We start from the raw sequence: 57,671 nt of genomic DNA, 5'->3' as shown, positions 1-57,671 counted from the left end.
TTCGTTATGATTTATTATATTTGGTCTTACTTGTGATTTTACTTATTATGCTGAACGATGTGCTTATATTCAAGAAGATAAAGAATGGTGATATAGAAACCTTCGAACAGGTTTTTCGCCAGTACTATCTGCCTTTATACATGTACTCGTTTGGCATAATTGGTCGTAAAGATGCAGCCGAAGAGATTGTTCAGGAATTATTTTATGTGTTGTGGCGCGACCGAGAGGCATTGAATATTGTCCGTTCGATGAAGAGCTATTTGTATGGAGCGGTACGTAACCAGTCGCTTCAATATTTCGAACATCAGTATGTAAAAGAACGTCACAGAGAAAATGTATTAAGCAGGAAGCTTGAAGCATCGGAAACGACTGCGCAAGAACAGATTGAATATAAAGAGTTGCAGAATATTATAAATCGTACGCTGGAACAGTTACCGGAACGACGACTTCGCATTTTCAGAATGCATCGGATGGAAGGTCGTAAATATAAAGAAATTGCACAATTGCTTTCTGTGTCAATAAAAACGGTAGAGGCAGAAATGACAAAAGCATATCAGATATTAAGACAGGAAATAGAAAAATATACACACGCATCATGAATTTGAAAGAAACAAATAATAAGATTACAGATCAGGCTTGGGATCGTCTTTATATGCGGCTCGATCGGGACGGATTGCTGCCGGAGAATAAAGTAGCGAAAAAGGCAAGCATACGTACATCTTTGGTAAGATGGGGGGCTGTGGCTGCAATTTTATGTATTTGTGCCATTTCAGTATTCGTTATATGGGGACAAAAGACCAGCCATAAGGAAATGTTGACAATCAATAACGAAAAGGATGCTCCAACTCTGATCTCTACTTTAGAAGATGGATCGGTAGTATATCTCTCAGATCAAGCATCTTTGCAGTATCCGAATCGTTTTTCGGATGATAAACGAGAGGTCGTTTTGGAGGGAAATGCATTTTTTGATATCAGCCGAAATCCAAGTAAGCCATTTGTCATTGAAACTCAGCAAACGATTATTGAGGTATTGGGCACTTCATTTAATGTGAAGAGTGAAAATAAAAATTCATTTTCTTTATCAGTACGGCGTGGAGAAGTAAGAGTCACTTCAAAATTGAACGGGCAGACAGTAAATGTAAGGGCCGGCGAAACAGCTCTTTTGGAATCTGATAATCTACATAAGGTTAAAACCACAGATGTTTCACAGTTTGAATCGTACCTCAAAAGGGTTCATTTTAAAGATCAGCGATTGTCGGATATTGTGAGAGTTATAAATATGAACTCCGATGCAGAGCAGCTAACAGTGTCACCCGAACTGCAAGATCGCCTACTGACAGTTACCTTTTCGGGGGATACTCCATACACAATGGCTCAACTGATTTGTCTAGCTCTTAATTTGCAATTTAAACAGCAAGATAATGTGATATCTATATCACAGAAATAATATATAACCGCCATGAAATATACGGCTGAAAATACCTTTCATCGTATTCTTGTATCGTTATTGCTAATGATGGTAGCAGTGATCTTACAGGCAGATGATGGCGCAGTACTAAATCGGAAGATACAATTACCAAAAAGTAAAGAGAGTGTATATAAGCTGCTGAGGCAAGTATCCGACAAGTCGGGTTATTTATTTATCTATGATAGCCAGATTATAAACAATGATAAGAAGGTTAAGATTGCAAAAGGCGAATATACATTGCGGGAAGCCATATATGCAATCACCGGGAATAATCAACTAAAGATTTCCGTTGTTGGAAATCATATCTTGTTACAAGTTACAGATCGGACAAAAGCACATACTGTAATTTCAATAGAAAAGGTAGATAGTGTAGAAAAAAAGTTCTTTACTTTTAGTGGTGCAATATACGACCAGATAACGGATGAGCCTTTAGCTTATAGCGCAGTAGGAATCAGCAACTCAACAATAGGAACGATTTCTAATCAGGATGGAGAATTCAAATTGATATTGCCTGATTCTCTTCATCACTCCAAGGTAAAGTTTACTCATGTAGGTTACGAAAGTCAGGAAGTAGAAGTCGGACTATTGGCCGGACAGCATATTCGTTTTGCCCTCGAGCCCAGAATAATACCATTGCAAGAGGTTGTAATTAGAGTAGTTGAGCCTCAAGAAGAGATCAACCGTATGCTGGAGAATCGTAAGAATAACTACTCAACCTCGCCTGTTTATCTTACAACCTTCTACAGAGAGGGTATAGACCATAAAAAAAATAATATAGATGTAACTGAGGCGGTGCTTAAAATGTATAAGACCGGCTATGATGTAAATGTAAATCTTGATCAGGTAAAACTTATAAAGATGCGTCGTATTAAGAGCATTCAGGAAAGTGATACAATCTTTACAAAAATGAAATCCGGTATTAATTCTTGTCTGATATTGGATTTGGTGAAGAACTTACCTGATTTTTTGAAGCCTGAAGAACAAAATAAATATGAGTATGGGCATACAGATATTACAGTTGTAGATGGCAGAAGGGTGAATATTATTTCATTCTGTCAGAAAGAATATATCGATGAACCTTTGTTTAAAGGGCAATTGTTTATTGACGCAGAGAATTATGCATTGATAGAAGCTCATTTCGAGATCAATCCCAAGTTTGTGCAACAGGCTACAGATCTTTATGTTCGAAAAAAAAATAAGGATATTCGGCTAACATTACAACAGGCTCGGTACAATGTCTCGTATAAATTATCCAATGATGGTATTTATTATGTGAACCATATTCGTGGAGACCTGGAATTTAAGATGAAAAGGACGCGAAAGCTTTTTAGCACTCCATTATATCTGTGGTTCGAAATGGTAAACTGTATGGTAGATACAACAGATGTAAATGCATTTGCCCGAAAGGAAAGAATACCTACTCAAAACATATTCTCAGATACTAAGTATCAATATGACAGAAATTTTTGGGGTAACTTTAATGTAATATTGCCGGAAGAAAAGCTAAAAGAATTAATAATAAATAATTTAAGCGAGGTTTCCGAAGATCTGATTATAAAATAAGCCGATATAATTATCGGCTTACTTTCTATATTTGAGATTTATTTTCTTAAAGTCAAAATGTCTTTGATTACATCAGCAGTAATGTTATGACACTCACCGAGTTTCCATCCACGGTTTCCTAATCGCTCAGCTACTTTATTTATAGCCTCGTCGCCCAATCCGTAGTCAGACAGATGAGTTTTTACACCCATCGATTCGAAGAAGTCTTCCACTGCTTTAATTGTTCTATCTATTGCATCGCTTCCTTGGATGCCAAACACCTCTTTTCCAAGACGAGTGATCTTTCTTCCTTTCTGATCTTTTAGTACTGTCATTACTCCCGGTAATACAATAGCAAGAGTTTGGGCATGATCAAGGCCATAGAAAGCTGTAAGTTCATGTCCGATCATGTGAGTAGCCCAGTCTTCGGGTACACCGCAGGCAATCCAGCCATTCAGTGCCCACGTTGAAGCCCACATCAGATTGGCACGAACGTCATAGTTGTTAGGTTCTTCCAGTGCCTTAGGTCCTTCTTCTACCAATGTTTTTACAATAGCTTCAGCCATATTATCTTGCAGCAAAGAATCTCCTTCGTTATACGTCAGGTATTGCTCCATTACATGCACAAAAGCATCTACAACTCCATTCCCTGTCTGGCGGGGAGGTAATGAATATGTTACAGTCGGATCAAGTACAGAAAACTTAGGGTAGGTGAGGGGTGAACCAAATGCAAGTTTTTCTTGAGTTTCGGCACGGGTTATTACAGCTCCGCTATTCATTTCTGATCCTGTAGCAGGCAATGTAATAATGTCACCAAAAGGCATAGCTTTCTTTACTTTGCTGCCTTTAGACAGTATCTGCCATGGATCACCCTCTTCGAAATAGACTGCGGCAGAAATAAACTTTGTAGCGTCAAGAACCGATCCGCCACCTACGGATAATATAAAATCGATACCCTTTTCTTTGATTACAGCGACAGCCTTCATGCAGGTTTCATAGTGTGGATTTGGTTCTATTCCTCCAAATTCATGCCATTCGTAACCGCTTAGAGCTTTTACAGCCTGATCGTACACTCCATTTTTCTTTATACTGCCTCCTCCGTAAGTCATCAACACTTTACTGCCTTGAGGTATTTCGTTTGTAATCTCTTTGATCATTCCTTCCCCGAATATAATCTTTACGGGATTTGCTAATGAAAAATTTTCCATAATCTCTTCGTTTTTGATTGATAGTAAAGTTATATTATTTAACCTTATATGATTGAATTCAATTTATTAAATAAGCTAAAATTCGATTAATAGTTTTGCGTTTATTTGGCGTCCAGTCAGATAATTTGGTACGGCATATTGGTGGTTGTAGATATCTGTAATCCAATAATACGTATTTGTATTTTGCATGTCGAATATATTAAAGATATCTATTCCTAGCCAGATGTTTTTTAGTGCTTTACATAACGAATTTGTATTTCGTATAGCGAATTTTTCGCCTAGTATTTGCCACGAAAAACCGATATCTACACGCTTATATGCAGTTGTGCGGAAATATCCGTTTTCATACCCTTTGTATGGCGCAGAAACGGGTAAGCCTTGAGACCACAGTCCCCTAAGGCTCATTTTTAGGCGTTCATATCCCGGCATATAATCTTGATAAAATAAGGCAAAGTTGAAACGTTGATCCGTGGGTAGAGGAACTTTTTGTCCATCTATTTCCTGTTGCGTTTTCATTATTCCCAGACTAATCCAGCTATCTACACCCGGAATAAATTCTCCGTACAGCTTCATGTCCATCCCTAGAGCAAAGCCTTTGGAAATATTTTCTCCTGAATAACGTATTTTTACATTGTTTACTGTATATGGAATCAGATCAGATAATTTCTTATAGTATATTTCTCCTGATAACTTCAGTGGTGGAGAGTTGTGTTCGCCTCCTCCTCCAAAATAATAATCACTTCCTAGTACGACATGAATCGATTTTTGTGATTTAATATCTTTATTCAGCTCAATAACATTGTTCCCATCTACATTTACTACTTTTTGGAATTCTTTGTAAAAAGGAGCCTGATAATAAATGCCTCCCGCTAATCGTATCGAGAAGTTTTCGATTCCGCTTGGTACAAAAGCTATAGCTCCACGTGGGCTTACTATCAGTTCTTCATTGAAAGTCCAATAGCTCGCTCTCAATCCGGCATTCATGATAAATAAGCCATTGTCTGTATTAAGTTTATAAGTGTCTTGTATATATCCGGAAAAACGAGAAGGCTTGATTTTGTTATCTGCTTTCAGGTTCGAATACAGATTGACATCTATTCCTGTATTTGGTAGAGAGTAACCCGCAGAATCTCTCATTTCCCACTCTTTAATCTTATCTCTTACATTTTCTTGTTGATAAGTGAGCCCCCATTTTAAGAGGTTACTTCCTATTTTTAAATCTCCGAAATGACTGATTGTATATACTTCCGATTTTACCTGATTGCGTGCATGTTCAATATATCGTCCTATCCCCAACAGAGAGGACTCGTCAAAGGCTTCATTCCCTTCTACAATGTTCTGTTCTTTCAATATATAGTTGCCTTCTATATCATAACGCTCTCTCTCGTCAGAAGAGAATGTAGAGCCGGTAATACCTATATTTAGATTTTCATTTATTCTACCTTTCATTGTAAATGCTGCTTGGTAAGTAATAAACCGATCCCTTTCCCATCCATCAAAATATACCGTAAAGTTGCGAGGTGTCGTAAGCGTACCAAAACTAGTACTGCGAGTTTTGGGCGTATATTCATAAGTATTGTGCGCATAGTTTCCGAGCATACTAACTTCCCATTTGGGCGACAATTCGTACGTTATATATGTTTGAGCATCCATAAATGACGGGTCGTATTCGGCTTTAGTATCGGTAGAGCTCAGTAGGGAGTGAGTCGTTTTATAACGAACTCCCGTAATCTGCGAGAATTTTCCTGTCGAATTACCGATATGAACACTTCCTCCTAGAAGTCCGGCCGAGGCAGACGCTTCAAACTCTTTAGGTTTTTTATATGTAATATCAAGCACTGATGACATCTTATCTCCATACTCTGCACTATATCCACCTGCAGAAAAACCGACGGTTTGCACCATGTCAGGATTTATAAAACTTAACCCTTCCTGCTGAGCTGAACGCACTAAGAGAGGGCGATAAATCTCATTCCCATTAACGTATACGATATTTTCATCAAAGTTCCCTCCGCGTACCGAGTATTGTGAACTCAGTTCGTTTGTGGAGCTTACTCCCCCCATCGTTGCGAGGAGAGATTCTATACTTCCCCAAGGATTTGAAGCACGTCTGGTTGCTAAGTAGTCGATTCGTTCAATAACTGTGGTAACGGTTTGTTGCCCTTCTATAGTAATGGCTTCTAATGTATTATTATCTTCTTTTAATGTGATATTTAGTATCAGGTCACTTTTCGGTTTAGGGATTATATATTGGTGACGTTGATAGCCTATCAGAGAGAATATGATCTTAATCGAATCTTTAGGTTGTATAGATAATGCATACTCGCCTCTCTCATTTGTTATTACTCCATTGCGGCTATTCATCTCCGAAACAGAAACGTGCTCCAAAGATTTTCCTTGTTGGTTGGTAACTTTTCCTGTGATTTTTATTTGCTGTGAATAAGCAAGAGATGTAATAAATATGAGAAGTAATAATATGTTTTTCTTGATCATACGGCCAGTTTTGTGCACACAAATTTAGGTATATATTTTCTGTGTACCAATATATTGTTAATTATAAAATTATATTCGTATAAATATGATTTTCTGGTTTATCAGAAATCAAACACAGAGTATTTGGATAATGTAAGATGTAGAAAATGGTAAAATCCGGAGGATCTTACCATTTTCAAGTTTTGTAAAGTTTGTTAATTCAATGAGAATGTTCTCAGTTAAAGCTAGGAAGCTGTTTAGTCTGATTTAGCATCTGCTACAAAAATATATGAATAGATTTAATAAACTGTCAGTATTTATAATTTCTGACCACATGTTTTATAAATCCTATTTCTAATAGTCATATTGTATATGTTAAGATGTTTGTTTATAGGTGTTTGAAGGTGTGTCGAGAATGTTGCGGGTTTATAATTAACGGCTTGTATGTTCTTATCTTGGTGACTATAAGGGTATAAAACCTAACGTATATTATTTGTTGAAAACTGATACGTATTTTTGTGGTAAAGGCAGGCTATTTATAGTAACTTTACAAATTGTGAAAAAGCAAAGATTGAGATATGAATAATTTTGTACACTTACATGTTCACTCCCAATATTCACTGCTTGATGGTCAGGCTAGTATTCAAAAGCTAGTAGATAAGGCGGTTGGTGATGGAATGAAAGCCATTGCATTGACCGATCATGGCGCAATGTTTGGGATAAAAGAGTTTTTCAATTACGTAAAAAAGAAAAATTCGAAAAATGATGCTGCTATTAAGGAATTAAAAACTGAGATAAAGAAATTAGAGGCAGATAAAGAATCAGACAACTCGATTCAGATAGGAGATTTAAAAACCAAAATAAAGGAAGAAGAGGCTAAAAAGTTTAAACCCATTATAGGTTGCGAATGTTATGTTGCACGTCGGAGCAGACATCTGAAGGAAGGCAAGCCGGATATGAGTGGTTGGCACTTGGTGGTTTTGGCCAAAAATCTTACCGGGTATAAAAACCTTATCAAAATGATTTCGTACGGATGGACAGAAGGTTATTATATGCGTCCTCGTATCGACAAAGAATTGCTCGAAAAATATCATGAAGGACTTATTATCTCTACAGCATGTCTTGGGGGTGAAGTCTCTAAAAAGATTATGTCCGATGATATAGAAGAGGCCGAAAAAACTGTTCAATGGTTTAAAAATCTCTTTGGTGAAGATTATTATCTCGAGTTGCAGAGACATAAGACAAACCGTCCCGACGCAAATGCTGAAGCATATCCTTTGCAAGAAAAGGTAAATAAAGAACTGCTTCGTATTGGCGAAAAGTACGGAGTTAAGGTAATCGCAACAAATGACGTTCACTTTGTAGATGAGGAGGATGCCGATGCACACGACCGACTGATCTGCTTGAGTACGGGGAAAGATTTTGACGATCCTAAACGGATGAGATATACAAAACAGGAATGGTTGAAAACAACAGCAGAAATGAATCAAATCTTTGCAGATCATCCTGAAGTATTGACCAATACGCTTGAGATAGCAAATAAAGTAGAATTTTATTCTATAGATTCGGATGCATTGATGCCTTTCTTTACGATCGATGCCTCATTTGGAACCGAAGAAGGGTATAAAATTATGTACTCCGAAGAAGACCTTATTCTCGAATTCGGAGAAAAAGCATATCACCGTTTGGGTGGGTATGATAAGGTTATTCGTATAAAGCTGGAATCAGACTATCTGCGACACCTTACAGTCATAGGAGCAGATAAACGATATGGAAAAGACCGAAGTCCGGAGATCGTAGAGCGGCTCGATTTTGAGTTGAATACAATGAAAACCATGGGGTTTCCGGGATACTTCCTAATTGTCCAAGACTTTATTGCTGCCGCACGTAGTATGGGGGTTGCTGTAGGCCCGGGACGTGGTTCGGCTGCGGGTTCGGCAGTAGCTTATTGTTTGGGTATAACAGATATAGACCCAATTAAATATGACCTCCTGTTTGAGCGTTTCTTGAATCCCGACCGTATATCAATGCCGGATATAGATATCGACTTTGATGATGATGGGCGAGGCAAAGTATTGAAATGGGTAACAGATAAATATGGTCAAGAACGTGTGGCACATATTATCACATATGGAACTATGGCGACAAAGTCGGCTATAAAAGACGTTGCTCGAGTACAAAAACTGCCTTTGTCTGAATCTAATCGTCTTGCAAAGTTTGTACCCGATCGTATTCCTGATAAGAAAAAAGTCACACTACGAGATGCGATAGAATATGTTCCCGAGCTGAAAGAAGCAGCAAACAGCTACGATCCGATAATGCGCGATACAATAAAATATGCGCAGATGCTAGAGGGTAATGTCCGCAATACAGGTGTACATGCATGTGGTATCATTATCGGGCAGCAGGATATTTCAGATATTGTACCCGTTAGTACGGCGGAAGATAAGGAGACCGGAGAAAATATTTTGGTTACTCAGTATGAAGGTACTGTTATTGAAGAAACCGGACTTATCAAAATGGACTTCTTGGGGTTAAAAACCCTTTCGATCATAAAAGAGGCAATTGAAAATATCAAACATACAACAGGTAAAGATATCGATATAGACAGTATATCTTTGGAAGATCCTGTAACATATGAACTATACAGTCAGGGAAAAACGACAGGTACATTCCAGTTTGAGTCTGCCGGTATGCAGAAATACCTGAAAGAGTTGCAGCCTTCCAAGTTTGAAGACCTGATTGCGATGAATGCTCTTTATCGCCCGGGACCGATGGATTACATTCCATCATTTATTGCCCGAAAGCATGGAAAGGAAGAGATCAGTTATGATATTCCGATAATGGAGCGCTACCTGAATGATACGTATGGTATTACCGTATATCAGGAACAGGTCATGTTACTTTCTCGTCTATTGGCTGATTTTACACGTGGACAATCCGATGAACTACGTAAGGCCATGGGTAAAAAGCTTATAGATAAGATGAATGCCCTAAAGGAGAAATTCATTGCGGGAGGAACAAAGAACGGACATCAAAAGAAGACACTGGATAAGATATGGGCCGACTGGGAGAAATTTGCTTCGTATGCATTTAATAAGTCTCATGCGACATGTTATTCTTGGGTTGCATATCAAACAGCCTGGTTGAAAGCAAACTATCCATCCGAATATATGGCTGCGGTTCTATCTCGGAACTTATCAAATATTACGGAAATAACTAAGTTTATGGATGAGTGTAAAGCCATGAATTTGAATGTTTTTGGACCTGATGTGAATGAATCATACCTTAAGTTTTCGGTAAACAAAGAAGGAGATATTCGCTTTGGTCTAGCAGCCGTGAAAGGTGTAGGAGAGGGGGCTGTAATGAATATCATAGAAGAAAGGAGAAATAATGGCCCTTTTAAAGATATCTTTGATTTCGTAGAGCGTATCAATCTTAGTGCATGTAATAAGAAGAACATAGAATCTTTAGCCTTGGCCGGAGCATTCGACAACTTTCCGGGAATGACGCGGGAGCAATTCTTTGGAATGAATGGTAAAGGTGAAACATTTATTGATATGCTTATTCGTTATGGAAATAAATTTCAGATAGATAAAAATCAAGCAGCAAACTCCCTGTTTGGAGACGATGCTTCGTTTGATATTGCTCGTCCCGAAATTCCAAAAGTAGAGAAATGGTCAGACCTGGAACGTTTGAATAAAGAGCGGGAGCTGATCGGTATCTATTTATCAGCCCATCCACTTGATGAATACAAGATCATCCTAAATTATGTATGTAATGTAGGTATGTCTGAAATAGAAGATAAGGATGCGTTGAAAAATAAAGAAGTTACTTTTGGGGGGATGGTGAGTGGAATGCGTGAGGGCATCACCAAAAATGGGAAGCCATATATGATATTGCGTATAGAGGATTTTACAGGTAGTGGAGAGATACCTCTTTTTGGCGATGATTATATCAATTTTAATAAATATGGTCGTCCGGGTTTATATGTATTTGTAAGGGGGCGTGTGCAAGGGCGTAAGTACGATGCAAATCAGATGGAGCTTAAGATTAATTCAATTCATTTGTTGCCGGACATAAAAGATACCTTGGTGGAGAAGATAACTATTACATTGCCTCTGCATGACATGAATACTCAGATGGTAGAAGAATTATCAACTTTAACTAAAAACAATCCGGGTAATTCATTGTTATATTTTGAAGTAGTAGACGGAGAGCGAAATATGAAAGTAGACTTGTTCTCACGAAGCTATAAAATAAATGTAAAACAGGAACTTATTGATTATCTGGTAGAAAACGAAAGTTTTGTCTTTAAGGTAAATTGAAATTTTTATATCTAAAATAGATTATTTACCTTTGCAGAGGAAAAAACAAAATAGACTTAATATATAAAATATATAAACAAATAGACAAAAGTTATGGCTTTAGAAATTACAGATGCAAGTTTTGAGGATGTTCTAAAATCGGACAAGCCTGTCGTTATTGATTTTTGGGCAGAATGGTGTGGCCCATGTCGTATGGTCGGTCCAATTGTTGAAGAATTGGCCGGTGAATATGCCGATAAAGTAACCATTGGTAAAGTAGATGTGGATAACAATGACGAGATTACCTCTAAATATGGTATTCGTAATATCCCTACTATACTTTTTATTAAAAATGGTGAAGTGGTTGATAAACAAGTTGGTGCAGCACAGAAATCTGTTTTAGTAGACAAAATTGAAAATCTATTGAAATAAATTCTGATTTTCATAGAGTGCAATAATGAATTACAGATATTGACAGTAATTTAGATATTGAAGATATAAATAACAAAGCCGTCTGATATTTTCAGACGGCTTTCTTTATTTTGAAGTGAATTCTAAAAGTCAGCTTTTATTTTTTCGGGTTCATAATTACTTCTATATGATTTCCTTGAGATACCAATTGTTTAGTTAAAGCTTTGATATCATCTTTGGATAGGGAGTTCACAAGTGCTAGATAACTTGAATGGTTATCTTCTCCATAGAAATATTTAGAACCTAATATGCCCACCCAATAGCCGTTTTGTTTTTCATCCTCTTGGAATTTCTTTACCATATATTCTTTTACTTTCAGGAAGTCTGTATCTTCAGGGCCGTTCTCAGCTATCTTATTTATTTCGCAGCTGATAATAGGAGTTATTGAGGCAACTCTTTCAGGATCAGTATCAAAAGACATTTGCAATACACTCTGACCTGCCGGAATTCGAGAGATCCAAGAGCGTACCCCAACGCCATACGTACCGCCGGCTTCTTCTCTTACTGTACGCACATATACAATATCCAATATTTGCTTAAGTGCAGATAATGCAATTTGATTTTTTTGCTCATACTTCAGAGTTCCGCTATACATTTCGAATGCAGATGTTTTTGGTGTTTTCATCTCTTGTTCAAAGACATTTTCAACGTGTCCTTTACGTATATTCGAATCTACATTTTTATATTTGGCATCTTTGTTTCCTGATGGTAGCGAAGCAAGATATTGCTCTACTAATGGTTTCAGAATAGCTTCGTCTACTGTACCCACAAAGTTGAAAACAAATGAACCTGGATTTGCATATATTTCTTTGTATATTTCAATAATACGATCGTAGTTCAATTTTTCTGCATCTTCTAACAACATAACTTGCATGCGCGGGTTGTCTCCATACATGGCTTTAGTCTTGTTGATATTCAAGATGAAGGAAGGTTCGGATGTCAGGTTCTTCAGCTGATTTTTGATCAAATCCATAATGTTGGAGTATGCGCCTTTATCTTTACGTGGAGCTGTAAAATATAGATAAGTCAACTGAAGCATTGTTTCCAAATCCTTCATGTTTGAAGATCCATTGAACCCTTGTGTATAAGCAGATATATTGTTGTTTACATTCGCAGACTTGCCTGCCAATACTTTCTTGAGATCTGTAGAGCTGAAATTGCCAATACCGCCTACTGATGGAACCATTGAAGCCATATTTGCATTATAGATATCAGCGTCAGGAACGATAGAAGTTCCTCCATAAGCATGAGCAGACATTAGTATCTCGTCATCTTTAAAGTCTGTTTTCTTAATAACTACTTTCATGCCGTTCGATAGTGTCCATATCGTAGTCCCTAGGGTGTTGTCAGCTTCGGTCTTTACGATAGATCCCGGTTTTGGTAATTGGCTTACAAGAGGTTCGTTAGATACGGCTTCTTGGTATGCTGTAATATTTTCGGCTTCTACTTTCTTAAATACATTCAATAACTCATCTGTTGTAGGATATACCAGTCCTTCTTTCTCTGGGCCTGTTACGGTAATGATAATGTTCTTATCCGCAATCAGTTGTTTTACAACAGCGTTAATTGCTTGAGCATTAATAAACGGAGCAAACTTCTTGACGAAATCATATTCGTATTCGATGCCCGGTATGCCTTCATCGCCGGTAAAGCTTCTTACATATTCTTGAACGTATCTGTTGTTAAGCTCTTTATTTCTGTTGTTATACATATTTTCATATTGTTCCAATAAAGTAGCTTTCGCTCTTTCTACTTCAGCATCAGTATATCCGAATCTTTTGATGCGTTCATTTTCTCTTATCAGGCTCGCTAAAGTCTCATCAACCTTTCCTTCCTTACTTAGAGCAATAGTGGTCCATGCATCTTTTGTTTTCGATACGAAGAACTCTCCATCGTATGCATAGGACGCAGCAAAGGGAGCATCTCCTTTTTGAGATATTTCCTCTAAGCGATCTGATAGCATATTCGAAGCAAGGCTTTTTATGAAGCTAATAATTAGACCTTCCTGAGTTTGTTTTGTCTCAGCCGGTATTACATCGTGCTTAATATACAGAGTAACTTGAGTTCTTACAGCCTCGGGGTCGGTAATAACAGATACAATTGGTTTATCATTATCCGGAACAGGGAAGTAAACTCTTTCTACCGGATTAATCGGTTTGGGGATATCAGACCACATGGCTTTTATCTTAGCCTCTACCTCATCTACATTAATGTCTCCAACAATAACGATTCCTTGCAAATCGGGACGATACCATGTATGATAATAATCACGTAATGTCTGATAAGGGAAATTTTCTACAATTTCCATTTTGCCAATCGGCATGCGGTCGGCGTATTTACTTCCTTCGAAGATAACAGGTAGCTGCTTATCCCATATACGGTATTGAGCACCGCTACGGGTACGCCATTCTTCCTTGATTACAAGTCTTTCTTCATCAATTTGCTCATCTTTCAGAGCGATAAATCCAGACCAGTCGTGCAATACCATCAAGCATGAGTCAATGATCGCATCACGTACTACGGGGACGTCATCCAGATTGTATACAGTTTCGTCAAACGAAGTGTATGCATTTACATTTGCACCAAATTTAACTCCGATTGACTCCAGGTAGTTTAGCATAGTCTTTTTACCCGGAAAGTTTTTTGACCCGTTGAAAGCCATGTGTTCAAGAAAGTGAGCTAATCCTGCCTGATTGTCTTCTTCCTGAATAGAACCTACCTTCTGAGCGATATAAAAGTTAGCTCGTTTCTCAGGGTAGGCGTTATGACGGATATAGTATGTAAGTCCGTTTTCTAACTTCCCATATCTAACCTGCGGATCGATAGGTAGTTTTTCCATTGTTTGTGCTTTGACAAGTCCGGCTATGGCTAGTAAAGCGATAAAAATAAAAGACTTCCTCATATTATTAATGTTTAAAGTGTTATTCTATAGTTATTTTAGAAAGTACCGGCTTATGATCGGAAACGAAAGTTCCGTTTAAAGTGTCGGGCAAGACTACATAATCTTGTACCTTTATTTGTTTACTCACAAATATATAATCAATTAGAGGACGTTCGCTTTCAGCTAGTCTGCCAAAGTTGTGGAATGTCCAGTCTGTACCTGATGCTTTTAGGGTAATCGTTTTACTGTCTAACAAGTGATTGGTCTTTGATGCATCTGTAATATTCTTAATCGCTTCCGATTGCGGAGTATCATTAAAGTCTCCTGTAAGTACTATCGGCAGACCTTTTCCCAACTCTTCAGCTTTCTTTAATAGTAAGTTTCCGCCTTCTTTTCGGGCAATCAATCCATCGTTATCAAGATGTGTATTAATAGCAAATATTTCTTTACCCGTAGCTTTTTCTTTTAGTATAGCCCATGTTGCCACACGTATATATGATGCATCCCAGCCTTTAGAACCTGCTACTTCGGGCGTTTCGCTTACCCAGAATGTGCCAGACTCTATAGCCGAGAATCTATCTTTTTTATAGAAAATGGGGCTGAATTCTCCTTTGTCTGCACCATCTTCACGTCCTACGCCTATTGCTGTGTATTGGGGTAGGCGTTCTTTCAGGTCATTCATCTGGTTCAACAAAACTTCTTGCATGCCGAGTATATCCACATCATTCATCCGAACCATTTCAGCGGCATTGTCTTTTCTGTATTGCCAGCTGTTAAGACTGTCGCTGGGAACATCCAAACGAATATTGAATGTCATAACGTTCAGCTCTAAAGGTTTTGTTTTACAGGATGATATGAAAAGTAGAGAGGGTAGTAATAAGTAAATTAATTTTTTCATTTTAAGAACGTTAATTGAATGAAACTATTTATTGGTATTTGAAATTTATGTAAATAAATTATACAATTTGGGTAAGAAAATAATAGCTCCGCAGATGACAGATATTACAGACGATACAAAAACTGCAGCTGCGGCAAGGTCTTTTACTTTTTTTATAACTTCGTTCCACTGAGGTGATATATAATCACATATATTCTCGATGGCAGAATTTATTATCTCTAGGCTAAAAACTAACGCTATCAGAATACATATAACAAGCCATTCTGTATTTGATATTTTCAAAAGAAATCCCCCCGTAACTACAACTATTACAATAGCTATATGTATACGGGAATTATGCTCTTCCAAAAATAATACTCTCAAACCGTTTAGTGCATATAAAGCCGATTTAGAACGCTTTTTTAGCGAAAATTTCTCCGAACCTTTTTTGCTCATTTCAGGCAACCCTTAAATTGGAATACATTTGAATCGCTAATTTAGTAACAAAAAAATGATAAAAAGACAGTTCCTGCTTCTTTTTGGCAAATAACTTTTGCTTTTTATTTGTTTCTGATATTCGGTTTCTGTAATTTTGAATAACAAAATCTGAAAAATATGAAAAAGTACATATTCTTTTTATTATTCTCTATCGGATTGACTTCTTGTAATTTGAGTTATCAAAACAATCTGGAGAAAATGGGTGATGCTGTAAGGCAGCACATGAGGTACAGGGATGCAGATAATGGGACTATAACCAAAGTGGAATACTTTAAGCCAATATCGTACGAAAAAATAGCCAAAGAAAAACGTCAGAAACCTGATGAGGCTTATTTATTGCGGGTATACATTCAGGGTACATGGTCTTATGAGAACAGTTATAGGATATATAATATCAATGACACTGTCAATTGTTATCTGAACGAAGACAAAAAGGTGTTGAGGATGGATGAGAATAAAGAAAACTAAGAAAACTATCTTCAATATATAGAAAATAAGAGGGCATTTCTTCTTTCATTTTAGAAAGGGAAATTGCCCTCTTTTAATATATCTGCTCGATTATTGAATTATTTCATGTAAATTTGTATTATTATCATATTTAAGATTATCGATGAATACTTTTGGAAATATATTCAGACTTACTTCTTATGGAGAGTCTCATGGTGCTGGTATCGGAGGAGTTATTGATGGTTGCCCTGCAGGGATAACCGTAGATATGGAGTTTATACAAAACGAACTAAACCGCCGTCGTCCGGGACAATCTAAGATAACTACCCCTCGCAAAGAAGCAGATGAAGTAGAGTTCTTATCGGGAATATATGATGGTAAAACTACCGGAGTACCGATAGGATTTCTTATTCGAAACAATAATCAGCATTCGTCAGATTACGATAACCTGAAAGATATTTATCGTCCCTCTCATGCAGACTATACATATTCTCAGAAGTATGGTATACGTGATCACCGTGGAGGAGGCAGGTCGTCGGCCCGTGAAACTATTGCTCGCTGTGTAGGCGGGGCATTAGCTAAGCTTGCGTTGAAGCAGTTAGGAGTAGAAATATTGGCTTATACTTCGCACGTGGGACATATAAAGCTGGAAAAACTATACAAGGATTATGATCTGTCACTTATAGAATCTACACCTGTACGTTGTCCCGATCCGGAGAAAGCGCAGTTGATGATAAAACTTATCGAAGAGGTTAAGTCGAAAGGGGATACTATTGGCGGCGTTATTTCGTGCGTTATAAAGGGGGCTCCTGTAGGATTAGGTGAGCCTGTATTTAATAAGTTACATGCAGCTTTAGGAAATGCTATGCTTGGTATAAATGCGGTGAAAGGGTTTGAATACGGCGATGGATTCGATGTAAATCACAGAGGATCGGAGGTCAATGATGTATTCTATAACGATAATGGTAAGATAGGAACCAAAACAAACCATTCGGGCGGTATACAAGGTGGAATATCAAACGGACAAGATATCTATTTTCGTGTAGCTTTCAAACCTGTGGCAACAATTTTGATGCATCAGGAGACTGTAAATAAAGATGGAGATAGTGCAGACCTTAAGGCTCGTGGACGTCACGACGCTTGTGTACTACCTCGTGCAGTGCCAATTGTTGAAGCTATGGCGGCGATGACTATTTTAGATTATTATCTTTTGAGCTGTACGAATCGTGTTTTCTTGGATAAGCTTTCTTAGGAGATCTCAGCCCTTTGATCAAGTGCTTAGTTGCTAAAATGGGATTGTGAAGTAGCATTCGTGGACCGGAGTACTTCATGATTTCTTTTATTCTTTCTCTCATTTCCGAACTATAGCAATGAACTTTACAGTTTTGGCATGTGGGTTTATCCTCACCAAATATGCATTTCGTTAACTTTCTTTGTGCGTAATTGTTCAATTCAGCGCAAGACGAGCATAAAGCATGGCTTGTACCATGTTTATCTTTACAGTACAAGTGAATCATCTTTGCGATGGTCTTTTTTTCTGTAGTATTCATTTACAAAGAATCTCCTATATAGAAGATAGGTATAGTGATTATGATCAAAAATGATCGCTCTATTATTCAAAGTTAAACACAAGTGATATCATTCGTGTTTTTCCCGATGAAATCGCTTGAGTATATTTAATTAAATCTTTATCTGATAGATCTGATCTGTCTTTATTTACAACATCCGCTAGTCCGAATGAAAATTTTAATTCAGGACACAGTTTGAATAACGGTAAATACAAATTACACCCAACGCCAAATTCCAAACCATAGTCCATCGACTTGAAGCGGAGTATATCATTCTTTTTTTGTCCAATATTTAAAGCAGCATATGCCCCTGCAAGCAGGTAGGGTCTGAAATTTCCTGTACGGTCTGCACTAAACTTGAGATAAAGAGGTAGTGTTAAATAATTACTCCTCAAGGCTGATTCGTATTCTTTGCCTGATGTTTGCTCTTTAAAAACAAAACGCCTTTCTCCAAAATGTAAAGAAGGTGTGGTCCGAAGATTGAAGTATTGGTTTAAATATCTGTCGGCTATCATACCTACACTAAACCCTACCGAATAGGACGGTATTTCTGTAAACCAAGCTTCACCGTTATCTCCCACATAGCCCGAATGTGATATAATAAGGTCTTGCGCTTGGAATCCAACCATAAAGCCTAAATGATACATCTTTTGATCTGCAAAAGGTAGGTTTTGCGGTTTACGAGTCTGTGCCTGCATATTAATACCGAACAGGACAATAAAAGATAGGTATAATAGTATTAATTTCTGCTGTTTCAAAATTCAGTATTTATTTCTAATAACGTAATTTGCTGTTAGTTATTGCAAAGTACTTATTTTAATCTAGAAAGCGTAAAAATAGTAATTTCTTCATCTTATTGATGTAAAACAAAAACTATTCATAATGAGTTTATTGTCAGGTAAATAATGTTGAGCGAGCCTTTCGTAAATAGATATAAACAATATAAATATTAATAATATCTAATCCTATCTATTTTAGATACAGAAAAAACTCATTATATTTGCCAAATCAAAGTTAGTAATAATATTAAAAAACAAAAATCATGGCTTACGTTATTAATGAAGATTGTATTGCTTGCGGTACTTGCATCGATGAATGTCCTGTAAATGCAATATCAGAAGGAGACATCTACAAAATTGATCCAGATGCATGTACTGACTGTGGTACTTGTGCTGATGCTTGTCCAACTGAAGCAATTCATCCTGCTTAATTAGAATTATCAGGATAACAAAATATAAAGGAAGCTAAAAAGCTTCCTTTTTTGTTTTTATAGTAGTTGTCAAGAAAAGTCTTAGTCCTTTCTGTTCCTTATTGAATGCTTTATTAGACTATAAAAGTGATTTGCTTGGGAATTGAGGGTGATTGTTATGGAATTATTCCAGATTGAGACTCCATATGATATAAATAATATGATATGAGAACTGTATTGCTGCCATCTATCTTTATGCTTATTTTTATACTAATATCTTGTAAAAAAAATCAAGATCAATCAATGATAGGGAATAGAGAAAAAAAATCTATATGTTGGAAAACTCTTAGAATTGAATCTCAAAATCAGGTAATAGTTATTGATAAATATGAGAATTATGGAGTTCGAGATACATGCGACCTTAAAGAGGTAAGAATCAATGAATCTGTCATCGAATATAAGCCTATAGATAGAGGACAAGAATATTTTGACATAACAGAACAAGAGAAAGATTCAGTGTTTTATTATATCTACGATATTGTAACAAATCCTGTTTATAGAGAACAATTCGCAACCTGCTATGTAGGTAATATTTCTATTGGATTTAGTACAGGGAATGCAACTCAAGTATGTAAATATAATTCCGTTGGCAATTGGACTACAATATCACTTTCAACAGAGAAGTTGTATAATTTATTGAGAAGAAAAACAAAAATTTCAGAGTATTAGATTTCTGTCGAATGATAGAATGATTTTCTTGCATTCTTCAATGCTTGGTTTCACTGATCATACATTTGCAAGTATTGTAAAATATTCCAAAATCAATATATATAACAGAAAAGCAATCTCATTTGAGATTGCTTTTTTGTTAGTTGCGGAGACCGGATTCGAACCGATGACCTCCAGGTTATGAGCCTGGCGAGCTACCACTGCTCCACCCCGCGATCTTGTGAGTGCAAAAGTATAGAAATAATCATAACATTCCAAATAAAAACGGGTAAATAAATAAATTATTTCTATACTTGAGAGTTACTTATTGATTACAAGGATGTTAAAAAAGGAAATATTTTACCATGTATAAGTAAGTCCAAAACCTACCATCTCATTATATTGAAAATATCCCCAATCTCCTTTTTTAGTCGGAGGTACACCATCGTCATAGCGCAAGTAGAAATAAATAGACGTTGATAAAAATCTATTTAGGTTCATTGTGTATTTATTTTCACATTCAAATAGTATTTTCTCATAGTTTGTAAAATACATAATTCGACTTGTGAATTTGTTATATCGGTTAAATGAGTATGATATATCTGCCTTAACAGTAGACCCTAAATCCAGTTTACTTTTCTTCCCTTTATCCACTCCATATCTGGTTTCATCCACCATCGTATCAGATACTAAAGTGTAGTTTATAGAGGCAGGAGATAGCTCTAATGACAAGTTTAATCGCTTGTATTTATCTTTAGGTGATATGTTTTCTGTAGTGTATCGCATACCAATACCCGAATTGACAACCAAAGGAGAAAATAACGATCTTACTCTTGATTCACTGTTTACAGGATAACCTCTGAATATCGGTGTTTCTATCTTTAAGTTGACATTGTACGACCATTTTTTAAATGCAGTTATTCCAAAAAGGCTACTGTTTCTTACATAATCTTCAATGATACTAATTTTATGAAATTCGTCGGCAGGTGTTCTCTGAACATTTAAACGCCATTCGAAAGTGTTTTCAAAACTGGTTTTGTTTTTCTTATACTTTACATTCAGCTTGTGATAATTTATTATGCTAAAGTTACTATTTCCTCCATTGTACCAGTTGTCTGAAAGCTCATTCTGATTTATTTGCAATGAATGTTCTCCTGTTTTGATCCAATAAACCGGTTTTATTCGTATTTTCTCTACTTCCGGTTTATTGATGCCTATCGGATCATCAGTTGTAAGTAAATCTTGGAATATACTCTTTTTCTCGACTATAGTCTCCTTTAAGAGAGGAATGTTTTTAAAATGAAACGCATTCAATTTAATCCTTTGAGGATTATTCATGTAGTATTGTCTTCTTTCAGCCTCTATCTCCTTAATCCGTGCAAGTTTAGGGGCAAATGTACTATCCGGAGATATCAAATGAAACTCGCTTGTAGTATCATTTTCTGATTTTTTTGATAAGAAGTCCATATCTGATGGTAATATCTTTCCATCAAAAACAACAGGTAAGAATACCGGATCAAAAATCACCGTATCTCTAAATGATACATGATCATCAAATGGCATCCAATCATTTTTTAGAATAAGCAGTCCTTTTTCATCTCTTAAAGGTTGCAGATTACTCGCATTTAATCCTTTTGCATAAGCAGAGTCGATTCTTAACGGAGCCGAAAATCCTTTGGTTGTATCTCGTGTTGAAATCTTCTTGAGTTGCCTGTCTATATTTGTTATATCTTTCAAAATACTATCTTTTTGTTGCCTTACAAGGCCTGTATTCTGTGCATTTACAGATGTAGAAAATATAAACAAACATATAATAAAACAGAGGTAGACTTTATTTACTCTCATTTTACTTATCTTTTTCAGAGAAAGTTATCCTTAATAATTTTCATTTTATAAGATGCAAATTTAGTAATTAAATCCTATATTTAATGCTTTAAGTAATCTAAAACGTTTATTGTCGTATGTCGTCCAGGCTGAAAGATGTATTACAAAAAGCTGATGAAAAGAGGTGGATATTATCTTAAGTATGACACACAGTTTTTTTATTGGTATATTATCATTAGCTTTGAGTAAAGTTTATTAAATAAATATTGTAGATATATCTTTTAGAATTTCACAGCATTTACAAAACACTCTACTAGATTCTTCAATTTTAAATTGCAAAAGATTAATATACATTATATTAATTTAATGTTAAACCGAAATATTACAAACTTAAAAACTCATTATCATGAAAAAAATATTTTTATTCTTATTGTGTGCTTTTTTTTTATTTTCCTGTAGTCAAGAAAATATAGATCAGCTATCAGAATCAGAAAATTATAATGCTCGAAAAAGTGAAAATATTTATGTTTGTACCGCCGATTTTTATGAAGGTAATGATTTTCCTTCAAATCAAAAAGCAGCGATTCTGAAAACGAAGAAATGGGAAGATGAAAGTATTATTACTATAAAGTTTTTAAATGGTAGTCCTTCTCTTGAAGATAAGGTTATGAAATATGTATTAGAATGGGGGAAACTTATTAATCTTGAATTTAGGAAGAATCCTAGAGGAAATGCTGATATCAAAGTGGCTTTTAAATGGAATGGAGATAAGACATCATGGTCTTATCATGGGATTGACAGCAAAACAATACTTCAAGATCAACCGAGTATGAACTTTGGATGGCTTGATGAAAGTACTTCTGAAGAAGAGTTTAGACGTGTAGTTCTTCATGAATTTGGTCATGCATTAGGTTTAGTTCATGAACATTTACATCCAATAAATAATATTCAATGGAATAAAGACGTTGTATATGCATATTATGCACAGCAAGGATGGAATAAAGCTACTGTTGACCGCAACATTTTTAATAAATTTACGACTACGCAGACAAATTATAGTACATATGATAAATATTCAATTATGCACTATGATATACCTTCAAGTCATACTTTAAATAATTACTCTGTTGGCATAAATAATGTACTATCCCAAAAAGATATTGAGTTCATATCCCAGCAATATCCCATAAAGACGGCAAAAAATGCACTATTCTATGGGAAAGATCATATAAAAGTAGGTGAATCTAGAACATCTGAGAATGGAGTATATTCCCTGACCCTTGAAAATACAGGAGATCTAATTCTAAGAAAGAATAACAATACTATTCTTTGGTCAATTGAAACTGGTTATAATGATGTCACAGCAGTATCTATATCAATTGTTAGGTTTCAAATAAATTTAGATTTTAAACTGAGTTCTATCAGTAGACCTCTATCAGTACCTCTTTATATTGGAGATCGAATCTCATATGATTCATCGTTAAATCTTCGGATAGAAAATAATGGAAATCTTGTACTCGATACTGGGAATAAAATTATATGGAAGTCCAATACGGATGGGAAATAATAATTTCTTATGGCATACCTTTTTAATTCAAATTTCCAAAATTATATTTATATAATATTTTGGAGATTTTCTCTTTATATTGTTCATTATATGTTATGCCATTATGCCCTTCATTAGTTAATATGACTAACGAATCTTCTTTTTTGAACAAGGAGCTAAGCATTATCGAATTCTTATAATTTATAACCATGTCTGCGTCTCCATGAAAAATAACAATAGGCATTTTACAATTAGTAATATATTTATATGTCTCTAGTTTATATTTTATTAGAAAGCGAGGGATGACGGGGCAGATACCATGAATGATATCAGTCATAGAATAGTACGGAGCTTGTAGGATTAATAAGTGAGGATTATTGACTGATGCCAGCCAAGTTGCGGGGCATGTACCTATCGAATAGCCTAATACAATGATGTTATCTTCATCATACAATTCTTTCATTTTATTATAGGCCGTTTGTACATCTTCGAATAATCTTCTCTGACTACGAATTTCACCTTCACTTTTGCCAAAACCTCTATAATCCAATAAAAATACATCGTATCCTAACTCTGTATAAAGAGAAGCCACACTTCCCCATGAATCTAAAGCTCCGGCGTTGCCATGCAGATAGAAAATTAACCCTTTAGATTCATGTGCTCTGAAAAGTAGTCCATTCAGCTTTATCCCATCGTCTGTTTGTATATATAGCCCCTCAAAATTTTCTTTAAAATTGAATTTATAATCTTTGCCTAACTTATCAGGATAGAACAAGAACCGTTCTTGGAAAAAGTAGAAAGCACCGCAAAATATTATATAAAAAGCTAATGCTATAGCAAGAAACCGAATCGCAATTTTTATCATTATATCGTATTCGTTATGTAATCAATAGGTAATAAAAAAGCATACATGGATAATTCATGTATGCTAAGTTAATATTAAATATAGAAAAGAATAAGCAGATATTACAAATTAAACTCTACACTGACAAATAAATATCTTTGTGATTTTGAATGATCAGGATTCAGGTTTCGAAAGTTCGGAGCAATTTTCAATTGCTTTACTGGTTGAAATTCTACTCCGATCATCATCAACTGACCATCAAGACTATTCCATGCTGTATTAAAACTATTCGGAGCCGAAGAGTCTACAAGATCGTAACGAGCAAATGTTCTCCATTTAGGAGCCAGTGCGATTGATGTATAGACAGAATACCCGAAATAATCTTTCTTCTCAACAAATCCTTTATTAAAAACGCGGTTGTATTCAGCACCGGCAGAAATATTTTTGTCTTTGTATCCTGCGAACACAGCCATTGTATATTGATCTTTAAAGTTTACATCTGTAACTCCTTCGGGTAAAGCATCTCTCAAGTTTTCACTTTCATTATAAACATCTCCGTATATGCGGAGTATCGTATTTTTTGTAGGATGAAGGCTCAGCCCGGCAGCATATTTCATACTATTATCCTTTTTGATCTTCTTATATCCTTCTCCGTTAGTGATCCCTAAATCTGCCGATATATACGGATTGAACGCATATTCTGCCGTTATTCCCATATCTACACTTGGTCCCATTTTGTTTAAGTCCTGAAATGATTTCATCACATAACGGTGCATCCAGTATGTTTCTTGTACGCTAAAGCCCATTAGCCCAATTAATCCGGCATTAACACTAAAGCCTTTATCACTCCAGTTTACAAAAGCATTTCGTAGATATACTTCGAGTCCATCGGAAGATGTTTTTCCTGCAGCGCCATCAATAACGACTTGAGCCTGTAACGTACGTGTGAATTTATAATTATATCCAAGGAGAGCTCTTGTGATATCAAACCCTGACTTATCATCATCACCAAAGCCTTTACTAAAATCAAGAAAGCTTCGAGCAATAATCTTCCCCGATGGCTTAAAGGCTAAAGAATCCTGAGCATAAGAGGTGGCACTACAAAGTATAGAAAATAGAAAGAAAATAGAAAAATATCGTTTCATACTCACAGTTTATAATATCTCACAAAGTAAAATGAAAAGATTTGAAAATATAATCTTCACATTATTAATGTTTTGTTAAGATAATATGACGAAAAATATACAGAATATGTATATTTGTGTATTACGCTGTATTCTAGGTGAATAGTAAGTGCTTTTTGTTTTATTTAAAATCACAGAAAGATTATTTGTCGCTGTGTAAAACTAAATCTAAAAAGCAAAGACGACTTCATTATAAAACACTACTTTTGCAACAACGCAAATTAATATTAATATGAAATATACAGAAGTAACTTTTACGTGCTCTCCCAACGACGAGATAGTTAACAGTATTCTATCTGCAACTATTGCTGATATAGGCTTCGAGAGCTTTGTTGAGAACGAACTGGGGACTACGGCATACATTCAAAGCGATTTGTTTGATGAGGCTCAATTGAACGAAATTTTAGAGAATTTTCCTTACGAAGCAAAGATAACTTATACCTATAAGGAGATTGAAGAGAAAAATTGGAACGAAGAATGGGAAAAAAACTATTTTCAGCCTTTGATTATCGATGATAAATGCATAATACAAAGCACCTTTCATAATGCTCCGGCGATATATGACTATAACATATATATAGATCCTAAAATGGCATTTGGAACCGGTCATCATCAAACTACCGAGCTGATGATAAGAGAAATATTGAAAGAAGACTTCACCGGAAGATCTTTGCTTGATATGGGTACCGGGACAGCTATCCTGGCTATCTTAGCCTCAATGCGTGGAGCCGGACCGATCGAAGCAATAGATATTGATCAGTGGGCATACGACAATGCGATGGAGAATATAAAATTGAATGGCATAGATAATATTACGATTCGGATAGGAGGGGCAGACCTACTCGCAGATATGTCTTTTGATGTTATATTAGCCAATATTAATCGAAATATTCTGCTGAATGATATTCATGCTTATGCATCTGTTTTAAACAACGGTGGATGCTTGTATATGAGCGGATTCTATATTGATGATATCCCCGTTATAACCGAAGAATGCAAAAAACATGGATTAACATTCTGTCACAATACACAAAAAGACAATTGGACTGCAGTGAAATTCCAAAAGGCCTAAAACGACATACGAGGAGGCTTCTGAATGAAACCTCCTCGTATGTTTGAGTTAATTAGGTATTAGGCTTTAAGGTAAATAAAGATTGTTTGGTTATCATTACAAAGGAACTACATTTATGAGTCCTCGCCAAATAAAAAAACATATTATAAAACATATTTTTTATAAATTTTGCTAACCATGCATGCCAATTTCTTTAATATTTTAACATTTAAATAGCCTATTTCCCATAGATACTTGTTTCCAAATAACTAAGAACAAGATTATTATAAATAATTTAACAAAAGGGCTAGTTCATATAATCCCACATTGGTAACTGTATCGGTTTTTGAGTCAAACAACTTTGAGCCTTAGCATCCAAATACTTCTTATGTACCACTATACGAAACATATACTCGCTAAACCATTTATCTGTAAAGGTTAAGTATCCCTTGTTTCCTGATGCTGCACCCCAACTATTTTCAAACTCCCATTTAATAGGCTGATCGCTCATATCCGTATCACATCCAACAAGAGTCATGGCATGCGTGGATCCACTTTGACGGGTTAAAATGCGCGCTTTTTTGTCCATCGACAAGTTTACACCCAGCAATGATTCATAATCATACATTTCGGGATCTAATATACCTGATTCTCTATTCATCTGTTTGCCAACATCGCATGAAGCGTACATCGGCTCATTGCTTTTGATAGAGGCTAATGCTGCTTTCTTAATATCTTCATTTGGCAAGTTCAGATATATCCAGTTTATACCTTCTATTGTGTTTTTATAATTCTGGATCTCATACAACTTGTAATATTCACGTGTAGGATCATTCATTATCATTATATAGTTGCTCGGAGAATAATCTTCCGGTGTAATCTCTTTATAAAACTGTTGAGGCGTATAGTTGCTGAGTTCTTTTACGCTTCCGTTTTTATCCTTATATCTCCATGTAAACTGTTTTGGGGGCTCGCCAAGGCAAAGAACCAGAATCCGGTATACATCTTTCAAGATAGTTGCTTTTTCGTTTCTTAACTCCTGTGTCTTTTTTCCTGAAGCTGCTTGTTCACGAAGATTGTATCCTCCTCGACGCAGTTTTTCGTTTACAAGGTTAATCATCTGTCTCGTGTTATTCGAGTGTGCTGTTTCCGGCATTACTTCTTGAGGTACAACACCATATTTTTGTCCAAGATTGTAATATAGATTCCAGACCCCACCATCACTTACAGGTGACTTGAAGAGATATTCTACGGTGCGATCATCGAAAGAATCTTTGCTTGTTGCGATTATATTTTCTAAAAATAAATTTGATTTTTCAAATATATCCCAGAAATATAGATAATTGTGAGAGAAGTCAAATTCACTCAGATTGTATTTTTCGATGATGGAAGGGCGCAATACATTCATGGACGTAAACATCCAGCATCGTCCCGAACTTTTTTGATCAGTGATACCTTTAACATTTACCCGATATTTGAAGTAATGGTCTATTTTCCCTTGAAGGCTGTTGTTTAGTGCATTTGCAGTAATGTTGGCATTTGATGTCAGAACGTTTTGGATAGCCTTAGTAGCGGGGTCTTCTTTAAAGCTAGACTGTATTTCCTGTAATTCTTTCTCGGTGATACTTTGAGAAGAAACAGCAAGAGAAAAACATAGCAAAAATCCCGTGAATAGATGTTTTTTCATAAAATATGTCTTTTATATTTGAATGTAGAATAACTAATTATGCAAAAATACGAAATATTGATAGATATTTGTTCTACATGCCAATTATAATAAATATTTGTTTAAACATAATGCTTAATCTTCATCAAAGACTTTTATCTTTGCATCGTTAAAAAAAATATCTAAGAAATGACTTCAGAAATACAACCGGCATATTCGAAACAAAGAATTAGATATGCTGTTTTATCTATTTTTATTGCTCAAGGATTATGTTTTGCCAGTTGGGCCAGCCGCCTTCCGGATATAAAGAAAGATTTTAATGTCGAAAGTTATCTACATTACGGACTATTAATGTTTCTGCTTCCGATGGGAAAGTTTATCGCTATTCCTGCAGTTGGTTTTCTGCTTCCTCGTTTAGGTAGCAAAAAAACTGTTTTAATTAGCATTATCGGATATGCGCTGTCCTTGTTTTTGGTTAGTATTGTACCCGGAATTACAGGATTAGGGATAACATTGTTCTTATTCGGTATATTTTGGAATATGACTGATATTTCGTTGAATACGCAGGCTATTGAGGTTGAACGTATATACGGGAAGCCCATAATTGCGACATTTCATGCGAGTTGGAGTTTATCTGCGTGTATCGGAGCTATTATTGGTTATTCGATGATCAATCTGAATGTTATTACTTTCTATCATTTTCTAGGTATGACTTTGCTTGCTATAGCTATTGTTATGCTTAATTACAAATATCTGCAAGAACCTGCTAAAGCTGTTGAAAAGGAAGAGAATTTAAATGTTGCGCAAGGTTCCAAAGCGAAAACAGGCAAATTGCATCTCCCTGAGTCGCTTCTCATACAGCTTGGATTGGTATGGCTATTGGCTCTTATCGTTGAAAATACAATGTTTGAATGGAGCGATGTGTATTTTCAGTCTGTGATCAAGGCACCGGAATCATTGCAAGTTGGATTTCTTGTATTTATGGTGATGATGTTTGCGGGGCGTATGCTCACTAACTTTGCATATACTATTTGGCAGAAAAAGACTGTGTTGCAAATAGCAGGGGCACTTATTTTTGCAGGATTTATAATTTCGTCCCTTTTTATCGGATATTCCGACGCTTTAATCACCAAAGTAATTATCACGTCTATAGGGTTTATGCTCATCGGTTTAGGGATTTCTTGCGTTGTGCCTACTATCTACAGTATTGTAGGAGATAAGGCTAAAACTCCGGTGGGAACGGCGTTAACTATCATGTCGAGTATTAGTTTCGTTGGTCCATTTATCTCTCCATTGCTTGTAGGTTCTGTATCCGATGCTTACGGACCCAAATGGGCATATCTTATTATGAGTGTAGTCGGATTACTGATAATAGCTGCAGTATCGTTCGTGAAGAATTTAAGAAAATAGATATATTCTGTCTTATAAATAGAAAAAGGCTTTTAGATAGCAACTAAAAGCCTTTTTTATGTATTATAAATTCTGGATAATTAAAATTCCGGTATAATCTGTTCGGCATTCTTAATCCGATCTTCAACATCTTCTTTTGTTCCGTTGAAAGGGCCCGATCCTTCTATTTTTATGGTCGCCATAGCTGCTGCAAACTTTCCGGCATCTTCTATTGTTGCTCCTTTAGCTTTCTGATATAAGTAGCCTGTAACGTAAGTATCGCCACACCCTGTTGCGTCCACTACATCTTTCGGCTTATAAGCCGGTATTTTATAGAAATTGTTTCCATCATAGATTACAGAACCCAGACTGCCTAAAGTAACCAAAACTTCTTTTACTCCCCAAGCGTGAAGCTGTTTCGATGCCTGTTTAATGTCTTTCATGCCTGTTAGAACTTCCATTTCCAGATCATTCACTTTCAGAACATGAACATGTTTTAGTATTTCTTCTTTATTAGCCCAGTCTATAGGATAGACATTCTGGTCTCTCACCTCTCTTAGATACCCTTGAGAGTCTATCGCTATCAAGCCTTTTTTAGAAAGATATTCTACCAGCTCCAATGAGAAATCATCGGCAAGTAAAGCACCTAAAAGGAATATGTCGGCATCTATATCTTTTAGTGCGTCAACAGAAAAAGGATCAGCTTTTGCCAACACTCGTTGAGTTCGGTTATTCTGATTCTCTTCATAGATGTTTTCAAAATAGACAGAGTGCTTACTCGGTACTACATGCACATCTACGTCTTTTGAACGTAAATCGTCCACTACAGACATTTCTGACTGAGCCAGCGATGCTACCAATGTATAATTTATATCGGTAAAATGACGAATAGCGTGTGAAAAATAAAAAGCCGTACCGCCGGGCATATGCACTGTGCTTTTGGGTGTAACTACTTTATCTAAAGTGATATGCCCAATGCAACAAAGATCATGTTTTTGCATTACTTATTTTTTTGAAATGCAAAAGTAGTAAAATTAAGTTATACCGAAGTTCTCATTTCAATTTTATTCTCTTTTTTTGATAATGCTAAGAGTCAGCAAAAAATGTATTTTATCTTCAATGTTTTTTTGATAAGTTCAGATTATTTCTGCCCTGTTAAACGATTTTCACTAGACTAATAAAGCCAATTATATTTTATTTATTCATACTTTTTTCTTTTCTTTGTTTTTGGCTTGGATACAATATCTGAACCGATACGCAATAATAGGAAATGAAAAAGTATTTATTTATAATATTAGGCTTAATCTCATTAGGCCTTGGACTATTGGGAATAGTAACTCCGGGACTTCCAACCACACCATTTATCCTTCTTACCGGCGTCTTATTTGCTAAGAGCTCGCCTCGTCTTCATCAGAAATTGTTAGATCATAAGATCACAGGTCCATATATAAGGCGCGTCAATAATGGCTTTAGTACAAAAGGGTTGATTATATCAATTAGTATCATGTGGACTATGATAATTCTTACTACATTAGTTGTGTTTAAAAGTAATCAGACAATGCAATTCGTGATGTTGGGATTAGGTTTTGTCGGTACTGTTTCTCAAATAATTGTTTTACGTAAGAGAAAAAAGAAAGAAAAGGTTCTGTTAACACTTGATAACGAAGAAAAAGATAATAATAAGCTGAAGGCCTCTTAATGGGCACAAAAGAGAGTATTTATATTATAAAAATGTTGATGTTATATTTTGTTATTTTATGATATTTATTTTCCTTTGTATATGAAGGGTTATAGACTAAAAAAACAATCTAATTAAATTATGGAGAACAACGATCAGAACAATCAAATTCAAATAGAACTGCCGGATGATATTGCACAAGGCATATATTCTAATCTGGCTATTATAGCCCATTCGTCATCAGAATTTGTTATCGATTTTGTACGTATTTTGCCCGGTATGCCCAAAGCCAAAGTACAATCGAGAATAGTAATTACCCCTGAACATGCGAAACGCCTGTTGTATGCTCTGAATGAAAACATTAACCGATTTGAATCTCAAAATGGATCCATACAAGTTGATAATTCGGCAGGTTTTTTACCACCGATAAACGGTCCTATTGGAGAAGCTTAAATCAGGTATTTTATAAATAAATACAAAAAGCAAGAGAAATGAAAATTGGTATTCCTAAAGAGCTGAAAGCATTTGAAAATCGCGTTGCCGTTACGCCGGCAGGTGTGCATGAGTTGGTTGTCTGTGGACATGAGGTATATATAGAAGCCGGAGCCGGACTTGGCAGCGGAATCAATGATACTGATTACACGGCTTCCGGTGCTAAAATATTAACTACGGCAGAAGAAATTTATGCCATTTCGGATATGATTGTGAAGGTTAAGGAACCTATCCCGCAAGAATATCATCTTATCCGCGAAAATCAAATAGTGTTTACGTATTTCCATTTTGCATCGAGTCTTGAGCTAACAGAAGCTATGATAAAGAGCAAAGCTATCTGTATAGCATACGAAACCGTTGAATTGCCCGACCGCTCGTTACCGCTACTTATACCGATGAGTGAAGTGGCCGGACGTATGGCTATTCAAGAAGGTGCTCGCTTCCTTGAAAAGCCGCATCTGGGAAAAGGCGTCTTGCTTGGAGGTGTTCCGGGTGTGAAACCTGCACACGTAATTGTAATAGGTGGTGGTATTGTTGGAGCTCAGTCGGCTAAAATAGCTGCCGGAATAGGTGCAAAAGTAACCATTCTGGATAAGAGTCTTCCGCGTCTTCGCTATTTGAGCGATATTATGCCGGCCAATGTTACAACAAGATATTCTGATACGCATACAATAAAAGAGCTGATAAAGGATGCTGACCTTATAGTGGGCGCTGTGCTTATTGCTGGCGATAAGGCTCCTCAGGTAATATCGAGAGCAATGCTTAAAGATATGCAGCCGGGAACCGTTATGGTGGATGTGGCTATCGACCAAGGTGGCTGTTTTGAGACATCAAAACCAACAACGCATTTAGATCCTGTGTTTGTTATTGATGATGTAGTGCATTACTGTGTTGCCAATATACCGGGAGCTGTTCCGATGACTTCAACGTTAGCTTTGACTAATGCTACTTTGCCGTACGCATTAAATCTGTCTAATATGGGCTGGGAGGCAGCATGCCGTGAGCATAAAGATCTACGCAAAGGATTGAATATTGTAAAAGGAGACGTTGTATATAAGGCCGTTGCTCAAAACTTCGGACTAGAATACAAAGAGTTTCAATTTTAAAAAAATAAACAGACATAATAGAGCCGATTTCTGAATTCAATTTTTCCTAACTTTTGGCAACCTAACTGATAAACAAGGTAAGGCTGATTATGTAAGTGAAACGTTGACCAAGATATCGACAATAAACGAGTAAAATAAAATCCTCATATATTTACTAATATAAAATTATTATTTATGGAACTACTAAATGCATCGTTAATAGACTGGTCTAGAGGTCAGTTTGCTATGACAGCAATGTATCACTGGTTGTTTGTTCCTTTGACATTGGGTCTGGGGGTCATTATGGCAATCATGGAGACAATGTATGTGCGTACAGGCAATGAACAGTGGAAAAAAACTGCGAAATTTTGGATGACTATTTTTGGTATCAACTTTGCTATCGGAGTTGCTACTGGGATTATCATGGAATTTCAGTTTGGTACCAACTGGTCAAACTACAGCTGGTTTGTAGGAGATATCTTTGGTGCGCCATTGGCTATTGAAGCTATTGTTGCATTCTTTATGGAGGCAACATTTATTTCCATCATGTTCTTTGGATGGAAACGTGTAAGCAAGAAGGTGCACTTGGCTGCCACTTGGTTAACTATTACAGGAGCAACCCTGTCTGCTGTATGGATATTGGTGGCTAATGCTTGGATGCAATTTCCTGTTGGCATGGAATTTAATCCGGACACAACTCGTAACGAAATGGTTGACTTCTGGGCTGTGGCATTGTCGCCGGTAGCTATAAACAAATTTTTCCATACAGTCCTTTCCAGCTGGATCTTGGGAGCTGTATTTGTGATGGGTATAGCAGCATGGTATATGCTTAAGAAAAGGGACACACAGTTTGCTCAACAAAGTATGAAGGTTGCTACAGTTTTCGGATTGATAGCATCGTTACTTACTATTTATACAGGTCACGGTTCGGCAGTACAGGTTGCAGAAAAACAACCGATGAAACTCGCTGTAATGGAGGGTCTCTATGAAGGGGGTACAAACGAAGGATTGGTACTTTTTGGTATTCCGAATCCTTCTAAAAAATCATTCAATGACGGAGAAGATGCGTTCTTATTTCCTCCAATTAAACTTCCGGGTGCACTCTCTCTAATTGCATTCTATGATACGGAGGCATACGTGCCCGGTATTAAGGATATCATAGATGGAGGTTATCCAAAACCGGATGGAACAACCGCTTTGTCTTTTGCCGAAATGCAATCTAAAGGTAAAGCCGCGATACAGGCATTGGCAGACTATAAGAAGGCTAAAAAAGACGGAGATGATGCTTCGGCTGTACAATATAAAGAAACATTGAAAGCTAACTTTGCTTACTTCGGGTATGGCTATCTTGATAGCCCCGAGCAGTTAGTTCCTAACTTATCTAAAACCGTATATTGGAGTTTCCATATTATGGTTTATCTGGGTGGATATTTTATCCTATTGTTCATGGTTATGACATTCTTTGTTTATCGAAGAAAAGATCTTGAGCAGAAAAAGTGGCTTTTGTGGATTTGTCTTTGGACTATCCCATTGGTATATGTTGCAAGTCAGGCGGGATGGTTAGTTGCCGAAGTGGGGCGTCAGCCTTGGGCTATACAAGATGTACTTCCTCTACAAGCTGCAGTGTCTGCGGTATCTACTCAATCTGTAGTGATAACATTCTGTTTGTTTTTGGCATTGTTTACGGCACTGCTTATTGCAGAGATCCGTATTATGCTGAACCAAATTAAAAAAGGACCGGCAGGCTCACACTAAAACTTGATTTTTTAACTAAAAAAAGATATAACTATGGATTATTCATTTTTACAACATTATTGGTGGTTCCTTATATGCCTGATCGGGGGGATATTTGCATTCCTCTTGTTTGTTCAGGGTGGACAGTCGATGCTTTTCTCATTAGCAAAAGACGAAAAGGAACGCATGATATTGGTAAATGCATTAGGCCGTAAATGGGAATATACCTTTACTACCCTTGTGACATTTGGAGGTGCATTGTTTGCGTCCTTTCCATTGTTCTACTCTACCAGCTTTGGCGGTGCATATTGGGTATGGATGGCTATTTTGTTCTGCTTCGTATTGCAAGCTGTATCATACGAATTTCAGTCGAAACCGGGCAATGTGTTTGGGCGTAATACTTATAGATGGTTCTTGTTTTGCAACGGACTATTAGGTACTTTTCTTGTAGGTGCGGCATTAGCCACATTCTTTACAGGATCAGATTTTACGGTGAACAAAGGAAATATGACAGACGTTTTGAATCCTGTTATCAGCCGTTGGGGTACTGAATGGCACGGACTTGAGGCTCTTGCTGACGCTCGTTGCTGGTTACTAGGATTGACAGTGTTTTTCCTTGCCCGTACATTGGCATGCTTGTTCTTTATCAATCGTCTTCAAGATGCTACTTTAGTAAGTCGTTCCAGAAAATATTTATTACTTAATGCAATTCCTTTTGTCGTGTTCTTTCTTGCATTTGTTATATGGACGTTCTTAGCAAAAGGTTATGCTGTAGATCCTGTGACGAAAGTAGTGGAGCTTGTACAATACAAATACTTCTTAAACATGATAGAAATGCCAATCGTAGGAGTTGTATTCCTTGTTGGGGTTCTGCTGGTATTGTTTGGTATTGGTAAAACATTACTAAGTAAGGAATATCATTCCGGTATTTGGTTTACAGGAGTGGGTACAGTGCTAACAGTGTGTATGTTGTTGCTTATTACAGGCTTTAACAATACTGCTTACTATCCATCTTCTACAGATCTTCAGAGTTCTCTGACTATCGAAAATTCTTCATCGAGTGAGTTTACCCTTACCGTGATGAGTGTAGTTTCTTTATTTGTTCCATTTGTATTAGGATATATTATCTATGCTTGGAACTCTTTAGAGAAGAAAAAATTCGATGTCAAAGATTTGAAAGACGACGGACACGTGTATTAATATTGTATAGATATAATATAGATAAAATGGATGCCATTATAAATGGCATCCATTTTTTTTATAAAGCTGAAGGAGATTAGCCCTATAAAAAAGAGAATTTGTAAGCTTTTATATATTTTATTTATCTTAAAATTGAAATTATATTTTCAATTTTCTATCAATCTATTGAATATTTTATCAAAATATTCAATTTGTCTAAAATGTGTAAATATTCAGATACTTATAACTATTCGTAAATATTAGGTTGAATGAACATTTGATCTGATTATTTTGTTTATAATATCGAATCAAATAGTGAACATGTTTACACTCCGTCAAATAGAAGACGCTCATTCTAAAGTTAAGAGTGGTGCTGATTTTCCTCAGTATATCCGCGATCTTATTGCCATGGGGGTATCAAGGTATTCTATTTATGTGAATGATGGTCATGCCGAATACGTCGGCAATGATGGACACACAGTTTTGTCGGAGGCTGAATATGAAAAATTACATATAATATCTGATACTGATATTATAAAATTTAAGCAGTATCTGAGAGCACATCAACAAGGTAAGACTAATTACTTTACTTTTTGTGAGAATTCGGCAGAAACAGGTATTTATAAATGGGAAATAGATACAGCAAATAAGACTTGTATTTACTATGACTCATTTGGGAACTTTGTCGTAGAAGAAAAAATACCGATATGAGAATTATTCTGAGCTCTGTTACTCTTATTAGGTCTTAAAGAAGAACTAAAACTTATAACGACTAAAAGAACAAAAATAATGATATAAATCTATTTATCTATTTCATTCTTAGATATTATGCGTAATTAAAAAACTGGAGAATGAAATTCAGGTATTCTATACTATGTATTAGCTGATCGCAGTAGTACCCTTACTCATCAAAATAATTTATTCAAAAAAATTAATTATTCAAAGTGAGAATTGAGAAGAATATCTATAATAGTCGGACTTTCCAACCTTTTCAATTTGACTCCGTATTCTTCTATTTACCTATTAGAATACGGAGATTTAATATCTACACCTTTCTTATAATTAACTAAAAACATTAACTTATATACTTTTCTGGTGGTAGGATCGTTTATATTACGTAATTTGCCGAATAAAACTTATTAAATGTTTCTTATTGCTAGAATTTTAAAGTATTGTAAATTTATATTTCTTCTAATATTTTTATTAACTCCTTTTATAATCCGGGCTCAGGTAGATAGCACATATATTCAACCGTATGAACATGAGCTGTCTGTGAAACCTCATGTATATTATAAATATACTTCACTAACTCATGAGATAGATGATAATAATGAAATAACCTATATGCCCAATAGTCCTGTGAGTTTGGGACTAGGCATCACGTACAAAAATTATTCTATAAGTGGGGGGTATGGGTTTGGATTTATGCGCGATAAGGATCGCGGAAAGACAGCGATATTTGACTTTCAATATCATTACTATGGAAGAAAATTTATCGCTGATGTTTTTTTTCAACGATATAAAGGTTTTTATACCGAGCAAAATGATGAGGTATTTACTCTGTATCCCGATATAAGTATCATTCAATATGGAGTGTTTGGGCAATATGTATTCAATAATAAGAAATTTTCTTATAAAGCAGCATTTAACCAAAGTGAAAAGCAACTCAAATCTGCCGGAAGCTGGCAATTGGGTGGAGGAATATACTACAATCAAGTACGCTCTGATAGTACATTACAGCTAAATCTGCATAAGAGATTAAGAAACTATCAATTGAGTGTTAGTGGAGGATATGTTTATAATTGGATAATCAGTAAAAACTTCTATTTATCGGGAGGCGTTTCGGTGGGCTTCAATATAGGAACCGAGAATCTGAGCTCTTTCAAAAAAGTTGAAATCTCTCCATCCGTATTTCCTCGTATATCTATGGGATACAATGCGGAGGATTGGTCTATTGGTTTGTCTGTGGTTGTGAATCAGATATATGTGGCTAATTCTAAGCTGTTGAAAATGACTTTAAATACGGGAACTATGCAGATGAGCTACACTAAACGATTTAGTGTTGCTCCTAAATTTGTGAAGAAAATAAAATATATCAATTAATATCTGAAACTATAATATATAAAAAAGCTCCTTAGTAATAAGGAGCTTTTTTAATATCTAAAAGTTGTTTTTTTCTTAATAGCGAGCTTCTACTGCATTCCAGTCGATAATCTTCCAAAGCTCAGCAAGATGGTCTGCGCGACGGTTTTGATAGTCTAGATAATATGCATGTTCCCATACATCAAAGCCCAATAGTGGAGTTAATCCTTTTGTAATCGGATTTCCTGCATTAGGTTCTTTTGTTATTTGTAGTTTTCCTGCATTATCTTTTGCAAGCCATACCCATCCTGAACCAAATACTCCTGTACCGGCTGTTACAAATTCTTTCTTGAAGTTTTCGAAAGATCCCCACTCAGCATTGATCGCTTCGGCAAGTTTACCTTTAGGTTCGCCGCCACCGTTAGGACTGAATGAAAGGAAATATATGTTGTGGTTCAATGTCTGGCCGGCATTGTTAAAGATAGCTCCATCGCTTTCTTTTACGATTGTTTCTAGGTCTGCATTTTCAAACTTAGTACCTTGAATCAGATTGTTCAGATTTGTAATATAAGTCTGAAGGTGTTTACCATAATGTAATTCAATTGTTTGTTGACCAATTACAGGTTCTAGAGCATTTGTTGCATAAGGCAACTTTGGTAATTCAAATTTCATAGTTCTTGTTTTTTGATTGTTATTATTTATATTTTGTGCGTTTACAGAACTGATTATCAGTCCTGAGAGCATTATACACGTAAATAAAATCTTTTTCATATATAGTGTTCTTTATCGTTGTATATAATATGTAAACAATTGTCCTCCGTATTTGTTTATTACAGAACTCTAGATTTGCTATCGATTGTTTTTAACAGATTATTGTTAAAATCTATAAGCATTGAGTAATAATAGGTTTAATATAAAATTACTGATATAAAATAGAAATATGTTTTCAGAATTAATCTGTACTTTTGCTTACGGAAAAAACGAAAACCTAAAGTTATGCTTTTTTTAGAATCATCATCCATTTTATCGGAAGTAATAGAGGATAATCATCAGCTGATACCTGTTGTTAATCGTTTTGGAATCAAGCTCGGACTTGGTGACAAAAGTATAGGCGAGATATGCGATTCGGTTGGAGTAAATACAGAATTTTTTCTTGTAATACTGAATACTTTTCTTAACGAAGATTATTTTCCTCAAAAGAAGCTTCAGAAGTTCGATATTCAGCTTGTCATTAAGTATTTGAAGCAGACAGATGCATATCTGATTCATGGGCAGTTATACAACTTTGAGAAGCATTTGAAAGCTTTCATCGGTATGAGCGACCCCAACAATGCTCAAATGAAACTCATCAGCAGACTGTTCTCTGAATTTAAAGAGGAATTAATGGTTCAGATAGAGCAGGGAATGGTAAATGGAGATGCTCCCCTTGCCTTGTTGACCGATCTCAAGAGCATTATAATAAAGCATATATCGGGTAATTTTAATGAGAATATGTGTTATGCTGTTATATTTACAATAGACAGCTTTCAGAAAGATCTGGAGAAGCATAATCGCATAAGAGAAAAGGTGCTGAAACCAATGATTGACGAATTGTCCGAATCGGGAATTGAAGATCTGCAAGAACTTTTTGTTAGCGGACGCATTACGCGTGATAACAAAAGACAGCCTCTATCTGAACGAGAATTGGATGTCCTTCGTCTCATAGCATTAGGCTTTTTAAATAAAGAGGTGGCAGATAAATTAAATATAAGCTTGAACACAGTGCTTTCGCACAGAAAAAATATAACAGCTAAGCTGGGAATAAAAACAGTTTCGGGACTTATCTTTTATTGTATAACACATGGCTATATTTCAGCCGATGAAATTGAATTATAGAGAATCGTATGGAAAAGAAAAACAGGTATTTATCGTTTGAGCTTATTTTTGCTCTGCTTTTCATTATAGCTTTCTTTCTTCCTTGGTTTGATAAGTGGGGCCATAAGATTGTAGGGTGGGATGTGCCCGATTTACAAAAAAAGATAACGAAGGCTACCAACTTTATTAAGTTCTTTTCCAAGAATAAAGAGTGGGTATATAGTGCTCATGTGGTGTATTTAGTGCCTTTGTTTAGTGTAATTACAATTGGTTTTTGGATTATGCTAAGACAAAAAACGGCAAGAGTCCTTTTACTAATAACAAGCATATTTGCTTTTATTGTTTCTCTGAACTTGTTCTATAAATTGCCGGGAGCGGGGAGTGGCGTATATTTGTTGTGTGCTGCTTCTATCTTGTCGATAATTTATCTGGTTGTTGTTTTCCGAAGCAAGAAAGAGAATAAGAAAGACTTGATTGAGACTACTCCTGAGATTGATGGAAAAGAAATAGAATAAAACTGTTACGATATAAACAATAACCCCGATCATAACTAATATGATCGGGGTTATTGTTATAAGACTAATATTTTTTACTTAGCAACTCTTTCAAGCCATTTAATCATAAATAACATCATAAACATTGAAAGGATACATGCCCCAACAAATACAGACCACGTGATTGTTAGAGATGTACTAACATATAATATAACTCCGACTTGACACAATTTGTTCCCTAATGCTGTTGCTCCAAGCCAACAGCCTTGCATTAAACCTTGTAATTTAGGCGGTGCAACTTTAGAAACAAAAGACAAACCTAACGGACTAATAAATAGTTCGGCAACAGTTAATATAAAATATGTACCAAATAATAATAATGGTGTTACTCTTTTTGCATTACTTAGACCTCCCATTGCTTCTACTTCACTGGATGCTGGTAGTCCCATTGATCCTAAAGTCATCACTACATAAGCCATAGCTGCAACACCCATACCGATTGCTATTTTACGAGGAGCACTTAACTCAATGCCTTTTGCTTTTAGCCAACCTAGCACTCCAAGCATTACAGGGGTAAGTAAAACAACAAATGTTGGATTTACAACTTGAAATAATTCTGCACCCTGAATCGAAACCAATCCGAATAGATTGATATCTAAAGCTCTCAGGTCTGTATATTGTTGTGCAAAATAGGTTAATGTAAGACCATTCTGATGAAATGAGAACCAAAAGAAAATTACAACAGCAAATACAGCAAACAATGCATACAAACGCTGCTTGATTTCGTTTGCAGACATTTCAATTTCAGCCTTTTTATCCGCTGATGCTGCTTCAAGAACTTTCTTTTTAGCAGGATCCGGAAATTTTTTCTTATTAACTATATAGACTGTAAGGGATATAAGCATAGCGATAACAGCAATAGCAAATGCATACTGATATCCACGATTGAAGACTTCCAGATAATTATTTACAAAATCTGACATATTTGCAGGAGCTCCACTTAAGTTTGCTTTTGCTGCAAGCTCGCTTAGTCTAGTCGATGCATCAGATGAGAGGCTATTGTTTAAATAACCATGACAAAGAGCAGGAAGGTCGGCTTCATAAGCAAAGTTATTCATTTTGAGCCATAGATTTCTGGCTGCAACAGCAAATATTGGAGCAAAAATAGCCCCGACATTAATAAACATATAAAATAATGAAAAGCCTGAATCTCGCATTTTGTTATACTTTTCATTATCATACATTTGACCTACTAATGCTTGTAGGTTACCTTTAAATAACCCATTTCCAAAGGCTATCAAACCTAAAGCCAGGTAAGTAAGTTTTATATATAGATCTTTATCAGGAACAGGGGTGGGAGTTGGATATGCTAGGACTACATAACCAAGGGCCATTAATATTATTCCTACAAGAATAACTCCTTTATACTTTTTTGTAGCATCTGCTATAATTCCACCAACTAATGCTAGTAGATAAATGAAAAAATAAAATGTAGTGAAAATACTACCTGCGCCTTCTTTGTCTAGTCCATATTTAGACATTAAAAACAGCGTTAATATAGCCATCATTACATAGAAGCCGAAACGTTCTCCCATATTTGATAATGATGCTGCTAATAAACCTTTAGGATGATTTTTAAACATACGATCGTATTTAAGATTAATATTATTATATTTTTATAGATTTTGAGTGGACTAAACTTAAAGCAGTACAAATATAACCAAACATAGTTTAAAATCTTCTAGCCATAGTATATTAAATAACATAAAACGCCAGAATATTTCTACTTTATGAAAATAAGATAGTCTTATTTTTATATACCAATATGCGTCTTTTCAGGTGACTTTCTATAGCATGAGAGAGTACAATCTTTTCCAAGTCCTGACCTTTGCGTACCAGATTCTCAACACTATCACGGTGAGAGATACGTGTAATATCTTGTTCTATAATCGGTCCCGCATCAAGTTCGGTTGTTACATAATGGCTTGTAGCCCCTATTATTTTTACTCCTCGTTCGTAAGCCGCATGATATGGTCTTGCACCTACAAAGGCGGGTAAAAAGGAATGATGTATATTGATTATTTTGTTTGGATATGACTCAATAAACTTATCGGTCAGTATCTGCATATAGCGAGCTAAAACAATAAAGTCGATCTTCTTTTCTTCTAAGAGAACGAGTTGTTTTGCTTCTATTTCGTCCTTATTGTCTTTGTTGAGCTTTAGTACATGATATTCAATGCCAAAGCGTTCTGCTACCCATCGTAGGTCTTCGTGATTGCTGATGATGAGAGGTATCTCTACTTTCCATTCTCCGGCTGTGTAGCGAGCCAGTATATCAAAAAGGCAATGCGACATTTTGGAAACAAAAACGGCCATACGCGGTGTATGGTCGTTAAAGTATAACCTGAATGTCATGTTATACTTGTTCGCATATAGGGTTTGGAAGTAGTCACTTATTTTCTCCTTCGGAATAATGAAGTTTGAGAGATCCCATTCTATACGCATAAAGAACGTATTTTCCTGCTTATCTACATGCTGCTCCAGATTGATGATATTTCCACCGTTTATATTGATAAAGTCGGTAACTGCGGCTACCAGTCCCGGACGATCGGGCGATGAAATAAGGATAATTGCGTGTGCGTTGTTATTCATATAATGATGTTAATCTTCTTCGATTACAAGATTGTCGATAATAAACTCTTGTCTTTCGGGTGTATTCTTGCCCATATAGAAGTTGAGCATGTTGCTTACCGAGTCTTCTTTTTTCATCGATACACGGTCGAGGCGAATATCTTTTCCTATGAAATGAACGAATTCATCGGGAGATATTTCCCCCAATCCTTTAAATCGTGTTATCTCCGGATTCGAACCCAGTTTTTTGATTGCATTCAGTCGCTCCTCTTCTGTATAGCAATAGATTGTCTCTTTCTTGTTTCGTACACGGAAGAGAGGCGTTTGAAGAATATATACATGGTTTTTCTTTATCAGATCAGGGAAGAACTGTAAGAAAAATGTGAGTAGCAACAAGCGTATATGCATCCCGTCGGTGTCGGCATCGGTTGCAATAATTATCTTGTTGTAGCGTAATCCATCCAGTCCGTCTTCGATATTCAAAGCAGCCTGTAGAAGGTTGAACTCTTCATTTTCGTAGACGATCTTCTTTGTTAGCCCAAAACTGTTTAGTGGTTTACCTCGTAAGCTGAATACAGCCTGCAGATTTGGATTCCGGCTTTTTGTAATCGATCCGCTCGCAGAGTCTCCCTCGGTGATGAATATGCTTGTTTCTTCCAGATTGTCTCCTTTGGCATCACTGTAATGTATACGGCAGTCGCGTAACTTCTTATTGTGCAGGTTTGCTTTCTTGGCACGTTCGCGAGCCAGTTTTGTTACGCCGGCAATAGCTTTACGCTCTTTTTCCGATTCCAGGATTTTTTTCAATAAAGCTTCTGAAGTATCCGCATGCTTGTGCAAATAGTTATCCAGTTCTTTCTTTAAGAAATCACCGATAAATTTCTGAACAGAAGGACCTCCGGGCCCCATATCTTTAGATCCGAGCTTAGTCTTTGTTTGCGACTCAAAAACCGGTTCTTCTACTTTTACACTTATTGCCGCAACTATTCCGCTACGGATATCGGCATAATCGAAATTCTTGTTATAGAATTCTTTTATCACACGAGAAAGTGATTCGCGAAAAGCCGACTGGTGTGTTCCCCCTTGTGTTGTATGCTGTCCATTCACAAATGAGTAATATTCTTCTCCATACTGATCTGTATGTGTGATCACCACCTCTATATCTGCCTCCTTCATGTGGATGATAGGGTATAAAGGCTCGGAAGTCATATACTCATTAAGTAAATCTACAAGACCATTTTTGGAGTGGAATTTCTTTCCGTTATATGTTATTGTTAACCCTGTATTGAGGAATACATAGTTTTTAAGAAGGCTTTCTACATAGTCGTCCCTAAAGGCGTATCCTGTGAAAATTGTAGGATCCGGAATAAATTCGATAAGAGTACCATTCTCATCATTTGTAGGGTGTATTGTTTCTTCCTTTTCTACAATAGCTCTACAGTATTCAACAGAAGTTGTTTGACCATCACGATAACTTTGGATAAGGAAAAAAGAAGACAATGCATTTACGGCCTTTATACCAACGCCATTCAATCCGACAGACTTCTTAAAAGCTTTGGAATCGTATTTAGCACCGGTATTCATTCTCGAAGAAACGTCTTTTACTTTTCCCAATGGTACACCACGCCCGTGGTCGCGTACCTTGACAACCCCGTCGGTGATAGAGACATCGATGTTTTTGCCAAATCCCATCATATATTCGTCAATGGAGTTGTCCAGCACCTCTTTGAGAAGTACATATATACCATCATCCGCAGATGAACCGTCGCCTAACTTTCCTATATACATACCCGGACGACGGCGGATATGTTCCTGCCAGTCGAGGGTTTTTATATCATCGTCAGAATAATTTATTTCGGGTAGTACAATCTTTTCTTCTTCCATATAATCTTTTGGTACTCTTTAAGTAAATGCGGTGTAAAAATATAAAAAAAAATTGGGAACAAAAAGTCTTAAATTTCCCCATTTCATCTTATTTTTTTATTTAATAAGTATTTAGTCTGTGTATTATTTGTAAAGCTGCATATTTTATTATTTTAGGTTATCATTCACTCTCTTCAACATGTTTTTTGTTATATGCCATTAGTGAATTGATATAATCACTATTGAAAGAAATGATACGAATATTGGCTTTGCGAAAAGCGTAATATAAAGACTTGTCCCATTCTCCTTTAGGCGTAAGCGGTGTAAGGAATATGGATTTCTTGGTCGAGTCTAATATTTTACCTATCCAGCATTGGTTCTCATCTCTGTTGTCTATCTGAAAAACAATATGTTTGTCTTCAAGCCATTTGAAAAGAGAGTCTATCGATAAGTGAGGTATATCTATGTATGGTACAATGTCGGTTTTTTCAGAGGCTTTCAGTACCTTTTCGGTAAACATCTCTTTTTCGGTTCTGTGTATAGATGTTATATACTTTTTATTAATGAGCATATAACCATCCACAATATAATCAGAAAAAATACTGCTGATCAGTACCCAATCTTCTCCTTCAACGAGGAGAATGCCCGATTCTAATCGTTTTCTGTCTTTTATCTTAAATGAATAGAAAACACCCTTGTTTATATGTATTTGCATAAGAGCCATTTTATTGCTTGAAGATACGGCATTTTTATCATTTCTGATTATATTTATCTAAATTAGATAAAGGTTGTTACTCCCTTCATTAGTGTGGTAAAATTGATTTGTAATTACCCAAAGTGACACGGTAGAAACTGTGTAATATGTGTTACTTTTGTTACCTTTTGTCGTATCTTTGTAAGAGCTAATATAATATTGAACAAATACAGGAGATTATGAAAAAAGTAGCTATACTGGGTGTTGATATCCAAAATGATTTTACCTTACCAACAGGAGAACTGTTTGTGAAAGGTGCGGATGCCGACGTGAAACGTATGGCTGATTTTATATTAAAGAATCAGGAGCAAATCTCTTATATAGCACTTACATTGGATTCTCATCAGCCGATTCATATTGCTCATCAATGTTATTGGAAAGGAGAGCTAGGCAATCGTCCGGCTCTGTTCTCTTCGATAACCGCTTTTGATGTGAGAAAAGGAGTTTGGATTCCTCAATTTAATAAAGAAAAGGCGCTTCCTTATCTTGAGCAACTGGAGGCTAAGGGAGGTGTTTGCACCATATGGCCTATGCATTGTATATTGGGTACAGAGGGATGGGCAATCAATAAGGCTTTGACAGACAGCCTGACCCAGTGGGCTATTGACAATGCACATTCGTATGAATTGTTCTATAAAGGATATTCACAATCAACAGAACATTATAGTGTTTTTAGAGCTGCAGTAGAGTGGGAGAATGAGGTGGGAACCCACTTGAATAGAACCTTGTTGTCGGTACTGAATGCTTTCGATGAAGTGTTGTTGATGGGTGAAGCGGCAGACTATTGTGTTGCAAGCTCTTTGAATGATATTCTCGATGAAAGCGATGAGTTGGCAAAGAAGGTTACTGTTCTCACAGATTGCATGTCTTGGATAAATTCGGGTAATGAGAATGCCAAGGCTATTTTTGATAAAGCAAAAAAGCAAGGGGTAAGATTTGTATTATCAACGGAATATGTTTTTGAGTGATGCTTTAGTTTGGTTTTAGTCTTTTTCTGAAGCTTGTTTGTCAATAAAAATCTTTTTGGCCACTTTGCCTACTACTCTTGTTGTTATCGCATCGTATGAACCGCCTACTACGCCCCCCAATACCGGCACGGCTTTACCTAAGGAGGTGACACTCTTTTCCCCTGTTTTGCTTGCTATGCTGGTACTTACTTTTTCTGCTATTTTGGCTGCGAGCCTTTCTCCCGCTTTTACACTCACATCTTTCAGTAATTCTTTGGCTCCGTTGCCTACCATACATATATAAATCAGCGACTTTACCCTGTCTTCGCGAATATCGTGTCCTCCCATGTATGCTATGGCTGCAATCATTCGTATCTGAACATAAATTACGCTGGCTATATTAGCCGGCACCGTCAGCGGCATTATCATAACTCCTCCCAGCCCTGTCACAAAACCGCTTGTTGCTGCTTTGGCTACTTGCCATTTAATCAGGGAGTCTACCTGGGCTTCGAGTGACCCTTGTTGTGCGAGGTAGCTATTGCCCAAATCGTACGCAGAGTCTACTCCGGTAAATCCGCTTACGGCTTTAGAGTATGCCCAGTCTAGTGTTTTTGCTATTATGCCATTGTTGACTTGTGTATTTTGTCGCTTTGCCATTCTTGTTGTGATTTACGCTGCAAGATAAAAATAAAAAGAATAAAGCGTCTCATTTTCTGGAAATGAAACGCTTTATAATAAATGAAATCAATTAATTCTTTTTCAATAACTGATCTAAATCGTTGGGTGAAAGATTCATTGCCATAATTACTCCGTTTTCATCGATTAAGTAATTCTTAAATCCTTTCCTCAATTGGTAATGATCGTATAAGCTTGAATAAGCATCGTTTTTTGCTATAAACTGATACTTCGCATCTATGCGATCCATTGTCAGCGTTCTTTCAAATACAGATTCATTCTTGTCGAAAGATACTGACACCATTCTCACAGGATACTTTTTGTTCTCTATTACATTTGCAAAAAGTACATTGTCCTTGTGTGAAGGGGCATCATAAGCAGCCCAGAAATTTACCAATATTTTTTGACCTTTCAGATCAGACAGGTTCATTTTTGTCCCTGATTTGTTTTCTAAATTCTTGATATCAGGGAACAGGTTTCCCGGATAAATACCTTCCGAAGAAAGCCCAGAAGTTCTTGTTGTATTCGATGATAAGCCGATTAAAGCAATACCTACAAACAAGAAATACTTCGCATACTTCATAAAATAATTATTTGGTTACCACTAAAGCCTTATCCCAATGCCTCACAGAAATAGAATATGGCTCTCCCAATTTTTGGGATACAAAACAAATTATACTACGCTTAGCATATCCTTGTTTTGATTTTCGGCTGCAAAGGTAAAGTCTTTTTGTTAAATACAGAAATATATTAAATGGAATTTGATGTTTTATAATGTTAATGGCCTTATAATCAAATATTTGATTGTTGTTTTGTGTGGGCATGTAGTTGTTTTAAGCTATCGCTTTGAATTAAAATAGACTATTGTGTATTTTTTTGATAAAAATAGAGCTTGATTGTAAATATATGTGTAAATCTGAAATGAAGGCTCAAAAATTTTTGTACTTTTGCATCTTGGTTACGGCTAATATTTATAAATAAGGTACTAATATGAAAGTTCAAAAATTTGGAAGTGCATCTATAGCTACTGTTGACAAAATAAAAGAAGTGGCTGATATTGTAGTGAAGGATAATGGCAATATTGTTGTGTTATCTTCTATGCGTGGCACGGCCGAAGCTTTGACTGAGATATCCGATTACCTATATAAAAAGAACCAAGAAGGAGCAATAGAAATAATAAATGGGCTCGAAAAGCAATATGTAGAACTGGTTGATTCTCTTTTCGAGAATGAAGAGTCTAAAAAACTGGCACATGAGCTTTTGACTTCCAAGTTTGATTATATCCGTACATTTACCAAAGACTTGTTCACACTCTTCGAAGAGCGTGTGGTGTTGGCTCAAGGTGAATTGATAAGCTCCGAACTATTCCATCTGTATCTATTGGATAAGAAAGTAAATGCTGTATTGATCCCTGCGCTAGAGTTTATGCGCACAGATAAAAACTCGACTCCCGATCCTGTATATATTAAAGAGAAACTATCGGCATTGCTTGAAGAGTCTAAAGGTGCTGATTTGTATATCACACAAGGCTATATTTGTAAAAATGCTTATGGCGAAATAGACGACTTGCGTAAGGGCGGAAGTGATTTCAGTGCATCATTGATCGGTGTAGCTGCAAATGCCGAAGAGATAGAAATCTGGGCGGATGTAGACACTATGCAGAACAACGACCCACGTTATGTAAAAACAACAACGCCTATCCGCCAGCTGAATTTTGATGAGGCGGCAGAACTTGCATACTTTGGGACTAAGATACTTCACCCATCAAGTATTCTCCCTGCTAAACTTGCTGATATTCCTGTTCGCTTAAAGAATACGCAATATCCTGATGCGGCAGGTACGCTTATATCTAACAAAACAGAGGCAAATGTGATAAAGGCGGTAGGTGCAAGAGATAATATTACTGCGATAAAGATAAAGTCGGGGAAAATGTTGCTTGCCCATGGATTTTTGCGTAAAATAGCAGAAGTTTTCGAAAATTATCAGACATCACTGGATATGTTGGCAACTTCGGAGGTAGGAGTATCATTGACAATTGATGATGACCGTAACCTTCAGGCTATTGTAGATGATCTGAAAAAATATGGAACTGTATCAGTAGACCCTGATATGGTAATTGTATCGGTAATTGGCGATCTGGAGTCGCAAGACTCGGGAATATCGGTAGATATTATGGGAGCCATGAAAGAAATTCCGGTGAGAATGTTGTCTTACGGAGGTAGCAGATATAATTTTTCGTTCCTTATATATAAAAAAGATAAAGAGAGAACACTTCAAATATTAAATGATAAATTGTTTAATTAATTTTTCTAATTTCAAATGACAAAAGGAAATTTTCCTGTTGATAAACTGAAAGGTATAGAGACACCTTTTTACTATTACGATACAGACTTGTTGAAAAGAACACTGAAAATCGTAAAAGAAGAAACTAAAAAATATGGATTTATTCAACACTATGCCATAAAAGCAAACGCTAATCGCAGGATATTGGAATTGATCGCCTCAGAAGGCTTTGGTGCCGATTGCGTAAGTGGAAATGAAGTGAAGGCAGCAATAACAGCAGGATTTCCTGCGTCGAAGATTGTTTTTGCCGGTGTTGGGAAAACCGATAAAGAAATAAATTTGGCCTTAGACCTCAATATCTTCTGCTTTAATGTAGAGTCGATGCCTGAGCTTGTTGTTTTAAATGAGTTGGCAGCCAAGAAAGGTAAAACAGCGCAAGTAGCTCTTCGTATCAATCCGAATGTAGATGCGCACACTCACGAATATATCACTACAGGGCTAAATGAAAATAAGTTTGGATTCAGTATGGCTCACCTTGATAATGCAATCGAGGTACTTAAGTCATTGAAGAACCTTAAGCTTATTGGAATTCACTTTCATATAGGTTCACAAATCGAAGATGTGCATACATTTGACCCTTTGTGTGAGCGTATAAACGAACTACAGGACTTGTTTGAAGCTAAAGGAATGAAGCTTGAAAATATAAATGTCGGCGGTGGTTTTGGTATCGATTATGAAGATCCGGACGCAAATCCTATTTCTGATTTTCAACGCTACTTTGAGTTATTCCATAAAGGACTAAAGTTGAGAGACGGCCAAGTTGTTCACTTTGAATTGGGAAGAGCCATTGTTGCTCAGTGCGGTTCGTTGGTTACCAAAGTTACTTATGTAAAACACGGCGAAAGCAAAACTTTTGTTATCGTAGATGCAGGTATGACAGACCTTATACGTCCGGCTCTTTATCAGGCGTACCATAAGGTGGAAAATATATCTTCCGACTTACCCATACAGAAGTATGACGTTGTAGGTCCTATTTGCGAATCATCGGATGTGTTTGTAAAAGACTACGAACTGAACGAGTCTAAAAGAGGAGATTTGTTGGTGTTACGTTCTGCCGGAGCATACGGTGAAATAATGGCATCTCAATACAATTGCAGAGATATCCCTAAATCTTATTTCTCTGATAAAATTTAATAATGTACGTTATCATATAATGTTTCAAGGGTCGTACTACGGTATGACTCTTGTATCGTTTAAAGGCCTTTCATAATACACACTATAGGAATGACTGAAATACTATCATCTTTCGAATTTAATCTGACTGAGATTGTTGGGTTCTCTGTCTTTGTTCTTTTATTTATAATACAGTTGCTTTATTACTTTTTGTATTATAGAAAGCCATATAGACGGGCTACAAAAGAGACTGAGGATACAGGTAAAGCAACTCAGCTTATGCAGAAAGTGTCGGTCATTATTGTCTCTGAGAATGAGGTAGATAGTTTGTCGGAAAACTTACCTGTTATATTAGAGCAAGAATTTTTTGATTATGAGGTGATTGTCGTCAATAATGGGTCTACCGATGAAAGTGATGTGTTGTTAAGATCATTAGAACTGCGTTATCCTAATTTATACCATACCTATCTTCCTTATTCGAATGATAAAAAGATGGATAGGCGTAAATTGGCTTTGACGATAGGTGTTAAAGCCGCAACGGGAGATATTCTGCTTTTTACCGAGCCGTATTGTAAGCCTGTATCCAAGAACTGGATTTCTTCGATGGTCAATGAATTGTCTTCCGATAAAGATGTTGTGTTGGGGTATTCGTGCTTCAAAGAGAACAAGAAGTTCTTCAATCGCTTAGCTCGATTCGATAACTTACTATTTAGTCTGCAGTGTATATGTTCTGTCTTGAATAAAAAACCATATATAGGCAATTATCGTAATCTTCTTTTTCGTAAGCATTTATTCTTTGATCATAAAGGATATGCTTCACTATTGAACATAGAGAGTGGGGAAGACCTCTTTATAAGCCGTATTATGGACGAGTCAAATACATCTGTTTCTCTAGTGCAAGATAGCTTTATGGAAACAGATATAGAAGGCTTATCCCTGTGGCGACAAATTAAAAGATCATTCTGTTCTATACGCCCATATCTGAATAAGCGAGTGACGGCATTGTTTTCGCTTGAAGCAATTACCCGTAGTGCTTTTTATTTACTGTTTATTGCCTTAGTGGTATATAGTATATTTTTCAGCCAGTGGGCTTTGCTCGGACTTTCTGTTTTCTTGTTCTTGCTAAGATTAACGACTCAACTGATTATCCTGAACAAATCTTCTCAATACTTTTTCTCGGGGAAATTCTATTTTTCTCTTCCGCTTCTGGATATTATTCAGCCTTTGTACAATATGCGCTTCAGAGGGCGACGATTCAAGTAGTATCGTAAAGATGTTAATTTGATATTTTTGCTTTCAGTTTGGAGAAAGGCTTGTTTATCTTTTCTTCCCATATAAGCCAGAGGATAAATATAACACCATCATAATATATCCATGTGAATATATCGCGGTGGAACACATTGAACCAGTCTTTGTAGAACTGGTAATAATTTTCTCTCGTGTTACTCCATGTACGGTTATTGTACCATTCGTTTACTGATATAAACCACTCGGGAAATGGATCTTTTATAATATAGAAGATAAAAATAAGGCGAAGGATATTTACAATCAACAGAATAAGCAATGCCATGGGCAAATACCACAATTTCTTCTTTATCGGCCCAAAGTAAAATGTGAGAATAAATGTGAACATGAATAGTTGTTTCAGGCCTGTACAGCCCCAAACTATATCGATGGGTATAGAGCCTTCAAACTGAAGTACAGTTCCATTGATGAAAAAATTATGATTGCCTAAAACATCATGAATCAACCAGAAAATTGTTTCGGCAGTCCATAAGCAAAAACCTTCGGTGTATCGAGTGAGGTCTTTACCCAATACTAATAGTATTTTTTCATCATCTCCTATATGGACAAAAAGCTTCCATATGAATTCGAATATCAGGAAAAGTGCCAAGAACCAGATGATGTCCTTAAACGGTTCTAGTTTTTGATAATACTTATTGTTTATGAAGTTTTTATCTCGTATTCTCATTATTTTTCAAGTCACTCACAAAGGTATCAAAATAAGGATAATTAACCTTTTTAAGGCAAAAAAAATATGACATTTTATTTAAAAACTCGCTTAACTAAGTTTTTTTAATTTACTTTGCACAAATTTGATTAATATCTGAAGAGACTTTGTGACTGGATTATAGAATTATGGCATATACTATATTTATGTTTTAACTTTCATAGTATATTTTCTTTCGAACCATAAAAAATCCAAGATAATTTATCCTCTATAAATAATAAAGTGTTCGTTTTTTTGTTATAGAATGGTGAATTATAGTTTGACAAGAACAGATGTAATTTTCATCGGGATATAATACCCCCGATAGAGTAAAGATAAATTGTATATTATATTTTATAATGTTGAAGAGAAAAGTACTTCTTTTATTTGCCGTTTCGGCTATTATGGTATGCTCAATAGAGGCACAAACAAATTCCCCTTACAGTAGGTATGGTTATGGAGTTCTGAGAGATCAGTATGTAGGTGCGTCTAAAGCGATGGGAGGCATCGGATATGGTTTGCGTAATAGCCAAAGTGCAAACCCTCTCAATCCGGCTTCGTATTCGAGAGTAGACTCTCTTACATTTTTATTTGATATGGGAGTGTCATTTAATAAGGGTAAGCTTAGTGACGGCACAAATTCAGATTCTCATTACAGCGGAGGATTGGATTATATCACAATCTTAGTACCACTCAAAAAGGGACTTGGTATGAGTTTTGGAGTAATTCCTTTTTCTTCTGTAGGATATAAATTCGGATCAACAGAGACTGCAAGCGGAGGTACTACTGTAACTTATACAAAATCGTTCACCGGATCGGGCGGCCTAAGCCAGGTCTATGGAGGACTCGGTTACTCTACACCATTGAAAGGATTCTCTGTAGGAGCAAATGCGTCTTTTCTTTTTGGTACGATGAACCACACAAGAAGTCTTCCTTCTGTAGGCTCTAGTGGTACAAATAGTTATACTTCTACCGATTATACCGAACTGTCTATAAAGTCCGCTAAATTTGATATTGGTGTTCAATATGAATTCCCTGTTTCGAAGAAAGATGTCTTTACAGTCGGTGCTGTATATTCTCCTAAGATAAACTCAAAAGCAGATTATACAAATTATCATTATGAACTGAATGTAGCAGGAGGTATTGCCAGCGGTGACACCATTACTCAGAATGGAATCAGTGCAGGTCTTCCTGAAACGTATGGAGCCGGATTTACTTGGAAACGTAACGAAAGGCTTGTTGTAGGAGCTGATATTACCTACCAGAAATGGGATGGAGTGAAATACTCTTCACTCATGGGAGATGAACTGTCCGACAGTGAACGTTTCAATAATAGATGGAGGTACAATGTAGGTGCCGAATATATGATTGATCCGTATGACAGAAGTTTCTTCAAAAAAATAAAATTCAGAGGAGGGCTTAATTATAGTAATTCTTATTTGAATGTAACCGAAGCCTCTACGAAAAAGGTAGAAGGATATAAAGAATATGGTGCAACCCTTGGATTTGGTTTCCCGATAAGGGATAATCTGGGAGGAAGGGTTTCATATATTAATTTAAACTTCGAATATAAGAAGATTAAGCCACAGATTAAAACCATGATTGCCGAAGAATATTTTGGAGTTTCTCTAAATGTGAATATTAATGAGTTCTGGTTCTTCCGTAAGAAAATTGACTAACAAAATATAACTCTATATTCAGCCTCAATAATACATTGGGGCTACTTGTTTTTAAAATGCAACAGTTAAAGACACGACAGAATCTATCGGTTGTAACAGTATTTTTATCTGTTATGGCTTTCTTTTTTATATCCTGTAAAGAAGAAGTAAAGAGTACTGTCGACCTCCATTATGATGCTGATAAGGTTCCCTCTTTGAATACGGATAGTGTAACCATGCTAATATCCGATTCGGGGCTCATACGATATAAAGTGATTGCTAAAACATGGGAAATATTCGATAGGGCAAAAGATCCTCACTGGTTTTTCCCTGACGGCCTTTATGTTGAGCAATTCGATACTATCTTTAGCATAGTTGCTACTGTAAAGGCTGATACAGCTTGGAACTTTACAAGTAAAAAACTATGGCAACTGAAAGGACATGTTGTGATACGTAATAAGTTAGGAGAGACTTTTAAGAGCGAAGAATTATTTTGGGATCAGCGTCAGCAGAAAGTGTATTCAAAGAAATATGTAGAAGTTTTCAGACCTGATAAAATGACTTTACACGGTATGGGTGGGTTTGAGGCAAATCAACAAATGACAGAATATCGATTCTGGAATGTGAAAGACTCCCCAATAACATACAATGAAGATCAAGAAGCGAATGCAGATGATCAAAACAATGAGGAAAAGAAAGAATAGTTATTCAATTATGAATGAAATTCAATCTCAATTTATTATCTTCGTGCGCAAAAAGTTATAAATTGTAAATAAAATAACTAATAATATAAAATAATAATTTATTTAAATGGCTGCTTTACAGAAAATTAGAAGCAAATCGAGTCTCTTGATCGGAGTTATCGCTCTCGGACTATTGGCATTCGTCCTCCCTTGGAGCGAAATATCTTCTTTTATAAACAAAAGTAAGGATAAAGCATTCACTGTAGATGGTGAAGTTGTTACAACTAAGCAGTATGCAGATAGGATTGCGCAGTGGGAACATTTTCAGAAAATAATGTCTGGACAGAACTCATTGGACGAAAATGCTACTTTGCAAATTCGCGAAATGGTTTACCAACAAATGGTGAAAGAGATTATTCTCGACAAGCAGGCTGCTCAACTTGGCTTAAATGTGACCAAAGAAGAATTGAATGATATGGTTACAGGGCCTAACGTAGCTCCGATACTACATCAGATACCATTCTTCGTTAATCCTCAAACAGGTCAATTCGAAAGAGCGGCTTTAAATCAGTTCATACAAACTATCTCTCAGGATGATACTAATTTACCTGAGAATCAAAGAGCTGAAATTCAGGCAAGGAGAGAAATCTGGACATTTATCCAGAATATGATGAAATATCAACGTCTCGAAGAAAAATATTCAGCTATAGTTGCAGGTATTGTGATTCCTACAGCCACAGAAGCTAAATCGGCTTTTGATGACTCTAAGACACAAGCCAGCATCTCGTATGTTGTACAAAAATATACTTCTATCGCAGACTCTTTAGTTGCTAAGGATGTAACAGATAAGGATATTAAAGCGTTATACGATCAACGTAAAAACAACTTTAAGCTTGAATCTGAATTACGTAAGATTTCTTACTTTGTAAAAGATGTTGTTCCGAGTGATGAAGATTATGCTGCTGTAGAAAAAGAAATCAATGCTATTCATGATAAATTTGTAGCAACAGATAATCCTGGACTACTTGTTAATGAATATTCAAACAATCAGTATGTAGATGCATTTATCTCGGTAAATACATTACCTGCAGATATGAAAGAATTTGCTCAAACAGCTACAATTGGTCAAGTAAACGGACCTGAACGCAACGAGCAATCATATATAATGTATAAGCTGGTTGACAGAACTTCTGCTGCCGACTCTGTAAAACTACAGATGATTCCATTACCTCAGGGCTTGGATCAGGCTACTGCAACTCATATTTCAGATAGTTTGCTAAATGTAATTAAAGGAGGTAAAGATTTTTCTGCTCTAGCAAATGAGTTGATGCCGGGATCAAATGGCGGTAATATTGGCTGGGCTACAGAAATGGCTTTGGCTAGTGCCGGTGGAGATTTGATCAAAAAATGCTTCGGAGCAGCTAAAGGCGATGTTTTCAATGTGTCAATAAATGGTCAGACACAAATCGTACGTGTTGAAGATAAAACCAATCCTGTTGCAAAAGTTAAGATTGCACTTATACAAATGCCGGTGATTGTTAGTGATAAGACTCAAAACTCGGTAGATAACGAGTTGAACCAATTTGTTGCTGAAAACGGAAATGTTCAGAATTTCGATAATGCTGCATTAACTAAAGGATATAATATTATATCAAATGCAGTTGTTTCTCCGTCTGATATGTTATTGGGGCAGGTTGCAGGTTCTCGTCAAGTTATATCTTGGGCTTTCAATAATAAAGTTGGGTCTGTGAAGAAATTTGATAATCTTACAAACAAGAGAATCATTGCTGTAGTTAAGAATGAAATAAGCGGTGATTATATGCCGGTATCTGAAGTTTCAGCAATGTTGAAAGCTGAATTGATTAATGATAAAAAGGCAGAAAAAATAATTGCTGATCTGAAAGCTAAAAACTTGACTTCACTAGATGGATATGCTCAAGCTATAGCAGGAAGAGTTGATACTGTAAACTTTGTTACTTTCCAAACGAACAATATCTCGGGTGTTGGTTACGAGCCGTTGTTGAACGTGTATGCAAAACATGGACAAGTAAACAAGCTGGAAGCTCCTAAGAAAGGTAAATCGGGAGTGTACGTGATAGATGTAACAAGTAAGACTGAAAATACAGCGACATTCGACCCGGCACAGTCAAAACAAATGATACGTCAAAGCAACATGTATCAATTGATGTCTCAGGCAATGTTGGTTCTGAAAGAAAAAATGAATGTAAAAGACAACAGGGTTGCATTCTGGTAATTATTAAAACTTAAATTATAAAAAATCCCTTATAGTTATAACTATAGGGGATTTTGTGTTTTTATCTAATTATTATATGACAAAGAAAGAACGATACGAACGTGTGATAGACTGGTTTGATAAAAATATGCCGGTTGTGGATACCGAACTCCACTATGATAGTCCATTTCATCTTTTGATTGCGGTTATTCTATCTGCTCAATGCACCGACAAGAGGGTTAATATGGTCACTCCTGCACTTTTTGAAGCATTCCCAACCCCCGAGGTTTTAGCAGTATCTTCCCCTGATGATGTTTATGAATATATCAAGAGCATTTCATACCCCAATAACAAGGCGAAGAATCTTGTTGGGATGGCAAAGAAGGTTATGGCTGATTTTAACGGCCAAATTCCCGATACTTTGGAGGAGTTGGAGTCAATACCCGGGGTTGGGCGCAAAACTGCCAATGTAATGCTTATAGTCGCTTTTAATAAGCCGGCTATGCCTGTTGATACGCATGTGTTCAGAGTGTCTAATAGGATAGGATTAACAGATAACTCAAAAAATCCGGCTCAAACAGAACGGGAATTGATAAAATATATCCCTTCTCAATATTTATCGAAAGCACATCATTGGCTAATATTACATGGCAGATATGTATGCTTGGCTCGCAAGCCAAAATGTAAAGAATGTGGATTGACGCCATTTTGCAAATACTTCACAAAAAATTAATAATTAATTAAGTAGTTTTGTTTAAGGGTTTTGTATATTTCGGTTAAAATATTTTGAAAAAAAGGCATTAAAATATTTGGAGGTGTATAAATAAAATGCATATCTTTGCACCCGCTTTGATAGAGAACACGGCGCATAAAAAGAGGGTTTCGGCCACTAGTTTTAGTCTGGAGATTTTCACTTAGCGAACAGATAACGATCTTTGAAATTTTGACAACATATGAGTGTAGTACAATAGCACTTCGGTGCTAGAAAATATTATACCGTCAATTTACTTAATAAGTGAATCGATAAGGACAGGATCACAAAA

At 36.2% G+C, this 57,671-nt stretch carries 49 protein-coding genes and 1 tRNA gene; 29 read left to right on the top strand and 21 right to left on the bottom strand.

The window, feature by feature from the left end:
• Positions 1 to 47: 47 nt before the first annotated feature.
• The 3 genes from QOX35_RS12160 to QOX35_RS12150 are packed head-to-tail and all read left to right on the top strand — an operon-like array spanning position 48 to position 3,031.
• A complete protein-coding gene (locus QOX35_RS12160; protein WP_283687226.1) occupies positions 48 to 599 on the top strand; it encodes an RNA polymerase sigma-70 factor in 552 nt (183 codons plus the stop codon).
• On the top strand, positions 596 to 1,447 hold the full coding sequence (locus tag QOX35_RS12155; RefSeq protein WP_283687136.1) for a FecR family protein: 852 nt from the start codon (positions 596 to 598) through the stop codon (positions 1,445 to 1,447). Before QOX35_RS12160 ends, QOX35_RS12155 begins: the two co-directional genes overlap by 4 nt.
• A gap of 12 nt (positions 1,448 to 1,459) precedes the next feature.
• A complete protein-coding gene (locus tag QOX35_RS12150) occupies positions 1,460 to 3,031 on the top strand; it encodes a carboxypeptidase-like regulatory domain-containing protein (protein ID WP_283687135.1) in 1,572 nt (523 codons plus the stop codon).
• A gap of 38 nt (positions 3,032 to 3,069) precedes the next feature.
• Here the strand turns inward: QOX35_RS12150 and QOX35_RS12145 are convergent, their stop codons facing one another.
• Together QOX35_RS12145 and QOX35_RS12140 are read right to left on the bottom strand one after the other, a co-directional pair.
• The gene (locus tag QOX35_RS12145) at positions 3,070 to 4,218 is read right to left on the bottom strand and encodes an iron-containing alcohol dehydrogenase (RefSeq protein WP_283687134.1); all 1,149 of its coding nucleotides are present in this window, start codon (positions 4,216 to 4,218) and stop codon (positions 3,070 to 3,072) included.
• 75 nt (positions 4,219 to 4,293) lie between these two features.
• Positions 4,294 to 6,711, bottom strand: a complete 2,418-nt coding sequence (locus tag QOX35_RS12140) for a TonB-dependent receptor (RefSeq protein ID WP_283687133.1) — start codon at positions 6,709 to 6,711, stop codon at positions 4,294 to 4,296.
• A gap of 557 nt (positions 6,712 to 7,268) precedes the next feature.
• On the opposite strand from QOX35_RS12140, the gene dnaE reads away from it, so the two are divergent.
• Together dnaE and trxA are read left to right on the top strand one after the other, a co-directional pair.
• Positions 7,269 to 11,018, top strand: a complete 3,750-nt coding sequence (gene dnaE, locus QOX35_RS12135; RefSeq protein WP_283687132.1) for a DNA polymerase III subunit alpha — start codon at positions 7,269 to 7,271, stop codon at positions 11,016 to 11,018.
• 93 nt (positions 11,019 to 11,111) lie between these two features.
• Complete coding sequence (trxA, locus tag QOX35_RS12130; RefSeq protein ID WP_135105233.1) at positions 11,112 to 11,429, top strand: thioredoxin; 318 nt, start codon at positions 11,112 to 11,114, stop codon at positions 11,427 to 11,429.
• A 136-nt stretch (positions 11,430 to 11,565) separates the two neighbouring features.
• Here the strand turns inward: trxA and QOX35_RS12125 are convergent, their stop codons facing one another.
• The 3 genes from QOX35_RS12125 to QOX35_RS12115 are packed head-to-tail and all read right to left on the bottom strand — an operon-like array spanning position 11,566 to position 15,682.
• Positions 11,566 to 14,370, bottom strand: coding sequence for a M16 family metallopeptidase (locus tag QOX35_RS12125; protein WP_283687131.1), 2,805 nt, complete (start codon positions 14,368 to 14,370; stop codon positions 11,566 to 11,568).
• Positions 14,371 to 14,389: 19 nt separating this feature from the next.
• Positions 14,390 to 15,247 carry an endonuclease/exonuclease/phosphatase family protein gene (locus tag QOX35_RS12120; RefSeq protein ID WP_283687130.1) on the bottom strand — a complete coding sequence of 286 codons (858 nt, stop codon included), beginning with the start codon at positions 15,245 to 15,247 and terminating at the stop codon, positions 14,390 to 14,392.
• 45 nt (positions 15,248 to 15,292) lie between these two features.
• Positions 15,293 to 15,682, bottom strand: coding sequence for a diacylglycerol kinase family protein (locus tag QOX35_RS12115; RefSeq protein ID WP_283687129.1), 390 nt, complete (start codon positions 15,680 to 15,682; stop codon positions 15,293 to 15,295).
• A 159-nt stretch (positions 15,683 to 15,841) separates the two neighbouring features.
• Here QOX35_RS12115 and QOX35_RS12110 point away from each other — a divergent pair, with 159 nt between their 5' ends.
• Together QOX35_RS12110 and aroC are read left to right on the top strand one after the other, a co-directional pair.
• Entirely contained in the window at positions 15,842 to 16,192 is a 351-nt protein-coding gene (locus tag QOX35_RS12110) for a hypothetical protein (RefSeq protein WP_283687128.1), read from the top strand.
• 142 nt (positions 16,193 to 16,334) lie between these two features.
• Positions 16,335 to 17,423: a chorismate synthase gene (aroC, locus tag QOX35_RS12105; RefSeq protein WP_283687127.1), complete on the top strand. Its 1,089-nt coding sequence runs from the start codon at positions 16,335 to 16,337 to the stop codon at positions 17,421 to 17,423.
• On the opposite strand, the gene QOX35_RS12100 is transcribed toward aroC, so the two are convergent.
• Entirely contained in the window at positions 17,362 to 17,721 is a 360-nt protein-coding gene (locus QOX35_RS12100) for a nitrous oxide-stimulated promoter family protein (RefSeq protein WP_283687126.1), read from the bottom strand. The two genes, aroC and QOX35_RS12100, sit on opposite strands and share 62 nt — an antisense overlap.
• A gap of 62 nt (positions 17,722 to 17,783) precedes the next feature.
• Complete coding sequence (gene porT, locus QOX35_RS12095) at positions 17,784 to 18,497, bottom strand: type IX secretion/gliding motility protein PorT/SprT (protein WP_502846769.1); 714 nt, start codon at positions 18,495 to 18,497, stop codon at positions 17,784 to 17,786.
• A 284-nt stretch (positions 18,498 to 18,781) separates the two neighbouring features.
• On the opposite strand from porT, the gene fdxA reads away from it, so the two are divergent.
• Positions 18,782 to 18,949, top strand: a complete 168-nt coding sequence (fdxA, locus tag QOX35_RS12090) for a 4Fe-4S ferredoxin (RefSeq protein ID WP_006842812.1) — start codon at positions 18,782 to 18,784, stop codon at positions 18,947 to 18,949.
• Between the two features lie 204 nt (positions 18,950 to 19,153).
• Positions 19,154 to 19,657, top strand: a complete 504-nt coding sequence (locus QOX35_RS12085; RefSeq protein ID WP_283687125.1) for a hypothetical protein — start codon at positions 19,154 to 19,156, stop codon at positions 19,655 to 19,657.
• A 143-nt stretch (positions 19,658 to 19,800) separates the two neighbouring features.
• Here QOX35_RS12085 and QOX35_RS12080 read toward each other — a convergent pair.
• Positions 19,801 to 19,872: transfer RNA gene (locus QOX35_RS12080), tRNA-Met, on the bottom strand.
• Between the two features lie 124 nt (positions 19,873 to 19,996).
• Entirely contained in the window at positions 19,997 to 21,481 is a 1,485-nt protein-coding gene (locus tag QOX35_RS12075) for a DUF3078 domain-containing protein (RefSeq protein WP_283687124.1), read from the bottom strand.
• 385 nt (positions 21,482 to 21,866) lie between these two features.
• Here QOX35_RS12075 and QOX35_RS12070 point away from each other — a divergent pair, with 385 nt between their 5' ends.
• Complete coding sequence (locus tag QOX35_RS12070; protein WP_283687123.1) at positions 21,867 to 23,027, top strand: matrixin family metalloprotease; 1,161 nt, start codon at positions 21,867 to 21,869, stop codon at positions 23,025 to 23,027.
• A 22-nt stretch (positions 23,028 to 23,049) separates the two neighbouring features.
• Here QOX35_RS12070 and QOX35_RS12065 read toward each other — a convergent pair whose 3' ends face one another.
• Positions 23,050 to 23,871, bottom strand: coding sequence for an alpha/beta hydrolase (locus tag QOX35_RS12065; protein WP_283687122.1), 822 nt, complete (start codon positions 23,869 to 23,871; stop codon positions 23,050 to 23,052).
• 101 nt (positions 23,872 to 23,972) lie between these two features.
• Positions 23,973 to 24,995 carry a hypothetical protein gene (locus QOX35_RS12060; protein ID WP_283687121.1) on the bottom strand — a complete coding sequence of 341 codons (1,023 nt, stop codon included), beginning with the start codon at positions 24,993 to 24,995 and terminating at the stop codon, positions 23,973 to 23,975.
• Between the two features lie 271 nt (positions 24,996 to 25,266).
• Between QOX35_RS12060 and prmA the strand changes: the two genes are divergently transcribed.
• Entirely contained in the window at positions 25,267 to 26,106 is an 840-nt protein-coding gene (prmA, locus tag QOX35_RS12055; RefSeq protein ID WP_283687120.1) for a 50S ribosomal protein L11 methyltransferase, read from the top strand.
• Between the two features lie 286 nt (positions 26,107 to 26,392).
• Here the strand turns inward: prmA and QOX35_RS12050 are convergent, their stop codons facing one another.
• Positions 26,393 to 27,772 carry a C1 family peptidase gene (locus QOX35_RS12050; protein ID WP_283687119.1) on the bottom strand — a complete coding sequence of 460 codons (1,380 nt, stop codon included), beginning with the start codon at positions 27,770 to 27,772 and terminating at the stop codon, positions 26,393 to 26,395.
• Positions 27,773 to 27,940: 168 nt separating this feature from the next.
• Between QOX35_RS12050 and QOX35_RS12045 the strand changes: the two genes are divergently transcribed.
• The gene (locus QOX35_RS12045; protein WP_283687118.1) at positions 27,941 to 29,161 is read left to right on the top strand and encodes an MFS transporter; all 1,221 of its coding nucleotides are present in this window, start codon (positions 27,941 to 27,943) and stop codon (positions 29,159 to 29,161) included.
• Between the two features lie 80 nt (positions 29,162 to 29,241).
• Here the strand turns inward: QOX35_RS12045 and QOX35_RS12040 are convergent, their stop codons facing one another.
• A complete protein-coding gene (locus QOX35_RS12040; protein ID WP_283687117.1) occupies positions 29,242 to 30,141 on the bottom strand; it encodes a PfkB family carbohydrate kinase in 900 nt (299 codons plus the stop codon).
• A 269-nt stretch (positions 30,142 to 30,410) separates the two neighbouring features.
• Here QOX35_RS12040 and QOX35_RS12035 point away from each other — a divergent pair, with 269 nt between their 5' ends.
• The 7 genes from QOX35_RS12035 (at position 30,411) to QOX35_RS12005 (ending at position 37,411) form a co-directional block, all read left to right on the top strand.
• Entirely contained in the window at positions 30,411 to 30,839 is a 429-nt protein-coding gene (locus tag QOX35_RS12035) for a YbaN family protein (protein WP_283687115.1), read from the top strand.
• Between the two features lie 120 nt (positions 30,840 to 30,959).
• Complete coding sequence (locus QOX35_RS12030; RefSeq protein WP_006842800.1) at positions 30,960 to 31,271, top strand: DUF3467 domain-containing protein; 312 nt, start codon at positions 30,960 to 30,962, stop codon at positions 31,269 to 31,271.
• A gap of 38 nt (positions 31,272 to 31,309) precedes the next feature.
• Positions 31,310 to 32,416, top strand: a complete 1,107-nt coding sequence (gene ald / locus QOX35_RS12025; RefSeq protein ID WP_283687114.1) for an alanine dehydrogenase — start codon at positions 31,310 to 31,312, stop codon at positions 32,414 to 32,416.
• A gap of 174 nt (positions 32,417 to 32,590) precedes the next feature.
• Positions 32,591 to 34,150 (top strand): cytochrome ubiquinol oxidase subunit I, encoded by a 1,560-nt coding sequence (locus tag QOX35_RS12020; protein ID WP_283687113.1) that lies wholly within the window; start codon positions 32,591 to 32,593, stop codon positions 34,148 to 34,150.
• Between the two features lie 33 nt (positions 34,151 to 34,183).
• Positions 34,184 to 35,329, top strand: a complete 1,146-nt coding sequence (locus QOX35_RS12015) for a cytochrome d ubiquinol oxidase subunit II (RefSeq protein WP_283687112.1) — start codon at positions 34,184 to 34,186, stop codon at positions 35,327 to 35,329.
• 300 nt (positions 35,330 to 35,629) lie between these two features.
• The gene (locus tag QOX35_RS12010; protein WP_283687111.1) at positions 35,630 to 36,019 is read left to right on the top strand and encodes a DUF1398 domain-containing protein; all 390 of its coding nucleotides are present in this window, start codon (positions 35,630 to 35,632) and stop codon (positions 36,017 to 36,019) included.
• Positions 36,020 to 36,451: 432 nt separating this feature from the next.
• Complete coding sequence (locus tag QOX35_RS12005) at positions 36,452 to 37,411, top strand: DUF4421 domain-containing protein (protein WP_283687110.1); 960 nt, start codon at positions 36,452 to 36,454, stop codon at positions 37,409 to 37,411.
• 75 nt (positions 37,412 to 37,486) lie between these two features.
• Here QOX35_RS12005 and QOX35_RS12000 read toward each other — a convergent pair whose 3' ends face one another.
• Entirely contained in the window at positions 37,487 to 38,062 is a 576-nt protein-coding gene (locus tag QOX35_RS12000; RefSeq protein ID WP_185091201.1) for a superoxide dismutase, read from the bottom strand.
• Between the two features lie 324 nt (positions 38,063 to 38,386).
• On the opposite strand from QOX35_RS12000, the gene QOX35_RS11995 reads away from it, so the two are divergent.
• Together QOX35_RS11995 and QOX35_RS11990 are read left to right on the top strand one after the other, a co-directional pair.
• Positions 38,387 to 39,265: a helix-turn-helix transcriptional regulator gene (locus QOX35_RS11995; RefSeq protein ID WP_135105255.1), complete on the top strand. Its 879-nt coding sequence runs from the start codon at positions 38,387 to 38,389 to the stop codon at positions 39,263 to 39,265.
• 8 nt (positions 39,266 to 39,273) lie between these two features.
• Positions 39,274 to 39,759, top strand: coding sequence for a hypothetical protein (locus tag QOX35_RS11990; protein WP_283687109.1), 486 nt, complete (start codon positions 39,274 to 39,276; stop codon positions 39,757 to 39,759).
• A gap of 74 nt (positions 39,760 to 39,833) precedes the next feature.
• Here the strand turns inward: QOX35_RS11990 and QOX35_RS11985 are convergent, their stop codons facing one another.
• The 4 genes from QOX35_RS11985 to QOX35_RS11970 form a co-directional block, all read right to left on the bottom strand.
• On the bottom strand, positions 39,834 to 41,381 hold the full coding sequence (locus tag QOX35_RS11985; RefSeq protein WP_283687108.1) for a peptide MFS transporter: 1,548 nt from the start codon (positions 41,379 to 41,381) through the stop codon (positions 39,834 to 39,836).
• A gap of 145 nt (positions 41,382 to 41,526) precedes the next feature.
• Positions 41,527 to 42,390: a formyltetrahydrofolate deformylase gene (gene purU, locus QOX35_RS11980; RefSeq protein ID WP_283687107.1), complete on the bottom strand. Its 864-nt coding sequence runs from the start codon at positions 42,388 to 42,390 to the stop codon at positions 41,527 to 41,529.
• Between the two features lie 9 nt (positions 42,391 to 42,399).
• A complete protein-coding gene (locus tag QOX35_RS11975) occupies positions 42,400 to 44,253 on the bottom strand; it encodes a DNA topoisomerase IV subunit B (RefSeq protein ID WP_283687106.1) in 1,854 nt (617 codons plus the stop codon).
• Positions 44,254 to 44,413: 160 nt separating this feature from the next.
• Positions 44,414 to 44,947 carry a hypothetical protein gene (locus QOX35_RS11970; RefSeq protein WP_283687105.1) on the bottom strand — a complete coding sequence of 178 codons (534 nt, stop codon included), beginning with the start codon at positions 44,945 to 44,947 and terminating at the stop codon, positions 44,414 to 44,416.
• A 218-nt stretch (positions 44,948 to 45,165) separates the two neighbouring features.
• On the opposite strand from QOX35_RS11970, the gene QOX35_RS11965 reads away from it, so the two are divergent.
• Positions 45,166 to 45,954: a cysteine hydrolase family protein gene (locus tag QOX35_RS11965; protein WP_283687104.1), complete on the top strand. Its 789-nt coding sequence runs from the start codon at positions 45,166 to 45,168 to the stop codon at positions 45,952 to 45,954.
• A 15-nt stretch (positions 45,955 to 45,969) separates the two neighbouring features.
• Here QOX35_RS11965 and QOX35_RS11960 read toward each other — a convergent pair whose 3' ends face one another.
• Together QOX35_RS11960 and QOX35_RS11955 are read right to left on the bottom strand one after the other, a co-directional pair.
• Positions 45,970 to 46,590, bottom strand: coding sequence for an EcsC family protein (locus tag QOX35_RS11960; RefSeq protein WP_283687103.1), 621 nt, complete (start codon positions 46,588 to 46,590; stop codon positions 45,970 to 45,972).
• A 91-nt stretch (positions 46,591 to 46,681) separates the two neighbouring features.
• Positions 46,682 to 47,191 (bottom strand): peroxiredoxin family protein, encoded by a 510-nt coding sequence (locus QOX35_RS11955; RefSeq protein WP_006842786.1) that lies wholly within the window; start codon positions 47,189 to 47,191, stop codon positions 46,682 to 46,684.
• 407 nt (positions 47,192 to 47,598) lie between these two features.
• On the opposite strand from QOX35_RS11955, the gene QOX35_RS11950 reads away from it, so the two are divergent.
• From QOX35_RS11950 to QOX35_RS11940, 3 genes are all read left to right on the top strand, one after another.
• On the top strand, positions 47,599 to 48,912 hold the full coding sequence (locus QOX35_RS11950; protein ID WP_283687102.1) for an aspartate kinase: 1,314 nt from the start codon (positions 47,599 to 47,601) through the stop codon (positions 48,910 to 48,912).
• A 15-nt stretch (positions 48,913 to 48,927) separates the two neighbouring features.
• Positions 48,928 to 50,085 (top strand): diaminopimelate decarboxylase, encoded by a 1,158-nt coding sequence (lysA, locus tag QOX35_RS11945; RefSeq protein WP_135105264.1) that lies wholly within the window; start codon positions 48,928 to 48,930, stop codon positions 50,083 to 50,085.
• 90 nt (positions 50,086 to 50,175) lie between these two features.
• The gene (locus QOX35_RS11940) at positions 50,176 to 51,327 is read left to right on the top strand and encodes a glycosyltransferase family 2 protein (protein ID WP_283687101.1); all 1,152 of its coding nucleotides are present in this window, start codon (positions 50,176 to 50,178) and stop codon (positions 51,325 to 51,327) included.
• Positions 51,328 to 51,340: 13 nt separating this feature from the next.
• Here QOX35_RS11940 and QOX35_RS11935 read toward each other — a convergent pair whose 3' ends face one another.
• Positions 51,341 to 52,036, bottom strand: coding sequence for an archaeosortase/exosortase family protein (locus tag QOX35_RS11935; RefSeq protein ID WP_283687100.1), 696 nt, complete (start codon positions 52,034 to 52,036; stop codon positions 51,341 to 51,343).
• 377 nt (positions 52,037 to 52,413) lie between these two features.
• Here QOX35_RS11935 and bamG point away from each other — a divergent pair, with 377 nt between their 5' ends.
• From bamG to nth, 4 genes are all read left to right on the top strand, one after another.
• Positions 52,414 to 53,733, top strand: coding sequence for a BamG family beta-barrel-assembly machinery protein (gene bamG, locus QOX35_RS11930; protein WP_252638048.1), 1,320 nt, complete (start codon positions 52,414 to 52,416; stop codon positions 53,731 to 53,733).
• A gap of 56 nt (positions 53,734 to 53,789) precedes the next feature.
• Complete coding sequence (lptC, locus tag QOX35_RS11925) at positions 53,790 to 54,416, top strand: LPS export ABC transporter periplasmic protein LptC (protein WP_252638047.1); 627 nt, start codon at positions 53,790 to 53,792, stop codon at positions 54,414 to 54,416.
• A 106-nt stretch (positions 54,417 to 54,522) separates the two neighbouring features.
• Complete coding sequence (locus QOX35_RS11920) at positions 54,523 to 56,649, top strand: peptidylprolyl isomerase (protein WP_135105269.1); 2,127 nt, start codon at positions 54,523 to 54,525, stop codon at positions 56,647 to 56,649.
• A gap of 76 nt (positions 56,650 to 56,725) precedes the next feature.
• Entirely contained in the window at positions 56,726 to 57,361 is a 636-nt protein-coding gene (nth, locus tag QOX35_RS11915) for an endonuclease III (protein ID WP_283687099.1), read from the top strand.
• Positions 57,362 to 57,671: the final 310 nt, after the last annotated feature.

Source organism: Dysgonomonas sp. Marseille-Q5470, from assembly GCF_951230145.1.
Classification (GTDB): domain Bacteria; phylum Bacteroidota; class Bacteroidia; order Bacteroidales; family Dysgonomonadaceae; genus Dysgonomonas.
The sequence above is the reverse complement of the archived record's forward strand: the minus strand, read 5'-3'. Positions and strand labels throughout refer to the sequence as shown.

Excerpts from the sequence above, each read along its gene's own strand:
- QOX35_RS12160 (WP_283687226.1), top strand. The coding sequence starts at position 48 with ATGCTGAACGATGTGCTTATATTCAAGAAGATAAAGAATGGTGATATA.
- QOX35_RS12155 (WP_283687136.1), top strand. The coding sequence starts at position 596 with ATGAATTTGAAAGAAACAAATAATAAGATTACAGATCAGGCTTGGGAT.
- QOX35_RS12150 (WP_283687135.1), top strand. The coding sequence starts at position 1,460 with ATGAAATATACGGCTGAAAATACCTTTCATCGTATTCTTGTATCGTTA.
- QOX35_RS12145 (WP_283687134.1), bottom strand. The coding sequence starts at position 4,218 with ATGGAAAATTTTTCATTAGCAAATCCCGTAAAGATTATATTCGGGGAA.
- QOX35_RS12140 (WP_283687133.1), bottom strand. The coding sequence starts at position 6,711 with ATGATCAAGAAAAACATATTATTACTTCTCATATTTATTACATCTCTT.
- dnaE (WP_283687132.1), top strand. The coding sequence starts at position 7,269 with ATGAATAATTTTGTACACTTACATGTTCACTCCCAATATTCACTGCTT.
- trxA (WP_135105233.1), top strand. The coding sequence starts at position 11,112 with ATGGCTTTAGAAATTACAGATGCAAGTTTTGAGGATGTTCTAAAATCG.
- QOX35_RS12125 (WP_283687131.1), bottom strand. The coding sequence starts at position 14,370 with ATGAGGAAGTCTTTTATTTTTATCGCTTTACTAGCCATAGCCGGACTT.
- QOX35_RS12120 (WP_283687130.1), bottom strand. The coding sequence starts at position 15,247 with ATGAAAAAATTAATTTACTTATTACTACCCTCTCTACTTTTCATATCA.
- QOX35_RS12115 (WP_283687129.1), bottom strand. The coding sequence starts at position 15,682 with ATGAGCAAAAAAGGTTCGGAGAAATTTTCGCTAAAAAAGCGTTCTAAA.
- QOX35_RS12110 (WP_283687128.1), top strand. The coding sequence starts at position 15,842 with ATGAAAAAGTACATATTCTTTTTATTATTCTCTATCGGATTGACTTCT.
- aroC (WP_283687127.1), top strand. The coding sequence starts at position 16,335 with ATGAATACTTTTGGAAATATATTCAGACTTACTTCTTATGGAGAGTCT.
- QOX35_RS12100 (WP_283687126.1), bottom strand. The coding sequence starts at position 17,721 with ATGAATACTACAGAAAAAAAGACCATCGCAAAGATGATTCACTTGTAC.
- fdxA (WP_006842812.1), top strand. The coding sequence starts at position 18,782 with ATGGCTTACGTTATTAATGAAGATTGTATTGCTTGCGGTACTTGCATC.
- QOX35_RS12085 (WP_283687125.1), top strand. The coding sequence starts at position 19,154 with ATGAGAACTGTATTGCTGCCATCTATCTTTATGCTTATTTTTATACTA.
- QOX35_RS12075 (WP_283687124.1), bottom strand. The coding sequence starts at position 21,481 with ATGAGAGTAAATAAAGTCTACCTCTGTTTTATTATATGTTTGTTTATA.
- QOX35_RS12070 (WP_283687123.1), top strand. The coding sequence starts at position 21,867 with ATGAAAAAAATATTTTTATTCTTATTGTGTGCTTTTTTTTTATTTTCC.
- QOX35_RS12065 (WP_283687122.1), bottom strand. The coding sequence starts at position 23,871 with ATGATAAAAATTGCGATTCGGTTTCTTGCTATAGCATTAGCTTTTTAT.
- QOX35_RS12060 (WP_283687121.1), bottom strand. The coding sequence starts at position 24,995 with ATGAAACGATATTTTTCTATTTTCTTTCTATTTTCTATACTTTGTAGT.
- prmA (WP_283687120.1), top strand. The coding sequence starts at position 25,267 with ATGAAATATACAGAAGTAACTTTTACGTGCTCTCCCAACGACGAGATA.
- QOX35_RS12050 (WP_283687119.1), bottom strand. The coding sequence starts at position 27,772 with ATGAAAAAACATCTATTCACGGGATTTTTGCTATGTTTTTCTCTTGCT.
- QOX35_RS12045 (WP_283687118.1), top strand. The coding sequence starts at position 27,941 with ATGACTTCAGAAATACAACCGGCATATTCGAAACAAAGAATTAGATAT.
- QOX35_RS12040 (WP_283687117.1), bottom strand. The coding sequence starts at position 30,141 with ATGCAAAAACATGATCTTTGTTGCATTGGGCATATCACTTTAGATAAA.
- QOX35_RS12035 (WP_283687115.1), top strand. The coding sequence starts at position 30,411 with ATGAAAAAGTATTTATTTATAATATTAGGCTTAATCTCATTAGGCCTT.
- QOX35_RS12030 (WP_006842800.1), top strand. The coding sequence starts at position 30,960 with ATGGAGAACAACGATCAGAACAATCAAATTCAAATAGAACTGCCGGAT.
- ald (WP_283687114.1), top strand. The coding sequence starts at position 31,310 with ATGAAAATTGGTATTCCTAAAGAGCTGAAAGCATTTGAAAATCGCGTT.
- QOX35_RS12020 (WP_283687113.1), top strand. The coding sequence starts at position 32,591 with ATGGAACTACTAAATGCATCGTTAATAGACTGGTCTAGAGGTCAGTTT.
- QOX35_RS12015 (WP_283687112.1), top strand. The coding sequence starts at position 34,184 with ATGGATTATTCATTTTTACAACATTATTGGTGGTTCCTTATATGCCTG.
- QOX35_RS12010 (WP_283687111.1), top strand. The coding sequence starts at position 35,630 with ATGTTTACACTCCGTCAAATAGAAGACGCTCATTCTAAAGTTAAGAGT.
- QOX35_RS12005 (WP_283687110.1), top strand. The coding sequence starts at position 36,452 with ATGTTTCTTATTGCTAGAATTTTAAAGTATTGTAAATTTATATTTCTT.
- QOX35_RS12000 (WP_185091201.1), bottom strand. The coding sequence starts at position 38,062 with ATGAAATTTGAATTACCAAAGTTGCCTTATGCAACAAATGCTCTAGAA.
- QOX35_RS11995 (WP_135105255.1), top strand. The coding sequence starts at position 38,387 with ATGCTTTTTTTAGAATCATCATCCATTTTATCGGAAGTAATAGAGGAT.
- QOX35_RS11990 (WP_283687109.1), top strand. The coding sequence starts at position 39,274 with ATGGAAAAGAAAAACAGGTATTTATCGTTTGAGCTTATTTTTGCTCTG.
- QOX35_RS11985 (WP_283687108.1), bottom strand. The coding sequence starts at position 41,381 with ATGTTTAAAAATCATCCTAAAGGTTTATTAGCAGCATCATTATCAAAT.
- purU (WP_283687107.1), bottom strand. The coding sequence starts at position 42,390 with ATGAATAACAACGCACACGCAATTATCCTTATTTCATCGCCCGATCGT.
- QOX35_RS11975 (WP_283687106.1), bottom strand. The coding sequence starts at position 44,253 with ATGGAAGAAGAAAAGATTGTACTACCCGAAATAAATTATTCTGACGAT.
- QOX35_RS11970 (WP_283687105.1), bottom strand. The coding sequence starts at position 44,947 with ATGCAAATACATATAAACAAGGGTGTTTTCTATTCATTTAAGATAAAA.
- QOX35_RS11965 (WP_283687104.1), top strand. The coding sequence starts at position 45,166 with ATGAAAAAAGTAGCTATACTGGGTGTTGATATCCAAAATGATTTTACC.
- QOX35_RS11960 (WP_283687103.1), bottom strand. The coding sequence starts at position 46,590 with ATGGCAAAGCGACAAAATACACAAGTCAACAATGGCATAATAGCAAAA.
- QOX35_RS11955 (WP_006842786.1), bottom strand. The coding sequence starts at position 47,191 with ATGAAGTATGCGAAGTATTTCTTGTTTGTAGGTATTGCTTTAATCGGC.
- QOX35_RS11950 (WP_283687102.1), top strand. The coding sequence starts at position 47,599 with ATGAAAGTTCAAAAATTTGGAAGTGCATCTATAGCTACTGTTGACAAA.
- lysA (WP_135105264.1), top strand. The coding sequence starts at position 48,928 with ATGACAAAAGGAAATTTTCCTGTTGATAAACTGAAAGGTATAGAGACA.
- QOX35_RS11940 (WP_283687101.1), top strand. The coding sequence starts at position 50,176 with ATGACTGAAATACTATCATCTTTCGAATTTAATCTGACTGAGATTGTT.
- QOX35_RS11935 (WP_283687100.1), bottom strand. The coding sequence starts at position 52,036 with ATGAGAATACGAGATAAAAACTTCATAAACAATAAGTATTATCAAAAA.
- bamG (WP_252638048.1), top strand. The coding sequence starts at position 52,414 with ATGTTGAAGAGAAAAGTACTTCTTTTATTTGCCGTTTCGGCTATTATG.
- lptC (WP_252638047.1), top strand. The coding sequence starts at position 53,790 with ATGCAACAGTTAAAGACACGACAGAATCTATCGGTTGTAACAGTATTT.
- QOX35_RS11920 (WP_135105269.1), top strand. The coding sequence starts at position 54,523 with ATGGCTGCTTTACAGAAAATTAGAAGCAAATCGAGTCTCTTGATCGGA.
- nth (WP_283687099.1), top strand. The coding sequence starts at position 56,726 with ATGACAAAGAAAGAACGATACGAACGTGTGATAGACTGGTTTGATAAA.